Annotated in this window: 59 protein-coding genes and 7 pseudogenes (1 of these 66 cut by a window edge); 22 read left to right on the top strand and 44 right to left on the bottom strand. The window is 60.3% G+C overall.

The features are described from left to right. Positions 1-386: 386 nt before the first annotated feature. Together ACF2JD_RS10400 and ACF2JD_RS10395 are read right to left on the bottom strand one after the other, a co-directional pair. Entirely contained in the window at positions 387-809 is a 423-nt protein-coding gene (locus ACF2JD_RS10400; RefSeq protein ID WP_440987369.1) for a hypothetical protein, read from the bottom strand. A gap of 782 nt (positions 810-1,591) precedes the next feature. Further along, a pseudogene (locus tag ACF2JD_RS10395) lies at positions 1,592-1,864 on the bottom strand (type VI secretion system PAAR protein); the annotation flags it as partial. Between the two features lie 229 nt (positions 1,865-2,093). Here ACF2JD_RS10395 and ACF2JD_RS10390 point away from each other — a divergent pair. Further along, entirely contained in the window at positions 2,094-2,630 is a 537-nt protein-coding gene (locus ACF2JD_RS10390; RefSeq protein WP_440987368.1) for a hypothetical protein, read from the top strand. A 25-nt stretch (positions 2,631-2,655) separates the two neighbouring features. Here the strand turns inward: ACF2JD_RS10390 and ACF2JD_RS10385 are convergent, their stop codons facing one another. From ACF2JD_RS10385 to ACF2JD_RS10325, 13 genes are read right to left on the bottom strand one after another with little or no spacing between them, the layout of a single operon-like run. Continuing rightward, entirely contained in the window at positions 2,656-4,269 is a 1,614-nt protein-coding gene (locus ACF2JD_RS10385) for a hypothetical protein (protein ID WP_440987367.1), read from the bottom strand. Next, positions 4,266-4,814 (bottom strand): baseplate complex protein, encoded by a 549-nt coding sequence (locus ACF2JD_RS10380; protein WP_440987366.1) that lies wholly within the window; start codon positions 4,812-4,814, stop codon positions 4,266-4,268. Before ACF2JD_RS10380 ends, ACF2JD_RS10385 begins: the two co-directional genes overlap by 4 nt. Continuing rightward, positions 4,811-5,692: a hypothetical protein gene (locus ACF2JD_RS10375; protein ID WP_440987365.1), complete on the bottom strand. Its 882-nt coding sequence runs from the start codon at positions 5,690-5,692 to the stop codon at positions 4,811-4,813. Before ACF2JD_RS10375 ends, ACF2JD_RS10380 begins: the two co-directional genes overlap by 4 nt. Next, on the bottom strand, positions 5,689-6,114 hold the full coding sequence (locus tag ACF2JD_RS10370) for a tail fiber assembly protein (RefSeq protein WP_440987364.1): 426 nt from the start codon (positions 6,112-6,114) through the stop codon (positions 5,689-5,691). The genes ACF2JD_RS10375 and ACF2JD_RS10370 overlap by 4 nt, the downstream gene beginning before the upstream one ends. A 14-nt stretch (positions 6,115-6,128) precedes the next feature. Next, entirely contained in the window at positions 6,129-7,946 is a 1,818-nt protein-coding gene (locus ACF2JD_RS10365; RefSeq protein WP_440987363.1) for a phage tail-collar fiber domain-containing protein, read from the bottom strand. Next, entirely contained in the window at positions 7,943-8,545 is a 603-nt protein-coding gene (locus tag ACF2JD_RS10360; RefSeq protein WP_440987362.1) for a phage tail protein, read from the bottom strand. The genes ACF2JD_RS10365 and ACF2JD_RS10360 overlap by 4 nt, the downstream gene beginning before the upstream one ends. Further along, on the bottom strand, positions 8,538-9,725 hold the full coding sequence (locus ACF2JD_RS10355) for a baseplate J/gp47 family protein (RefSeq protein ID WP_440987361.1): 1,188 nt from the start codon (positions 9,723-9,725) through the stop codon (positions 8,538-8,540). The genes ACF2JD_RS10360 and ACF2JD_RS10355 overlap by 8 nt, the downstream gene beginning before the upstream one ends. Continuing rightward, positions 9,722-10,045, bottom strand: coding sequence for a DUF2590 family protein (locus ACF2JD_RS10350; protein WP_440987360.1), 324 nt, complete (start codon positions 10,043-10,045; stop codon positions 9,722-9,724). The genes ACF2JD_RS10355 and ACF2JD_RS10350 overlap by 4 nt, the downstream gene beginning before the upstream one ends. Next, entirely contained in the window at positions 10,045-11,967 is a 1,923-nt protein-coding gene (locus tag ACF2JD_RS10345) for a phage tail tape measure protein (RefSeq protein ID WP_440987359.1), read from the bottom strand. Before ACF2JD_RS10345 ends, ACF2JD_RS10350 begins: the two co-directional genes overlap by 1 nt. A 6-nt stretch (positions 11,968-11,973) precedes the next feature. Beyond that, positions 11,974-12,117 (bottom strand): DUF6890 family protein, encoded by a 144-nt coding sequence (locus tag ACF2JD_RS10340; protein ID WP_440987358.1) that lies wholly within the window; start codon positions 12,115-12,117, stop codon positions 11,974-11,976. A 41-nt stretch (positions 12,118-12,158) separates the two neighbouring features. After that, positions 12,159-12,419 carry a putative phage tail assembly chaperone gene (locus ACF2JD_RS10335; protein WP_218291356.1) on the bottom strand — a complete coding sequence of 87 codons (261 nt, stop codon included), beginning with the start codon at positions 12,417-12,419 and terminating at the stop codon, positions 12,159-12,161. After that, positions 12,416-12,646, bottom strand: a complete 231-nt coding sequence (gene lysC / locus ACF2JD_RS10330; RefSeq protein ID WP_440987519.1) for an Rz1-like lysis system protein LysC — start codon at positions 12,644-12,646, stop codon at positions 12,416-12,418. Before lysC ends, ACF2JD_RS10335 begins: the two co-directional genes overlap by 4 nt. Continuing rightward, complete coding sequence (locus ACF2JD_RS10325; RefSeq protein WP_440987518.1) at positions 12,543-12,956, bottom strand: hypothetical protein; 414 nt, start codon at positions 12,954-12,956, stop codon at positions 12,543-12,545. The genes lysC and ACF2JD_RS10325 overlap by 104 nt, the downstream gene beginning before the upstream one ends. Before the next feature lie 16 nt (positions 12,957-12,972). Here ACF2JD_RS10325 and ACF2JD_RS22595 point away from each other — a divergent pair, with 16 nt between their 5' ends. Then, positions 12,973-13,236, top strand: a complete 264-nt coding sequence (locus ACF2JD_RS22595; RefSeq protein ID WP_456305324.1) for a hypothetical protein — start codon at positions 12,973-12,975, stop codon at positions 13,234-13,236. Positions 13,237-13,432: 196 nt separating this feature from the next. On the opposite strand, the pseudogene ACF2JD_RS10315 reads toward ACF2JD_RS22595, so the two are convergent. From ACF2JD_RS10315 to ACF2JD_RS10270, 10 genes and pseudogenes are all read right to left on the bottom strand, one after another. Continuing rightward, positions 13,433-13,755 (bottom strand): annotated as a pseudogene (locus ACF2JD_RS10315) (phage holin, lambda family). Further along, positions 13,637-13,984: a TraR/DksA family transcriptional regulator gene (locus tag ACF2JD_RS10310; protein WP_440987357.1), complete on the bottom strand. Its 348-nt coding sequence runs from the start codon at positions 13,982-13,984 to the stop codon at positions 13,637-13,639. The pseudogene ACF2JD_RS10315 and the gene ACF2JD_RS10310 overlap by 119 nt, the downstream one beginning before the upstream one ends. Before the next feature lie 9 nt (positions 13,985-13,993). Continuing rightward, the gene (locus tag ACF2JD_RS10305; protein WP_440987356.1) at positions 13,994-14,449 is read right to left on the bottom strand and encodes a phage protein; all 456 of its coding nucleotides are present in this window, start codon (positions 14,447-14,449) and stop codon (positions 13,994-13,996) included. Between the two features lie 3 nt (positions 14,450-14,452). Then, positions 14,453-15,567: pseudogene (locus ACF2JD_RS10300) on the bottom strand (DUF2586 domain-containing protein). A gap of 4 nt (positions 15,568-15,571) precedes the next feature. Continuing rightward, positions 15,572-16,258: a phage virion morphogenesis protein gene (locus ACF2JD_RS10295; protein ID WP_218291360.1), complete on the bottom strand. Its 687-nt coding sequence runs from the start codon at positions 16,256-16,258 to the stop codon at positions 15,572-15,574. After that, on the bottom strand, positions 16,255-16,779 hold the full coding sequence (locus ACF2JD_RS10290; protein ID WP_440987355.1) for a phage tail protein: 525 nt from the start codon (positions 16,777-16,779) through the stop codon (positions 16,255-16,257). Before ACF2JD_RS10290 ends, ACF2JD_RS10295 begins: the two co-directional genes overlap by 4 nt. Further along, positions 16,776-17,249 carry a head completion/stabilization protein gene (locus ACF2JD_RS10285; RefSeq protein WP_440987354.1) on the bottom strand — a complete coding sequence of 158 codons (474 nt, stop codon included), beginning with the start codon at positions 17,247-17,249 and terminating at the stop codon, positions 16,776-16,778. The genes ACF2JD_RS10290 and ACF2JD_RS10285 overlap by 4 nt, the downstream gene beginning before the upstream one ends. Positions 17,250-17,365: 116 nt before the next feature. After that, positions 17,366-18,091, bottom strand: coding sequence for a phage terminase small subunit (locus tag ACF2JD_RS10280; RefSeq protein ID WP_440987353.1), 726 nt, complete (start codon positions 18,089-18,091; stop codon positions 17,366-17,368). Positions 18,092-18,094: 3 nt separating this feature from the next. Further along, positions 18,095-19,144 carry a phage major capsid protein, P2 family gene (locus ACF2JD_RS10275; RefSeq protein WP_440987352.1) on the bottom strand — a complete coding sequence of 350 codons (1,050 nt, stop codon included), beginning with the start codon at positions 19,142-19,144 and terminating at the stop codon, positions 18,095-18,097. 9 nt (positions 19,145-19,153) lie between these two features. After that, entirely contained in the window at positions 19,154-20,026 is an 873-nt protein-coding gene (locus ACF2JD_RS10270) for a GPO family capsid scaffolding protein (protein WP_440987351.1), read from the bottom strand. Between the two features lie 175 nt (positions 20,027-20,201). On the opposite strand from ACF2JD_RS10270, the gene ACF2JD_RS10265 reads away from it, so the two are divergent. Genes ACF2JD_RS10265 through ACF2JD_RS10255 form a run of 3 tightly spaced genes read left to right on the top strand, consistent with a single transcriptional unit; the run spans position 20,202 to position 23,339 of the window. Then, positions 20,202-22,016 carry a terminase ATPase subunit family protein gene (locus ACF2JD_RS10265; protein ID WP_440987350.1) on the top strand — a complete coding sequence of 605 codons (1,815 nt, stop codon included), beginning with the start codon at positions 20,202-20,204 and terminating at the stop codon, positions 22,014-22,016. After that, a complete protein-coding gene (locus tag ACF2JD_RS10260; RefSeq protein WP_440987349.1) occupies positions 22,013-23,029 on the top strand; it encodes a phage portal protein in 1,017 nt (338 codons plus the stop codon). Before ACF2JD_RS10265 ends, ACF2JD_RS10260 begins: the two co-directional genes overlap by 4 nt. 58 nt (positions 23,030-23,087) lie before the next feature. Then, entirely contained in the window at positions 23,088-23,339 is a 252-nt protein-coding gene (locus tag ACF2JD_RS10255; RefSeq protein WP_042067783.1) for an ogr/Delta-like zinc finger family protein, read from the top strand. A gap of 52 nt (positions 23,340-23,391) precedes the next feature. On the opposite strand, the gene ACF2JD_RS10250 is transcribed toward ACF2JD_RS10255, so the two are convergent. The 14 genes from ACF2JD_RS10250 to ACF2JD_RS10185 all read right to left on the bottom strand — a co-directional run bounded on the left by ACF2JD_RS10250 (position 23,392) and on the right by ACF2JD_RS10185 (position 32,006). Beyond that, a complete protein-coding gene (locus tag ACF2JD_RS10250; RefSeq protein ID WP_440987348.1) occupies positions 23,392-23,802 on the bottom strand; it encodes a GNAT family N-acetyltransferase in 411 nt (136 codons plus the stop codon). Between the two features lie 86 nt (positions 23,803-23,888). After that, positions 23,889-24,170 (bottom strand): hypothetical protein, encoded by a 282-nt coding sequence (locus tag ACF2JD_RS10245; protein ID WP_440987347.1) that lies wholly within the window; start codon positions 24,168-24,170, stop codon positions 23,889-23,891. A gap of 77 nt (positions 24,171-24,247) precedes the next feature. After that, positions 24,248-24,946: a DUF4365 domain-containing protein gene (locus ACF2JD_RS10240; RefSeq protein WP_440987346.1), complete on the bottom strand. Its 699-nt coding sequence runs from the start codon at positions 24,944-24,946 to the stop codon at positions 24,248-24,250. Positions 24,947-25,034: 88 nt separating this feature from the next. Then, positions 25,035-25,607 carry a hypothetical protein gene (locus ACF2JD_RS10235; RefSeq protein ID WP_440987345.1) on the bottom strand — a complete coding sequence of 191 codons (573 nt, stop codon included), beginning with the start codon at positions 25,605-25,607 and terminating at the stop codon, positions 25,035-25,037. 163 nt (positions 25,608-25,770) lie between these two features. Next, the gene (locus ACF2JD_RS10230; protein ID WP_440987344.1) at positions 25,771-26,703 is read right to left on the bottom strand and encodes a lipase family protein; all 933 of its coding nucleotides are present in this window, start codon (positions 26,701-26,703) and stop codon (positions 25,771-25,773) included. 201 nt (positions 26,704-26,904) lie between these two features. Then, positions 26,905-29,172, bottom strand: a complete 2,268-nt coding sequence (locus tag ACF2JD_RS10225) for a replication endonuclease (protein ID WP_440987343.1) — start codon at positions 29,170-29,172, stop codon at positions 26,905-26,907. Continuing rightward, positions 29,169-29,426 (bottom strand): hypothetical protein, encoded by a 258-nt coding sequence (locus tag ACF2JD_RS10220; protein ID WP_368229848.1) that lies wholly within the window; start codon positions 29,424-29,426, stop codon positions 29,169-29,171. The genes ACF2JD_RS10225 and ACF2JD_RS10220 overlap by 4 nt, the downstream gene beginning before the upstream one ends. Further along, positions 29,423-29,878, bottom strand: a complete 456-nt coding sequence (locus ACF2JD_RS10215) for a hypothetical protein (protein ID WP_440987342.1) — start codon at positions 29,876-29,878, stop codon at positions 29,423-29,425. Before ACF2JD_RS10215 ends, ACF2JD_RS10220 begins: the two co-directional genes overlap by 4 nt. A gap of 184 nt (positions 29,879-30,062) precedes the next feature. Beyond that, a complete protein-coding gene (locus ACF2JD_RS10210; protein WP_440987341.1) occupies positions 30,063-30,323 on the bottom strand; it encodes a helix-turn-helix domain-containing protein in 261 nt (86 codons plus the stop codon). An 11-nt stretch (positions 30,324-30,334) separates the two neighbouring features. Further along, positions 30,335-30,514, bottom strand: a complete 180-nt coding sequence (locus tag ACF2JD_RS10205) for a hypothetical protein (protein ID WP_234570379.1) — start codon at positions 30,512-30,514, stop codon at positions 30,335-30,337. A gap of 65 nt (positions 30,515-30,579) precedes the next feature. Further along, entirely contained in the window at positions 30,580-31,032 is a 453-nt protein-coding gene (locus ACF2JD_RS10200; RefSeq protein ID WP_440987340.1) for a hypothetical protein, read from the bottom strand. A gap of 13 nt (positions 31,033-31,045) precedes the next feature. Beyond that, positions 31,046-31,480, bottom strand: a complete 435-nt coding sequence (locus ACF2JD_RS10195; RefSeq protein WP_440987339.1) for a phage regulatory CII family protein — start codon at positions 31,478-31,480, stop codon at positions 31,046-31,048. A gap of 37 nt (positions 31,481-31,517) precedes the next feature. After that, entirely contained in the window at positions 31,518-31,787 is a 270-nt protein-coding gene (locus ACF2JD_RS10190; protein ID WP_045526470.1) for a hypothetical protein, read from the bottom strand. A 21-nt stretch (positions 31,788-31,808) separates the two neighbouring features. Then, positions 31,809-32,006: a Cro/CI family transcriptional regulator gene (locus tag ACF2JD_RS10185; RefSeq protein ID WP_218291376.1), complete on the bottom strand. Its 198-nt coding sequence runs from the start codon at positions 32,004-32,006 to the stop codon at positions 31,809-31,811. 120 nt (positions 32,007-32,126) lie between these two features. On the opposite strand from ACF2JD_RS10185, the gene ACF2JD_RS10180 reads away from it, so the two are divergent. The 17 genes and pseudogenes from ACF2JD_RS10180 to ACF2JD_RS10100 all read left to right on the top strand — a co-directional run bounded on the left by ACF2JD_RS10180 (position 32,127) and on the right by ACF2JD_RS10100 (position 49,180). Continuing rightward, positions 32,127-32,825, top strand: a complete 699-nt coding sequence (locus ACF2JD_RS10180) for a S24 family peptidase (RefSeq protein WP_440987338.1) — start codon at positions 32,127-32,129, stop codon at positions 32,823-32,825. Between the two features lie 101 nt (positions 32,826-32,926). Beyond that, complete coding sequence (locus tag ACF2JD_RS10175; RefSeq protein ID WP_440987337.1) at positions 32,927-33,811, top strand: BRCT domain-containing protein; 885 nt, start codon at positions 32,927-32,929, stop codon at positions 33,809-33,811. Between the two features lie 91 nt (positions 33,812-33,902). Continuing rightward, positions 33,903-34,862 carry a hypothetical protein gene (locus ACF2JD_RS10170; RefSeq protein ID WP_440987336.1) on the top strand — a complete coding sequence of 320 codons (960 nt, stop codon included), beginning with the start codon at positions 33,903-33,905 and terminating at the stop codon, positions 34,860-34,862. 364 nt (positions 34,863-35,226) lie between these two features. Beyond that, positions 35,227-36,213, top strand: coding sequence for a phage integrase (locus tag ACF2JD_RS10165; protein WP_429090521.1), 987 nt, complete (start codon positions 35,227-35,229; stop codon positions 36,211-36,213). Positions 36,214-36,626: 413 nt separating this feature from the next. Beyond that, on the top strand, positions 36,627-37,610 hold the full coding sequence (pheS, locus tag ACF2JD_RS10160; RefSeq protein ID WP_106886730.1) for a phenylalanine--tRNA ligase subunit alpha: 984 nt from the start codon (positions 36,627-36,629) through the stop codon (positions 37,608-37,610). Positions 37,611-37,622: 12 nt separating this feature from the next. Further along, positions 37,623-40,010, top strand: a complete 2,388-nt coding sequence (pheT, locus tag ACF2JD_RS10155; RefSeq protein WP_440987335.1) for a phenylalanine--tRNA ligase subunit beta — start codon at positions 37,623-37,625, stop codon at positions 40,008-40,010. Between the two features lie 3 nt (positions 40,011-40,013). Beyond that, complete coding sequence (gene ihfA, locus ACF2JD_RS10150) at positions 40,014-40,310, top strand: integration host factor subunit alpha (protein ID WP_005300715.1); 297 nt, start codon at positions 40,014-40,016, stop codon at positions 40,308-40,310. A 409-nt stretch (positions 40,311-40,719) separates the two neighbouring features. Further along, the gene (locus ACF2JD_RS10145; RefSeq protein WP_440987334.1) at positions 40,720-40,974 is read left to right on the top strand and encodes a hypothetical protein; all 255 of its coding nucleotides are present in this window, start codon (positions 40,720-40,722) and stop codon (positions 40,972-40,974) included. Positions 40,975-42,221: 1,247 nt separating this feature from the next. Beyond that, a complete protein-coding gene (locus tag ACF2JD_RS10140) occupies positions 42,222-42,599 on the top strand; it encodes a hypothetical protein (protein WP_440987333.1) in 378 nt (125 codons plus the stop codon). Between the two features lie 89 nt (positions 42,600-42,688). Continuing rightward, positions 42,689-42,799, top strand: a pseudogene (locus ACF2JD_RS10135) (histidine kinase dimerization/phospho-acceptor domain-containing protein); the annotation flags it as partial. A gap of 281 nt (positions 42,800-43,080) precedes the next feature. Continuing rightward, the gene (locus ACF2JD_RS10130) at positions 43,081-43,329 is read left to right on the top strand and encodes an ATP-binding protein (protein ID WP_440987332.1); all 249 of its coding nucleotides are present in this window, start codon (positions 43,081-43,083) and stop codon (positions 43,327-43,329) included. A gap of 173 nt (positions 43,330-43,502) precedes the next feature. Then, positions 43,503-44,111, top strand: coding sequence for a response regulator (locus tag ACF2JD_RS10125; RefSeq protein ID WP_440987331.1), 609 nt, complete (start codon positions 43,503-43,505; stop codon positions 44,109-44,111). Positions 44,112-44,265: 154 nt separating this feature from the next. Continuing rightward, positions 44,266-45,517, top strand: a pseudogene (locus ACF2JD_RS10120) (response regulator). A 3-nt stretch (positions 45,518-45,520) separates the two neighbouring features. Continuing rightward, positions 45,521-46,135 carry a GNAT family N-acetyltransferase gene (locus ACF2JD_RS10115; protein ID WP_440987330.1) on the top strand — a complete coding sequence of 205 codons (615 nt, stop codon included), beginning with the start codon at positions 45,521-45,523 and terminating at the stop codon, positions 46,133-46,135. Positions 46,136-46,207: 72 nt separating this feature from the next. Then, the gene (gene cobB, locus ACF2JD_RS10110; RefSeq protein WP_440987329.1) at positions 46,208-46,981 is read left to right on the top strand and encodes a Sir2 family NAD+-dependent deacetylase; all 774 of its coding nucleotides are present in this window, start codon (positions 46,208-46,210) and stop codon (positions 46,979-46,981) included. 89 nt (positions 46,982-47,070) lie between these two features. After that, positions 47,071-47,544: pseudogene (locus ACF2JD_RS10105) on the top strand (hypothetical protein); the annotation flags it as partial. After that, a pseudogene (locus ACF2JD_RS10100) lies at positions 47,543-49,180 on the top strand (diguanylate cyclase domain-containing protein). The pseudogenes ACF2JD_RS10105 and ACF2JD_RS10100, both read left to right, overlap by 2 nt. A gap of 89 nt (positions 49,181-49,269) precedes the next feature. Here the strand turns inward: ACF2JD_RS10100 and ACF2JD_RS10095 are convergent. From ACF2JD_RS10095 to rbsA, 5 genes are all read right to left on the bottom strand, one after another. After that, positions 49,270-50,274 carry a substrate-binding domain-containing protein gene (locus ACF2JD_RS10095; RefSeq protein ID WP_440987328.1) on the bottom strand — a complete coding sequence of 335 codons (1,005 nt, stop codon included), beginning with the start codon at positions 50,272-50,274 and terminating at the stop codon, positions 49,270-49,272. Further along, the gene (gene rbsK / locus ACF2JD_RS10090; RefSeq protein ID WP_440987327.1) at positions 50,274-51,206 is read right to left on the bottom strand and encodes a ribokinase; all 933 of its coding nucleotides are present in this window, start codon (positions 51,204-51,206) and stop codon (positions 50,274-50,276) included. Before rbsK ends, ACF2JD_RS10095 begins: the two co-directional genes overlap by 1 nt. A gap of 105 nt (positions 51,207-51,311) precedes the next feature. After that, positions 51,312-52,187: a ribose ABC transporter substrate-binding protein RbsB gene (gene rbsB / locus ACF2JD_RS10085; RefSeq protein WP_106886740.1), complete on the bottom strand. Its 876-nt coding sequence runs from the start codon at positions 52,185-52,187 to the stop codon at positions 51,312-51,314. A 34-nt stretch (positions 52,188-52,221) separates the two neighbouring features. After that, positions 52,222-53,190: a ribose ABC transporter permease gene (gene rbsC, locus ACF2JD_RS10080; protein WP_043131801.1), complete on the bottom strand. Its 969-nt coding sequence runs from the start codon at positions 53,188-53,190 to the stop codon at positions 52,222-52,224. Next, positions 53,187-54,689, bottom strand: partial view of a ribose ABC transporter ATP-binding protein RbsA gene (gene rbsA / locus ACF2JD_RS10075; RefSeq protein WP_440987326.1) — the 3' portion only. 27 nt of this gene lie beyond the right edge of the window; 1,503 of the gene's 1,530 nt are visible here — the last part of the coding sequence; its start codon lies off the right edge, out of view; it ends in the stop codon at positions 53,187-53,189. Before rbsA ends, rbsC begins: the two co-directional genes overlap by 4 nt.

Raw genomic sequence — 54,689 nt, 5'->3', positions numbered from 1 at the left:
TAATCCACTTTTGCAAAAATTTTTCTTGATGAACCCCGCAGGCGGGAGCGGATGAGCGCGGATTCCGTGACGCAGACGCGGCGGTGGGCGTCGCTGCCGTGTGCTGGGAGGCTGTGAGCGTGCGTAGGCTTCACGTATGATGCAGCGCTGCCCGATGGCTGCCTCTTCATGCGGCACTATTCCCTGGCCATGCTCAGGCGCTGTCAGGCAGATAGAAGAAGGCCCCACGGTGTGGGGCCTTCTTCGTATTAGTTATGTTCTACGACTTGTTAACAGTTAACTGCATACACATATCTGGTGTTACTGCGTGGTGAAGACCAGCACACTAGGAACTGCGGCAACGATAGCTGTAGTTGTTCAAAAAATCAGCATGACGCTGGCTTTCTTCATTCTGTATTCTTTCTATCTTTTAGTAATTTGCACTCATCAACTGATATTGCATAAACTTGATAAGAGTTCCAACGGGAAACTCGTCTTAGATCCTGACACTCTACGTAAAGTTCAGATTTAACACTTAATTTAATCTTGGTAGCAAAGGTTAAGATAGGCGCGATGGCGAAAATGACAATTAGCACACCCCGTTGAAAAAGCTTGTCTGGATTTCCAATCTTTGCTACTGACATTAACACATGAACAATCAGTACAATGCCAACTAGCGGAGCACAGTAAGACGCCCAAATATTAGCTATGCCACTAACCCTAAACGATGCAGACCCATTAGATAAAGTGGCATACAAATCATCTGATACCTGTTCAAACCCGAACCAGATAAAAGCTGCGGCAATGATTAGTCTTATGATATGAATCACTCGGCCAACCTCTTAAGCGAGTTGCCAATCTCATCTGAGAATCCATAACGCTCATCAAATGCATCTAGCTCCCGACCCATAAAGAAAGAACCAAATGCAAAGAGAGCACCTGTTACCAAGATTCCTGATACCGGTAGTGTCGCAACGACTAGAGACATGGTTACTAGCGTTGTCATCCCCTTGATGATGTCACCAGAACTATTACCAACGAACTCAGCTAAAGTCGCTTCATCACGTAAGATGAAATCAGCAGCATTCACTCCAACAGCAAAGGCAATTTCTATCCCAGCATTTACTTTGACCCACCGAGCAGCACCTTTAACATCAGTTAAACCGATACCGATTTGAACAACTCGTGGATTACTCGATTTCCATTTGTTCCCTTTCATCAAGGTTTGAGCATGGCGGCGATAGTTCTTGATGATCACATAATCAATGCCATTGATATTCTTGGCATATGAAATAACGCCTAACCCACCTAAACCTTTGGCAGTTTGGGCAGCCGTTTTAACTCCATCTACCAAGTCGTGATAGCTCTTTGTCGTACTTACTGCATCCTTACCACCAATCTCAGAGTAGAGCGTTTGTAGTAGCTCTTTAGCCTCAGCCAATGAGAGTACCGCAATATCCGTTGGGGCCGTAGTGTATACAACTTCTAGCGTCTTACCTTGGGCAAAGTCATAGGGAGGCCAATAGGCATTCTTTGCCGGGATCTCTACAGGCGGGGCAGGTTGCGGAGCTAGCGCAGCTCGTCCTGCTGGTGCTTGGTCACCAATCACTACTGTTCCAGAGCCAATGATCACACCACCACAGTCAACTGCGCCACCAGTTAAGGCCGCAGGTTTGCCATTGATAAGGACGGTAGAGGAACCGGATGCAATCGATCTGGGGTGTGGTGGATTGTTTGGTTTGTCATGTGGGGCCAAGGGATCACCAACACGGGCTGCGGGTATTCCGTCTATGAATACATCCGGTGAACCAGCAATGATGGCAGTGGGATGAAACCCATCATGATCTGTTCCAATATCCCCTACTTTCGCAGCTTTTTTTGTCATCTGGATTCCTCATCGACACGAACAAAATATGCTTACGATATCATGGGTGCAAATGCGACCCTAGATGCATGCTTCTGATTTTGTGCAGCCTGCGACAAAAAAACGTCACAGATAAGATCAATGAGGATTTGGGATCCCTTAGTAACGATTACAGCTGGTAGGCTATCGACTCTGTTGGCGAAGGAGAGCTCTTTGAGATTATGAAAGAAGCGGTTAAGGCGAAGTTTGAATGACTACTGTGCATGTTTCATGGCAGATGCGGGCCAGTGGATTGGTTGTCGCGTTATTCGGGATCGGTGGCGTTTGGATGGCCATTATATTTGGTGCTGAATTCTTGGATTTGCTTGCACTGACACCTGCAGATCCATTGCGAATGAATGACTGGCGGGGCTGGTTTGCCATCTTCATCGGTTTACTTGCGACTCCCTTTATGCTGTATGCCGGTGGGAGATTGATGTTTTCCATAGCCATGCCGGAGCCAGACCTTTCTTCAACGACCGTTAAGCGACGGGGGATCATTGTCATTTCTCTGATGATTGTTGCTGCTGTTCTGGGACTGCTGACGCAAAAAATCAGTATGTCGAGTATTGAACGTTTGGGATGGGAGCAGTGCTACGTCAAACAGACGAGCTGGCGATTTGGCAAGGAGATCTATTCTCAAAATTGTAAAGCACATGGTCTTATGAAACTGGACCATGCGTTAGACAGACTCTCTTTGGAAGCACTGAAAGAGAAGTTAAACAAAGAGATGTTTGAGCAAAAATGAGAAAGGGCCTTAAAGGCCCTTTGTTTTATTCGATGATGGGAGAGAGCTGGCTGGCCAGTTGCTTGGCTTGTTGGCCATGTCCCGTTATGGCCGCGCTGTTCCCTGGTGCGGGTCCGCTGCCGTGGGTATGGCCAGCCGTGGCGGCGGCCAGTTGCTCCACCACGTTCATCAGTTGCAGCAGTAGCCGGAAGATGTTCACGCTATCCGTTCCCACCCAGGAGCGGGGCGCTTCCAGGTGCTGAAGTTCGCCGGCGACCGCCCGGCGCAGTTGTCCTACCACCTCGACCAGATCCCCGGCCGTGGTCTGGCTTAGATTGCCGAGGCACCCCAGGGTGAGATCGTCGCCGGCCAGCAGCTCCATGGCCCCCAGCGTCTCGATGAGCTTGAACCCGCCCACCTCCTCGATGCTGTGCTGCGCCACCTGCAGCCGATGCTGGCCATGGTCCCCCAGGTAGTCATCGCTTTGGTGGTGCATCTGGAGAGCCTGGTCGTGCAGGCGGCGGTCGGTGTGGCGGATGAGGTTCCCCACGGTATCGGTGCGGTTGAACACCTCAGCCCGTTGCTGCTGCAGTTGCTCGCCCGGGGTGATGTCGGGCAAGGCCCAGCCGCTGCCGAGCACGGTGCGGATAAAGGGCCGGTCGGCCCGGCCGAAGGCGAACCCCAGCTCAACCAGGGTCCCCTCGATGGGGAACTGCAGCAGGCCCTGCTCCTGCCCGCCGAGCAGCACCGGCAGCGGTACCGCCCGATACGGCGGGGCTGCCTTGTCCGGCTGGCCATCCTCACCCAGCAGTTGCACATCCACCGCGTAGCGCGGGCGAAAGGGATCATTGAGCTGGCCGGCAGTGGCCTGATCGCTTACCGCCTCGACCCGCCCTAACTTGGGTAGGTGCATCTTGTCCGCCAGCTCCGGGAACTCGCCCTCTATCTTGCGCCGCTCCGGCGACTTCACCGGTTTGCCGGGTGTCGCCGTGGTCAGGGTCATCTCGTCTCCCCTGAGGCGCACTCGCATTACCCGCTTGCCGTTGATGATGGCCCCGGGTCGGATGGCCGGCACCGGTGACAGGGTGAGGGTGTCGCCCGCCTGGCGCCCTGACCAGGCGGGATCGAGCGTCACCACCTTGTCATGCCAGCGGCTATGGGCGTGGCTCCCCACGTAGATGGCGCCATCCGGTTGCTGGTACCAGACAAAATCCGGCACCTCGAAGGCGCGCCCGGCGTTATCGAGCAACTGATAGCCGGTGCCGGCGCTGGTGAAGTTGGGGATAGGCCGGTCGGTGTAGTCTGCCCCCTGGGGCAGCAGGAAGGTGAGCCCGCAGCGGTCGGTCAGCCAGGCCAGCAGGCCGCGCAGGGTGGCATGCTGCTGGCTGATGGGCAGGCGTGATCCCAGGGCACCGGCGAGCTCCCGGCACAACAGCTTGCTGGCACCGTTGGCGGCGGGCTGTACGTCGTACACGTAGCCCGTGAACCAGCGCCGCAAGTCGCCGTTATAGCCGGTGTCCAGGGTGAAGGTCTGCCCCTTGAGAGCGGAGCCCTCGATGGTGAGGGCGGCGCGGCCGCCGGCGTTGAGGTCCAGCACCAGATCATGGTCGATGAGGTGCACCGGCTGGCCGGCGAGGGTCAGTGAGGTGGTCAGTTTCATGCCAGCATGTCATCCATCGGTTGGAGCACGTAACGCTCGAAGCTGCTGAGGTCTGGTGCCTCGTCCCCCGTTCCTTTGCTGCCGGGCTTGGCGGCGCTGGTGTTTGCAGTGCCCTGGCCCACGGTCGGGGCGTGCTTGGGCAAACGCTGCTCGCGCTTCTCCGGTACCGAATTGAACTCCTTCAAGGTGAATTGCACCTGCCAGGCCAGCAGCCCCTCTTGTTCGCTTGCGGTGATACGTCCGGCGAACCTCGCCTGGCGAACCTTCACCGACTTGGCCAACAGCGACCCGACCCGGTAGATGTGGCGCTGACCACCGTTTTCCTTGGCGTCAGCCAGCTCAAACAGCCGACTGAGCATGCGTTCCTCCTTGAACGGGATAAGGCCGGATACGTCGAGCTCCTTGGCCTTGGCTCCCTGCTCGGCGCTGCTGGTCGAGCTGGTCTGGCCGCTCTGGTCCTTGTCCTGAAACTGCATCGATGCGGAGACTCGCATCGACTTCATGGTGATGGGCTCGCCATCCAGAGTCAGCATGGCTTGGCTCATGGGGTCAACTCCTGCCAGAAGGTGAGCGGGGAAGGGGAGAGCAGCAGAGCGCCGACCGCCATGCTCATGCTGTGGTCGGGGGGCGTGCTCTGCCCGAGTTGGGTAGCGAGGCTCGCCGTATCTCCTTGGCCTTGCCAGTGCCAGAGCGTGCCGGACAGCTTGCCCAGCTCGGCCAGGGCGGTGGCCAGCGCATCGAGGCGGGCGGTGCGGCGCCCGGCGAGCCCCTGCAGCTTGTCGATGGGGCTCTGGCTATCCCGGGCAAGGCTCTCCAGTTGGGCCAGCTCCGCGCCAAGTGCCGCCCTGGTAGGGCGCAGCGGGGCCCAGCAAAGGGGCTCCCCGGCGCGCCAGCGTGGCACCCTGGCGGCGGTGGGCTGATGCATGGTGTCACTGCTGGCCGTGAGGCGGCGCAGGGTGGCGCACCACTCCGGCAGCGGCAGCAGGGCGCAGAGGGGCGCCAACTGTCTGGCCAGGTCTTCGGCGCTGTTGCCGGTCACTAGCCAGGCGAGAGCATGCTGCTGCCCGGTGGGCAGGCGTGGGTCGGCGCCATCCTGCAGCTTGGCGGCCAGGACCGCCACCGCGTTGGGGGCGGACAGATGGTACTGGTTGCCCTGCGGTTGGCCCACCCCGTGCTGGTATGGGGTGACGGCGAGGCAGTAGCCATTTACCAGCAACCGGTCGAGTTCGGCCCGCAGAGTGGTCAAGCCCCCGGCCACTTCGCTAAGCGGGTGGCGCCGATACTGGGCCCGCGCGGCCACTCCCTGCAGTCGGCCCATGGCGCTCGCCTGGCTCGCCGGAAGCTGCCCCAGCACCTCCCGGGCGCGGGTGTGTATGCTGCCGGCACTGGCGGGCCAGCGCAGCGCCCCTTGGACCCAACTCATTGGGGCATCTCCGGCCAGATGATCGAGGTTGGCCAACCCTCGCTTTGCGGCAGACGGTAGAGCGCGACCCGGTACTGCTGCCAGGCGGTGAGCTGTTCGCGCTCGGTGTCGCTGATGATGCCCAGCTTGTCGGCATCCTCCAGCGGGGCCATGGCTAAGGTGGCCTGTTTCAGCTTGCCATCAAGACGAGCTCGCTGTTCGGCCTCGCTCGGGGGGGGCTGGGTGACCACCTCAACGGGGCCAAACTCGCCGAATACTGCCCGGCTGTAGAGCTCACGCCCGTGGGCCTCGGGGTCATCTTTGCGGGCGGTAAACTGCACGGGCTCAGGGAGGTGAGCAAATAGCACGTCTAGCGTGATGGTCTCGGTGTCGGCCTCGGGGTGGCGCGGGTTATGGGCGCCAATAACTTCAATGCTGCTCATCAAGTTCTCCACGTTCACGCAATCCGGATCCACAGGGTGCACGGATAACCATAGTTTTGATCTGCTACGCAGTAGCCTAGGCATTTCCACGTCCCGGCAGGAGCGCTGTTGTGGTATTTCACATTGTCTCCACTAGACCAACGCAAATTGCTGCCAGCCGTAGTACTGCCCGGTCCAAATGTACTGCCTGTTCTGTTGTTGAAAAAACCATACGTCCCCACCTGCCCATAGCTGCCCGCGACGATATCGGCGTTACCTTGCGCGGCGATGTGGGTATGGGCCGCCGGTGGCATGGTGGTGGGCTTGCCGCTGACTTCGCCCCAGGCAGGCCAGCGGGTGGCTTGAGCCGGTGCACCTGTGATCTGGGCCCACGGGTGGCTGTGGGCACTGGGCGGCATGGTGGCGGGCTTGCCGGTTACCTCTGCCCAACTGGGCCAGCGTGTCGTTTGCACCGGTGCCCCGGTGATCTGGCTCCATGGGTGGGCGTGGCTTGCGGCGGCGGCCCCCAGCTCGGCCAGGCTCGGCTTGTTGCCGGTGTTGTAATCCCGGGTCCAGGGTGTCCAGGCGCCGGTGCTGTACTGCGCCCTGCGCCAGACCCGGCTGGAGTTGTAGACCAGGTAGGTCTGCTGGGGGCCAGCACCGTAGCTGACGATGAGTACACCAGCGCTGTTCTCCGGGTAATGACGTGCGGGGGAGGTGTTGGCGTTGGCATGCTGGGCATACACCTTGGGTTCTTTCAGGGTGTCGAGGTCTTCGGTTCCCAGATTGATGGGGTTGAGCCAGGAGCCCGGGTGGTTGTGGTTAGCCGCGGCCAGATCCGGTTTCGCGGTGACCTCCGCCCAGCTAGGCCAGCGGCTGGCGGTGGCTGGCACGCCGTCCAGTTCGGACCAGTGATGGCGATGGCTGCCGGCCTTGATCTCCACCGCGATATTGACGTCCTGGGCACCCTCCAGGATCCCCTTGCCAGCAACATCCCCGGAGAGCTCGATGGTGCGCTTGCGGCGCAGGTCGGTGACGCTGCCGTCGCTGTTGATGTTGGCGACCTGGGCCACGTGGTGCTGATAGCCGTTGCCGTCCACATAGTCGGTGAGGGGCGGTACGCTCAGGGTGAGGGTGAAGTGATTCACCCAGGCATTGAGCAAAGAGCCCGCCCGGTAGATGTCGAGCCAGAGCCCCACCGGCTTGGCGCCGGGGGTGACCTTCCTGATTTCGTCGAGCTGGGCGCGCAGGCCACCCACATAGGCCACCCCGGGCTGCACCTTGTAGACGCCGGCCTCATTCACCAGCTTGAAGCCGTCGCCGTAGAAGGTGGCCGGCCCGAAGAACTGCAGCGCCTGCAGGCGCAGGTCGTCGTCCATCCCGCACAGGCGGGCGGCATAGTCAATCTGCCAGGTGCTGGCATCCACGTGGGTGGCGGTGGCCTCAGAGGCCCGGTCGTACTCCATCAGCATGGACTTGACCAGACTGTTGCCGGTCTGGCCGGTGGCCTCATTGGTCTTGAGCTTGGTCTCCAGCCCCTTGTGCACAATCATCCCCACCATGCCGCTGGCCTTGTTGATGAGGTACAGGGCATTGAAGCTGAAATCGCCGATGGTGGTGTCCATCACGATGGTGTAGGCCACCGCGTCGTTGTTGATGCGGCCGCGTTGATCTACGGCGCGGCGATGCACGATCTGGCCCGCCGGTGGCAAGCCGAGATCCGGGCTTATCGGCTGGTTCGGGTCCAGGCCTGGGATGTTGGCCAGCACGAACTCATCGAGCACCACCGGCGTCTGGTTGGCGAGGCTCGCCTGCAGGTAGCTGGCGAAAGCGTTGGTAATGATCTGGCTCATGGGTTCCTCTTGAGTGTCGCGCCGAACACCTGCTGACCCATGTCGATGCGACCGGGGCGCAGGGTGGCGGTGACCGGGTAAATCACCTGGAAGCGGTAGCGGCGGCAGGTGCGGCCATAGTGTTGGATGAGGGTTTCCATCAGTTGCTGGTTGCTCGCGATGGCGCTATCGGTCACCTCGATGGTGATGACGTCCCAGGGCGTGCCGGTCTGGCGTTCGTGGATGTCGCACCAGCCAATGCCCAGGCGCTCGAAGATGCGTTTGAAGCCCGCCACTTCGCCGGCGTCCCGGGCGTTCACAAAGGCGAACTTGACCCGCTTGCGAAAGAGCGGCAGCGGCTCGCCGTTGAAGCGAGCGATGTCCCGCTCCCAGGCCAGCAGGGCCAGCAGGGACTCCGAGCAGGTCAGCGGATCTTGCTGAGCTAGCGGCAGCAGCAGCCAGCCCTTGAGCCGTTGCCAGAAGGCGTTGATGCCCTTGGCCAGGAACCCCGGCTCGGCATGGGCCGGGCTGATGGTGTAGCCATCTTCCCACCAGGGGGCGCTAGCATCCGGTAGCACTGGCGCCTGCCGCTCGTGCTCAAGGGGCGTCGGGTCAGTCATGCAGGGTCACCTCCAGCGAGCTCAGGCGAGGGATGGCGAGCCCCGCGACGATGTCACTCTCGCCAAAGCACAGGCTCAGGAGCTGCGGGAGCTGGCTGTGCAGCTCGCGGCCGAGCTGGGAGAGCGAGAAGCGCGAGCGTGGCCAGGTGCGGGTGACGGCCGGGAAGTCTGCCGACTGGCGAAACGCCGCCCTGACCAGGTTCTCGGCGCCGGCTTTGAGCGCGGCCCGCTGTTCGTCAGTGAGGTTGGCCTGTGGCCAGAGCGCCAGGGTGAGACTGTGCTGGGTCTCGGGGATGCTCATCACGAACAGATCATCCCCGTGGCCATGGTTGCCCTGGCGGCCCACGTAGTCGTTGAGCTGATTGATGAGGCTGGCCGGGGTGGCCCCCACCTCCAACAGGATGTAAGCGTTGGCGGTACCGGGCCCCCGCGGGGCGTCGTGCTCGAAGAAGATGTGATCGGCGCGGATCCCCGCCACGCTCGCCAGCATGGAGCGGTAAATCGCGTCGATGTGGTAGCGCCCCACTGCCGAGAACTGGTTCTGGATGCGCAGGCCGAGCGCGTCGTTGCTCTCGACGTCGCTGCCCTGGGTGGTGATCCACTCCTTGTCATCGTTACGGGCTGAGAGGATGCCGGTCACCGGTTCGCTCAGCAGGTTGTAATACCCCGGTGCAAGGTTCCAGGCTGCACCGGCGAGCTCTGCCTCGCACACCACCCGGGCCACCGCTTCCCCGGCGGGGCTCACCACCGCCTGCAGGGGGCGCAGGCGATAGATGGTGCCGTTGATGCGCTCGGTGGTGACCCAGATGTCGGCCGGGATGGTGACGGCGTCGCTCGGGTTGGCCTTGACGAAGTTGACCAGGCCCCGGGTCTTCTGGGCCGCCTTGCGGGTGAGATCCACATCCCAGGCCTTGAGGTCGAGATAGGCATCGGTGGCGGTCGCCGCGAAGGTGTTGGGCAGCACGTGGCCCGCCAGCAGGGTGCGGATAAGCCAGAGGGCCGGGGTGATGACCACGCCGCGTACCAGCCGCCAGAAGGGGCTCACATCGCTGTCGTTGGTGATGAGGGAGCCAGCGGCCACCACCTCCTTCTTGAGCTCGGCCTCCATGGCCGCCTCGGTGGTCGGCACGCCAGCCTCGGCCAGCAGTGCCATAAAGTCCACGGTCGGGCGCAGGTTCACAGGGTTACCTCCAATTCGCCGAATTCATAGGTGCGGGCGGTGACCAGCACCCGGTCGGGGGCCTCTTCGCTGATGAAGATGGTGCCGGGCACCAGCCGCTCGTCCTCTTCAACCAGCAGCTCAATCTCGGTCATCACGTCGCTGCGCAGGGTCGGGCTGCGCTCGCCGATAAGCTTGCGGGCGAGCCCGGATTCCATGATGCGGTGCTTGATGTCCTGACCGATGCTGTGCCGGTCCTGGGTGGTGCGGGGCTGGCCGCCGGCATCGAGTTGCCAGGCGCCGCTCACCACCAGGATGTCGATGTACTTGGGTTCGCTCATCACTTGGTCTCCAGCCAGGCGTTTTCGGCCAGCTGCTCCGGGGTCATGGGATTCTGGTTGGTGATGTGCACCTCGCCGATGTGCAGGGACTTGGCGGGTTTCTGGTTGGCAGCGCTCGCCGCCGCGTTGGCCTGGATCAACTGCTGGCCCAGCCCGCCGGCCGGCACCTTGCTCTGCTCCGGCTGGCGATAGCGGGCGAGGGGAGCGGTGATCGAGGCCTGTTGCTGCTCTGCCGCCATGGGGGCGCTGACCGTCCCCGGCATGACCGGGAGGGGGAGCGGGGTGAGCGCGGGCATCTGTAGGTCCGGCATGCTGCCGAGCTCGATATTGACCCCCGGGATCAGGTTGAGCTTCTCGATCAGCCAGTCCACCGCCCGCCCCAGCAACTGGAAGGGGCTCAGGTTGCCGAGCAGTTGCATGAAGCTGGCCCAGCCAGCGGCGGCTCCGTCGATCATGCTCTGGATGGCGTCGAACACGCCCCAATCCGCCAGGGTCCTCTTGAGGTCGTCCCAGTAGTAGATCGCCAGCCCAATAGCCCCGACGAGCAGCCCGCCGACCGCATAGGCCAGCAGCACGGCCGGGTTCGCGGCCATCATGATGTTGATGGCCAGCAGGATGGCGCGAAAGGCAACCAGCCCGGCCTTGAGCAGGTTGAGCGGGGCGATCAGAAGCGACCAGGCGATGCCGAGCCCCAGGGTGGCCAGCTTGGCCACGCCAGCGACCAGAAGCCAGGCACCAGTCACCATGCCGAGGCCCACGATGGCCAGCAGGGCATAGCTCACCGCCCGGGTGAGGTTCGGGAAGAGGTGGGTCCAGCGCAGCATGGTGTCGGCGCCGTCGGCAAAGACCCCCACCACCTTGTTGATGGCTGGCAGCACCACCCCAAAGGCGGCGGCCCTGATGGCGAACCATCCTTGCGTCACCCGTTCCCACTGGTCGGTCATTGATGCGGCCATTTGCTCGGCCTTGCCCATGCCGTGGGTGTTGCCCAGGGCGTTGATGTTGGTGGAAAGGGCTTTGGTATTGGTCATCAGGAGTTTGACCATGGCCACCGCCTCATCCGAGCCAAACGCTTTCTTGAGCTCGTCCCCCTCGGCCACGCTCAGGGTCTCGCCATAGCGGGCCTTGAGTTTGTCGAGGATGGTGAGCACCGGCAGCATGTTGCCCGCCGCGTCGGTGAACTTCATGCTGAGCGCCTTCTGAGCGCCACCGACACCAGCAAGGAAGGACTTGAATTTGGTCCCGGCCTCGCCGCCGCTCATGGTGGCCTGTAGTTGGCCCAGCACGGCGAACTGTTCATCCATCGACACACCGGCCGCCGTGGCGTTGGCACCGATGGCCCCGAAGGCATCGGCCATGCCCTGGCCGGTGGTCTTGAACAGTTGAACCGCCAGCGCCGTCTTGCCGGCCACATCCTCCACCCAGTTTGCCTTGCCCATCTGCTTGGCCTGCTGCTCGAAGATGCCGTACATGGTGCCCATGTAGTTGGTGATGGTGGCGGTGTCGGCCTTGGTGGCCTTGGCCAAGGTAGTGGATGCGCGAGTGAAGGCGGGCAGCTCGTTGCCCTCCAGCCCGGCGATGGCGGATTGGATGTCGTAGGAGGAGCGGACAATCTCGGTGGCCGAGTTGCCATACTGCACGGACAACTTGAGGGCTTCCCGGCCGAGCGCGCCGAGCACGTCCTTTTGCACATCGAGGGACGCCACCTCGGAGAGGGCCCGGTCCATTTCGATGGCAGGGCCGAGGGCCGCCTGCACCGCCAGCCCGCCGGCGGCCAGGGTGGTGGCCCCCATGGCCATGTTGCTCCAGCCCTGGCGGCCCGCCTTGCTGACCTTGTCCATCTGGGCATTGATGCCGGCAAGGGGCTTGGTGACCTGGTCAACCAGGGCCACCTGCATCATCAATTTTTCCATCCAGGCCATCAGTCGTTACCCGTTCAGTGCTTTGGTAATGCCCTCGGCCACGGCGGCGGCGTTGGACTCCCGGTGTTGTTTGTCTAACCAGATGGCGCGAGCCAGGCTGTCGAGGTCGTCCTCTTCATGGGGCAGGTAGTAGCGCCGCAGCGCCAGCACCTGCTCCAGTTGATTGCGCTCGATGGCCTCGGCGCGCGCGGTCAGTTTTTTACGGTGATCTCCAGGGTGGGGGCGAACTGCTCGTTAATGGCGCCCGCCAACTGCAGGGCGGCGCCCGGGCGCTTGAGCAGCTCATCCAGTGCGGCCCTGCTCTCCTGGCAGACGATCTTCTTGAGGTAGTTGTGGGCCGGCGCCACCTTGTCGCTCGGCATCATGTCGTTGATGAAGCCGTTGTAGGCGGTCATGGTCGGTTCAAAGCTGATGTCGGTACCGGCCACAGTCAGGGTCAGGGTCTTGCTCATGGGGTTGTGTCCTCTTGGGTTATCCAGTTGTTCAGGGTGGTAATCTGGGTTTGGCAGCGGCGCAGCGCCGTCTGCAGGATGGGGATAAACCGCACGGCATCGCCGTAGGTGCTCCCCGTGAATTCAGGCTCCGGGCAGTGGGGCACCAGTCCCGGCGGTGGTAGCCGCTTGACCACCCGGGTTTGCACCACGGTCGTGGGTTGGCTGGAGCAGGCGCAGAGCGCCAGCAGGCAAAGGCTCGCGAGCGCAATCCGGGCGGCCCGCCGGCGGCGTGGCCAGGGCTTGTTGCAGGTCATCGGTGGTCTTCCTGTTCTGGCTGTCGAGTTCGGCCAATGAAGCGTTCTGGTGGTCGAGCAGTTGGCGCAGGGCGCTGTCTTCTTGTCGCAGCGTCTTGAGCACAGTGCCCATCTGGTCGTTGGCCTCTCGCAGGGTGGTAATGGTCTCGTTGGCGGTGGCGAGCTCCCTGGTGCGCTGGGTGAGCAGCTCCCCCTGGGCAAACAGCAAGCAGCCAATCACCAGCACCAGGACCAGCAGCACATTGGAGAGCAGTGCCTTGAAGGTGCTCGCGCCAGACCCCGCCGAACTCGGTGAATTTGGCCAGCAGGTCGGCCAGCTGGTGCTCGCGCTGGCCGAAACCGGCCCCCGGCAGGCTGGCCCAGATGTTGGCGCACTTGGCCACCGCTTGGGGGATTCGTCCTTTAAGCACATCGTCCAGCGCCTTGCGTTCGCGAATAAGCTGGATAGCCCAGGCATCTTGCGACGCGGGGCCAAAGTCCGGCAGCCCGAGCTGGTCGCGGTAGTGGGTCCAGTGCTTTGACAGGAACTGATAACGGCCGGCGGCGGTACTGACTAGTCCGGGGCGGACGATGACAGACACATTGGGGTGGGTGCTGTAGTCACCGAAGAACCCCGCCGGATTGACCAGCTTGTTGTAGCCGTCATCACCCCGGCCCTTGGTGCCTTCGGCATAGGCCAGCATGTCGAGAAACGCGGCCACCTGCGGGTGGCAGTGACTACGCGGCATCGTTGTTCCCCCTTTTGTTCAGCACGGTCTTGGCCTTTTCGTGCATGATGTCCACTCAAGCAGCCCCACCACGCCACCGATAAACGGGGCCGCCTCATAGGGGACGCCGAGCAGGGTGGTGCCCGACGCCGCGGCCAGGGTGATCAGGCCGCACAGGGTGGATTCGATCAGGCGGCGGCGCCCGCTGCCGCCGTCATAGGTGATGCGCATGAAGGAGATGCTCAGCGCCAGCAATGCCCCGGACACGGCGGGCCAGTTGTCCATCAGCCAGGCCATCAGGGCGGCCCAGAGGGTGGGGTCTTTGTTCGGCATAGGGTTCATATCCCGTTCTCGTTATTGCCCGCGTCGCAAGGCGGGTCTGGCAGGGGACGCACAGGCGCACCCCGGGTACGTGGCGGCGGCGCCCCTCGGGGATGTCGTCGTCGCACTCTTCGCACTGGTGCAGGCTCTCCCCCTGGTAGTGCCCCTTGCCCACCTGGTTGGCCAGTTGGACCGCCAGCATGCGGGCGGCGTGGCGGGTGGCGCGGTCGATGTCGTCCAAGCGTCCCCCTTAACCCAGCAGGTGGCGGGTGTCTTCCTTGGAGAGGTAAGGCACGCCATTGAGGTGAACGAAGTCGGGGGAGGTCACAAAGCCTTTCACCTTGTGCACGCTCTTGCTGCCCCCCTTGGGATCGATGTCGAGCAGGTCGGAGACCAGCAGCTTCACCCCGAAGGCCTCCACCTTCATGGTCTCGGTGCCGGTGTCGGCGTAGAACAGCACGTCGTCCGGCTCCATTCCGCGCCAGCTACCGGCCCGTTTGGCGGCGTCGGCCAACTGCGAGAAGTTCTTGGTGTCGAGCTCGAACTCCAGCTCGGCGGCGACATCGCCATCGACGAAACCGTCCGGGATCCCCCGGGTTTGCGCCACGGCGCTGTTGTCGGTGATGGAGAGGCTGGCCTTTTCGATGTGGACCATGGCCCCCAGGAGGGTGGTGTCAAAGCTGGCACCGGAGATACGACGGGTCATGGGTTAGCCCTCCCCATTGTTGAGGCTCAAATCGAGCATGATGTTGACGGTGATCCCCTTGGGGCAGTCCACGGTGCGCACCACCACAAACACCGAGACCAGGTTCTTGGCGACCCACTGAATGCGGATGTCGCCATCCTGGGGGGAGGCGATGTCGCCCGGGAACGGCTGGCCGTTGATGGTGGTGGCCTTGGCCATCTCCCGCAGATCCTTGCCGAAGTAGGTGATGGCGGCGGCGGTGCTGCCCGGGGTGGAGTTGAACGAGCGATCCCCAATGCGGGCGATAGCGCGCAGGCGCATCCGGCGCGCCACCTTGTAGGCAATGCGCAGGTTTTCGATCACCTGGTAGTCGCCGCCCTCGGCGTCCAGGGTGCGGCCATCGGCCCAGTAGATCCCGTCATAGTCCGGGTACCACATCGGCACCGAATAGCGGTTGGCCTCCAGGGTCTGCAGGGTGGCCAGCGGCAGCGGGATCCCGTCCTTGTCCACCGGCTTGTTGCCAAGACCCAGCAGGGCACCGGTCTTCACCCTGCAGGGGCTGTCGGCGATGCTCACCGCACGGTTGCACAGGCGGCCCGCGTAGGCGCCAGCCAGGGTCGGCCAAAGCTGCGGGATCAGGGAGACCGAGCTCGCCGCGATGCCGTCCTGCAGGGTGGCCAGCTCGGCCTCGTAGGTGGACCAGTCCTGTTCGTCGGCGATGGCCGGCACGGCCAGCAGCATGAACTGCCAGCGCCCCCATTTGGCGATCAGCTCCTGGTTGAGGGCGTGGGCGGCGTTGATGGCCCCCTGGTCCCACTCCTGCCCCAGCACCACGACCCCTTCAAACGACTGGGTCTGCTGGGCGTCGCGGGCCGCGTCCAGCCAGGGCTTGTCGGTGGGCAGGACATAGGCCGCCGCCGACCAGTTCTGGCCAGCGTTATCACGGGCGGCCAGCAGGTTGGCCTTGAGCTCGCTGTCCGCGCGGTACCGAGCAACTGATCAAAGTCGGATTGGGCGTTGAGGGAGAGCAGCTTGCCGGTGTTGCTGGCGGCGCTGCCGATGAACAGCAGGTGGCGCTCGACCTCGGTCACCGGCCCCTGCATCTGGTTCAAGTTGTTGATCTGTACGTAAGGCCACATGCCGTTATTTCCCCTTCATGTCTTGCTTGTTGACGTCCCAGCCGTAATCGATGCTCTGCAGGGCGCGGGCGAAGGCCTGTTGCCGCTGTCTGGCATTGGCGCCCAGGAACGGGCGCGCCGGCAGATGGATTTCCCAGCTCTCGGCCGCCGGTTCGTCCTTGAGCTTCTTGATGAGCAACCCCGCCTGGGCGTAGTTGAGGTGGCCGGTGATCCAGCCCAGCGAGGCCGAGCGGTATGAGCGCTTGCGCTGACCGGGGCGCTTGAACCCGAGCTCCCGCAACTTGCGGGCCTGGGCCTTGGTGGCCTGCTTCTGCTTGCCGCCTTCACTGGGGGCGATGCGCCGGCGACTGGCGGCCGTCACCTTGTAGGTGTGCCCCTTCTGATGGGTGTTGGCGATGACCCCGGCGTGGGCGCTCATGGTGCCTTTCTTGAACCCAACCTCGGCCACGTCCTGGCGCGGCTCGTGGATCACCAGCAGCTTGGGCAGGCCGCGCAACATCTTGCGTTTGCCCCGCTTGCGAGGGGCCCAGGCATTGCCGTTGGGGTCTTGCTGCTGGCGCACGTGACGGGCGGCCAGCTTCTTCATCTCGTTGGCGGCGCGCCATACCAGGCGCTTGCGCTGCTTGGGCGGCAGGGCCAGCAGGTTGAGCTGGTCTTTGCTGCGACGGGTGTCCAGGGTGATGGTGATCATGAGAGGCCACCCACCTGGTGAGCGCCGGAATCACCCACGTTCAGGTCAATCTGCTCGGCCACCCAGATGTCATAGGGAGCCACGTTCCAGCGCTTGCCGAGCCAGTTGATGGGCCCTTGCGGGTGCTCGATAAGACGCAGCGGCTCGGCGAAGGGGAGCTGGATCTCGAGGTCGGCCGTCTGCTCGTCGTTCGGGGTCACGGCGTACTCGGGATCGGGCAGGTCGAGCTGCCCGCGCACCTCGTCGTGCTCCTGCACCCAGGCCGCGACGGCCGCCAGCAGAATGGCCGGATCCAGCTCCCGAAACGGCAGTTGCTCTATGGTGAACACCGCCTGATAGGTGAGCCAGGCCACGTCCACCCCGGTGGGCCCCATGTTTCTGGGTTCGAGCTTGATGGTGCCGTTCTCCATCCAGCTATCCAGGCGCTTGTGGCACTTGGCCGGCAGCACCCGCAACAACTCGGCGTGGAGTGCCTGCAGGAAGTAGCCCTGGGCCTGCTGCTCGTTCATGGCGGCGCTCATATCAGCGACACTCCCGCCCGGTGCTTGCCCTTGATGCTGCGCACCAGTTGCTGGCTCTCGGCCAGTAACTGGGCGCGCTGGTCCGGGGAGCGCTCCACCTGGTTGTTGGCGGTGGCCCGCTCGGTGACGCTGGCGAACTCCGGCAGCAAGGCCGCCTTGGCCCGTGCGAAGACGGCGGCCAGGTACTGTTCGGTCAGGGCGTTTCTGCCAGAGTCAGCGCCATCGTTAAGGCTCGGACCCGGCACGGCGGCGGCGCTGGTATAGCCTTTGGCCTGCAGCGCGGCCTGGTGGCTGGCGAGCTGCAGGTTGATCTCGGAGACGGCGGCCAGCAAGGCGGCGCCTGTGGTCTGCTGGTCCAGATCGGCAGGCAGGGCGCGGCGGCGCTCGAAGTCGGCGACGGCCACATCCGGCCAGAACCCGTCATTGCGGATGGTGGCGGCGCTGTAGTCGATGTCCTTGCCTGCAAACATGGCTTGCCTCGCTGGTTGAAAAGGTGCACCCCTGTTGCCACGCAATTGCCGCTGAGTTAGCCAGAGGCTGCTCATGGCATTCGCGCCGGGGTGCGACGGCGCGGAGAGTCGGTTCGTTATTCGGGATTGAGCGCCCGCAGGCGCATGGCAATCTTCTGGCGCAAGGTGCCGACGCCAACCTTGCCGTGCAGTTTGTCGGCCTGGGCCAGCCAGTGGTCGGCCTGTTCCAGGGTGGCGCTGTCCCCCACGGCGCTCGGGCGGGGCTGGCCGTCGTGGTCGCGCAGCAGCAGGCAACCGGCGGCCTTGAACCACTTGGCGGTCAGCCGCTCGTTGAGGCGCCAGTCATTGCGCACCTTGTCGAACACCCGGGAGAACCAGGGCTCGACGGCATGTCCCTCGGCCGCCTGCTTTTCGGCCCACTCCAGCACGGTGTCGGCCACGAAGTGGGCCCAGTCGCGCTTGATGTTGGTCGGGGTGCGCTGGCCCTGAGCGATGGCGAGATCCGCCCAGGCAATGCCGGCGTCGAAGTCGCCCACATCGAAGGCCCAGATGATGAGGCTCTGGAACAGCTCGTTCTGATAGGGCTGGCCGGACTCGCTGACGGCAGCCAGATAGCGCTCCACATAGGGGCGGTACTTGGGCATCAGCTCATCGCGTTTCATGTTCACCCGATCCCCGATGCGGGCCAGCTTGCGCAACCGGACCATGTCCTGCTCCAGGGCAATCAGCTGCAGGTGCAGGCTGTCGGCCACCGCGCCGGTGGCGACGCCTGAGCTGGCGGCCTGCTGGGCCCCCTGCACGGCGTGCACGCGCTGCTTGTGACGTTGACCGGGTGAGCTCATGGCTTAGGCCTCGGGAGCCGCCGGCGCGGCGCCGATCTCGATGTCGGCCTCTTCAAAGCCGCCATAGGCCAGGTGCTCGCCGAGGGCATAGCCTTCCATGCGCCAGTACTGGTTATCGAAGCACTTCTTGTCCTGGTTATCGTCTGCTTTGCGCTTGCGGGTGCCGCGCTGGGTGTAGATGTGCAGGTTGTCCAGGGTGGTCACCACCATCCGCTTGCCCGGGAAGAAGGGCGGGATGTAGGCGCGGCGCCCGGCGATGGATTCTGCCAGCTTCTGGGCGGCGATCTGCTCGCTCGGCTTGGTGGCTTCGCTGTAGAGCTTGGCCTGGGCGGCAGCGATGAGGTCGGTACCGACCAGCACCACCAGGCGCGGGTCCTGGCGGAACAGGGGATCGATGGTGGTGTTGATAAGATCCGAGGCCATCTCGTCCAGGGTCTTGTAATCCCCCTTGCCGTCCGGGTCGAAGTAGATCTTCTTGCCGGCCTCGGCCTTGATGATCTGGCTGCCGCCGTTCCACTCGCGGGCGATCTGGTGCCAGCCCTTGTTGACGTCTTCCCCCAGCGGGTGCGCAGCAGGGTCGGTATCGGCGGCCGCTTCCACGCCGTTCCAGCCGACCCGCAGCATGTCCAGGGCAAACGCCTTGTTGATGAAATCGCCCACCAGGCGCAGGAACTCGCCCTCGCTGCCGGCGTTGGCCCAGACGCACAGGGTCGCCCAGTCCAGCGAGGCGCAGGAATCGGTCTCGGTCAGCTCGTAGGTGTTGCCATCGACGCCGATCTTGCCGTTGAAGCGGCCGTTCTTCTTGCGGCCGGTGAACAGCTTGCCGATGCCGACCTGCACCACCTGACCCTTGATCTGGTCCACATCCAGACAGGTGATGAGGCCAAGGAATTCGACGGAGGCGAGCAGGGCGGCGCGCAGGCCGGTTTCCACCGGGCCGGTGACGCTGAACTGTTTGGCCAGGGCGTTGACGGGGATGCCGTAGGCCTTGGCCAGGGCATTGCTGTATTGCTCCAGGCGCTGCATGGCCTGGACGGTAAGGGTCTGGCTCACGGTCGCTCCTTAATAGACTGCAGGGGTATCATCACCGCCGAGGGCGCCCGGGCGCTGGCCCGGTCTCTCGACGGAGAACTGGTCGATCTTGCCGTTCAGCTCGCCGAACTTGTCGGTCAGGCTGGCCAGGGTCTGCTCCAGCTTGCTGAACTGCGTGGCGCTGATGCCGGGCTTCTCTTCCACCTTGTCGGGTTCGGTGGTTGTGGTGGCGGGTTGATCGGGCGCGGGGTTGGTGTCCAGCTTGGCGCTGAAGCCATCGATCTTGGTGCCAAGGCCATTGAGGGCCCCCAGCATCTGATCGAACTGTTCTTTGGTCATTTCCTCATCCTCGGGTTGGCTGGGGGGTGATTGGGGGGCTTGCTCGCCGTGGCTGGCCAGGAAGCTGAAAAACTTGGCGATCAGGCCATCGGCCTTTTCGTGCTTGGGCAGCTTGAACATGGAGAGGTCCAGCGGCTCGCTGGTGCCTACGGCCTGCCCCTTGTTGCTCTTGCTGAACTTGAGATGGGTGGTCCCGATGCTGGCCGGTTCATCGGTGACGCCGAGGCCCAGCAGGTAGGTGCGGCCCAGATCGGCGAAGTTCTCGAAGGGCTCGATGGAGCAGAACTGATACTGGCCGCTCTGGTTGTAGTAGATGAGATCCCGATTCGGGCAGAGGATGGCGAACAGCTTGAGCTTGCCATCCACCTCTTCGGTCTTGAGGGCCTGCACGGTGCCGTAGCTGGACCAGCGATCGTGATCGGGCCAGATGACGGCGGTGTAATAGGTCGGGTCGTAGGTCTCGGCCATGTCGGTGAGCCAGTCGCGGGTAATGTCCCGCCCGTCCACCGCTTTGCCTTCGGTGGCGATACAGACCCAGCCAGTTCTCAAGGTTGATTCGTTCATGCCTGCTCCCAAGTGATGCGGGCTCAGGCTATCGGGTCGGCAAGGGGGTTTCACGCTATGGTGTTCGGCGGGATTCGGATCCAGCAGGAAATCCGAATTGCTCAGAACATCAGTGGGATAAGTGGGGGGAGGGGGCTGGCTATGATGGCGCCATCATTCACCGGATGGAGGCGCCGTGGCGTACCCCGAAGAGATCCGCAATGCGGCGAAGGGACTCTACCTTAAACGATGGACACCCCAGGAGATCAAGGACGAACTGGGGCTCAACTCCTGTCGCATCATCTACTACTGGGCCGAAAAGCTCGGCTGGCGTGACCTGCTGACCGAAGAGGCAGTGGAGGATGCCATCGCTCGCCGTGTGCAGGTGTTGCTGCATCGGGAGAAGAAAACCCCGGGCGAGCAGGAGGAGCTGGACCGACTTATCGGCCACCATGTCAGCCTCAAAGAGAAGGCGCTCAAGTGGGCCGAGCGCGAGCAGGCCCTCAAGATCCAGCGTGAGCAAGGGCATGAACCCGGGCCCAGCCGTGGAAAGCGTGAGCAAAGCCGCCAGGCAGGCGGCAGTCGCAAGGGCGGCAAGAAGGCCAAGAACGAGATCGGCCACCTGACCGAGGCCGACTTCACCGAGTGGCTGGGCACCCTGTTTGGCTATCAGTTGCGGGTGCGGGAGGCCAAGAACGACCCGGCGCTGCCGCGCACCCGTAACATCCTCAAGTCCCGTCAGATCGGCATGACCTACTACTTCGCCGGCGAGGCACTGGAAGATGCGGTGCTGACCGGCGGCAACCAGATTTTCCTGTCCGCCACCCGGGCCCAGGCGGAGGTGTTCCGCTCCTACATCTGCAAGATTGCCCAGACTTTCCTCGGCGTTACCCTGACCGGCAACCCCATCGTGCTGTCGAACGGCGCCGAGCTGCATTTCTGCTCAACCAACTCCAACAGCGCTCAGTCCCGCTCCGGTAACGTCTACATCGACGAATACTTCTGGATCCCCAACTTCGAGAAGCTCTCGGACGTGGCCAGTGCCATGGCGACCCAGAGCCATTGGCGCAAGACCTACTTCTCGACCCCGTCGAGCAAGGTACACGAGGCGTACCGCTTCTGGACCGGGGAGCGTTGGAAGGGGCAGCGCCCGAGCCGGGTTGCCATCGACTTCCCGGGCGAAGATGACCTACGCGACGGCGGCCGCGTCTGTCCTGACAGGCAGTGGCGCTATGTCATCACTATCGAAGATGCCATTCGCCTCGGTTGCCACCTCATCGACATCGAGGAGCTCAAAGACGAGTACCCGGAGGAGGTGTTCGACCGCCTCTACATGTGCCGCTTTATCGACGATGCCCTGTCGGTGTTCAAGTTCCAGGACATGGAGCGGGCAGGGGTGGACCCCACCCGATGGGAGGACTACAAGCCCGGGCGGCCCGATCCGTTCGGGCGGCGGGAGGTGTGGCTGGGATACGACCCGAGCCGCACCCGCGACAACGCCACCCTGGTGGTGGTCGCCCCGCCCACAGTCGCCGGCGAGCGGTTCCGGGTGCTGGAGAAGCACTACTGGCGCGGGCTCAACTTCCAGTTCCAGGCGCAGGAGATCACTCGCATCGCCAAGAAATTCAGGGTCACATATCTGGGGGTCGATGTCTCCGGCATCGGCGCCGGGGTGTTTGACCTCTTGAAGCCGGTCTTCAAAGGGGTGTGCCACCCCATCAACTACAGCATCGAGAGCAAGTCGCGGCTGGTGCTCAAGATGATCGACGTGGTGGAGGCGAACCGCATCGAGTGGGACAGCTCTGATCGGGACATCCCGCTCGCCTTCCTCGCCATCAAGCGCAGCACCACCGGCGGCGGCCAGATGACGTTCCGGGCCGCCCGCGACAATGTGACTGGTCACGCCGACGTGTTTTTTGCCATCGCCCACGCCGTGGCCAACGAGCCCCTCGATACCCACCGCAGACGAAAATCCACCTGGGCAACCAGCCAGGAGAAGAAGGCAGCATGACCAAGCGACACAAATCCCAACCGGCCCAGGTGGCCACCTCATCCCACCGCGGTGCCGTGGCGTTCAGCATGCCGGAGGCGGTGGATCCCACCGCCTGGATGACCGATTACACCGGGGTGTTCTACAACCCCTATGGGGAATACTACCAGCCCCCCATCGAGCGCAAGGGACTGGCCAAGGTGGCGCGGGCCAACGCCCACCACGGCGCCATCCTGATGGCCCGGCGCAACATGGTCGCCGGCCGCTTCACCAACCAGCGCGCCACCATCACGGCGTTTGTGCACAACTACCTGCAGTTTGGGGATGCGGGACTGCTTAAAATTCGCAACGGCTTTGGCCAGGTGGTGGGGCTGCACCCGCTCTCCAGCGTCTACCTGCGCCGGCGCGAGGATGGCTGTTTTGTCTATCTGCAGCAGGGCAAGCCAAACCTGATTTACCGACCGGAGGATGTGATCTGGCTGGCCCAGTACGATCCCGAGCAGCAGGTCTATGGCATTCCTGATTACCTGGGCGGCCTGCAGTCGGCCCTGCTCAACCAGGACGCCACCCTGTTTCGGCGCAAATACTTCCTCAACGGCGCCCACATGGGGTTCATCTTCTACGCCACCGATCCCAACATGGACGACGACACCGAGGAGGACATGAAGGAGATGATCGCGAGCAGCAAGGGCGTGGGGAACTTTCGCTCCATGTTCGTCAACATCCCGGACGGCAAGCCCGATGGCATCAAGCTGATCCCGGTGGGGGACATTGCGACCAAGGATGAGTTCGCGGCTATCAAGGGGATCACCGCCCAGGATGTGCTGACATCCCATCGCTTCCCGGCGGCGCTGGCTGGCATTATCCCGACCAATGGCGGGGGAGGGCTCGGGGACCCCGAGAAGTACGATGCCACCTATGCCCGCAACGAGGTGCTGCCGCTGTGCGAGCTTATCCAGGATGCCATCAACAGCGCGGGACTCCCTCGCTCCCTCTGGGTCGATTTTCGGGAGAATATCGGTTCAACTGTATAAACAAACAGTATTTGCTGTGGCAAGATAGGCTGTTGATTTGGATAGAAAAGGGGGCGTAATGCGGGTTTATTGCAAAGTGTGTGGCCAGCGGGGTCGCATTACCAAGACCAACCGACTGAGCGATGATGTCTCGGATCTCTACTGCCAGTGCACCGATGCTGAGTGCGGCCACAGCTGGGTAGCCACCTTGTCGTTCGCCCACACCCTAAGCCCCTCAGCCAAGACCACCAACCAGCTGGTGTTGAGCTTGATGGGCTCGCTGACGCCAGAGGGCCGGCAGTTGGTACTGAAAGGATTGGGGGCGCAATAGCGCCCCCAATTGTTTAGTTTTACGTGAGGGGCCGTCCCTCTCGACGGAATTGTTAGGGGCGTATTCCGACAAGGCTTTTCTCCATCTTTGCTAAGTCATCAGTCTTTTGCATATAGCCGTGCCTTGCATACCATGAGACAAGCCACTCTGAATCCAGAGTGCGATCAAAAGCATATGGCTCTAATCGAATGCTGGTGCAATGAAGCCCTTTTGCTAATTCTTCCGCGTATGAGAGCAATCCACGACCTAAGCCTTGGCCACGATATTCAGGAAGAACAAATATTTCGTAGATGAAGCCTAGCGATTGATCGCTCCAGTCTTCATAAGAGAGGAGGCCGGCCTCACACCCATCAATTTTGGCAACAAACTCTCTCGATCTGCCGCTCCTTGCTCTTTCAGCCCGCTCTCGGAGATAGAGGTTCTCCACTGACTCTAGGGTGTCGATCTTAGTGATACTCATCATTCACGATCCATATGCATTGTGCCCTCACTCCCCTATCCACCGCACCGTATTTTTGCGCCGGATGGATGGGATTGTTAGGTGTGACCTCAATAAAGGTAAACATAACCTTCCCGTTGTAATTGTTCTACTAATTGAGGTGCCCATCTTCCCGGGGTTGTATCCTGACTAGCTATTTTTTTTAGTTCCTCTATTACACTTTCCTGGCCGTAGTATGCAAACAAAATTGAGGCACTATCTCTAACGTTAGAAGCAAGTGTGAGATCACTTGCTATGCTAGACAGAATGTTCATCTTATCATTTATTGTAGAGATAATGGCTTCAATGCTTTGACCTAGACTACCACGCTCAAAACAGTCATCTTCATCCATCAGCGAAAATAGTCGTATCACATCACCTTTGTTTAGTTCGCTTAATTTGTTTTTAAGCTCTTTTTTAATGTTTTCATCTAAAACATTTCCTTTATGCCAAAAATATCGTGATGACCGGGAATGTGAGCAATAAAATAAATTAAATTTCTGTCTGTTTCTTCAGCTGGCCTATTTCTTAAAAGATTAAAAAATATGTCCCAAGTGTCATGTATATCTCTGTATCCCTGCATTAATGCATGAATTCCGATCGAGTGAATGTGAAAATCAGGATTTTCAGCAAAGCGTACAGCTCTTTCGAACTCCAGCTGTATTGGTTTATTTAGAAAAATAGGGAGAAAGAAATCAACAAAGTCATTTTTAGTGATTTTGTTGATTTCTTTTTTAAGAAAATGAATTGTATATGGGCCTTCCCTTACTCGGTCTGGATTGGATTTTAAAAAATGCTTAATATTGTACCAATATGCCGTCTTCTCATCAGGATCATAGACAATGCCAATTACTGGTAATGAATGATCACGCCAATACTCAAAATGTTTTTTACTTGCTGGGATTTTGCATTCAGAAGAAGAGCAGTAGGATTTTCCTGATTTTATCTGAATGGCAAGTGTTATACCTCTTACATTATTATTTTCTACAAGCTCCAAAAATGCATCATTACCATAATCATTTTCTTGGTGTATCTCATGGAAAATACAATTAGCAGATTCAATTACTGTACGTACGTAATTGATACCTTCTCGCTCTGTTACGGTGCTCTCTTTCTTGATAAGTCCCATTAATCTCTTCTCAAAATATCTAATGCCTGAGTTAAGCAGCGCCGAAGGCGTCGGCGACAATGAATTGCTAAGCAATGGCCGATGCGGGCTAAGGCGTGGACCTTACCTTGACGACCTTGCTCCATGTAGGGCGTTGATCAGTGCCCTCGTAGGCCTCAATAGTCAGCTCCCCTTGCCGGTAAAGGTACAACTTGAGTTCAGCGGTACCAGACTCAGCGTCAAAGTGTTGCTCTGCCTTTTGCGTGTCTTGGTGGTAATCGCCAGCGACCCAATTAGTAACTCCTGCCAGAGAGTATCCCCATCCACCGTGTGCATCCTCAATACATACGGGTGCAAGACCTCGTAGTACGAGATGCAGCCTTGATTGAGCGGGAATTTCTGCTCTTAGAGAAATCGGCTCATTTGTCCGAACCTCATGAGTTGCACTAGAAAGCAGATTACGGCCATGACGACCGGTGACGGGATAATCAAACGAACCGCCTCCGGTGAGAATTGCAGTCTTTGGTTTTTGGCCTTCAGCTTTGGCTTTTAGTATTTCAAGGCGTTCGCCATAAAGCAGGCGTGCAGCGCCCCACCCCAAGCTAAAGAACAAGACGGCAACTGATGCGAACACCCAAAAGTTGCTGTTGATTAGTGTCCAATTTTGCTGGAATAATTCCATTTTCTCCTCCAATGTAGTGGCGATATTCCGTGCCAGAGTCTGGCGCTATGTTAAGGGAGGAACAACGCAATACAAAAGCCGCCGCATGCCACCTTACACACTAAAACCAACGCATAGTAAAAATGCTACGCATTGCGAATCACTCTTGAACAGTTTGTTAGTTTTACTTTCGAAGATAGATGCGCTCAACATAGCTTTCTATCATATGGTCAATCTTTTTCTTGTTAGTTATGAAAGCTTTAGCACTTTCTTTAACCCTTTGTAGCTTACTTAAGGAGAAGTCTACATAAATAAAGGCTTGTTCATCTAAAGAGTATTGATGTAAACAATTTTCATATCCCATGACTTTCGGAGGAATAGATGGGACAGGATCATTACTAACAAATAGGTGATAGGGATTTCGAAAGTACTCTACGGCAATGTCATTGCCCCATCTAGGCATGCCGAATGTATAGCATGATGTTATTTTTGGGCGTTTATCTTGACGAAGTGGATGTCTAATTTTAAAAAAATGACAATGACAATCATGTAGAGCAAAGGTAATTGCAGCTAAAGCTCCACCTAATGAGTGGCCTGTTATATAGATTGTATTATTAATCCAATTTCGTTTTTTCAGCTCATTAAATAGTTGGTCAATGCAGGAAAGAACTTCGAAATAGAATCCCTTATGCAGCTCAACATTGAGGTGCAATGGGGCATATCTAGTTGATTTTATTTTTTTACAATTGAGATTTTTTTTCCAGTCATTAGCATTTTCTGTACCTCGCATAGAAATGAAAATCACGTCACCATATTTAATGGCTACTGTTACAGAAGCTGCTTTTTCAATAATAATCGGTGCTTCAATATCTAGATTACGCATTATTGAATTGAGTGTGACAGTTTGATCACCAGCAATTATTTGCGCAAATGTACTCGAGGGTATCAAGTTTACATGATCCGTATTCTCTAATTCATAGTCTGAAACGTGGCAATACGCTAGTTGAGACATAACACTACATACAAAAGCTTTGTTATAGCAAAAAATATCTTCATCCCAATTATTTATGCTCGCAAATATTTTTTTTAAATGATGCAAGCTTTCTGAGATTTTCATGCTGCCTCTATATGTAAAACTAACAGTGACTAGATGGAAGACGGTATTAATCAGTTTATATAGGAATCGATATAACACCGTATAAATTCTGTAGATGCCACAGAAAATTCACTTCAAAATCATAATATTACTAACATATGTCAATTGTCTAGACGTATTCGCTTGACCTCCCTTTTCCCCAGCTGACGATCTGCTTGCTGTTCATGTCCACTCCTCGCTGTAGTCGTTCTGTTCTTGCAGCCATTCCGGCACGTCCAGCCCCTCCAGCACTCGCCACATCTCTGACTGATAGGGTTGCGGCAGCATCTCGATCCAGCGGTGCGCCCCGGCGTGGCCTTGTGCCTGGTAGACCTCGCCGCATAGCTCAACCAGCATTGGCCAGTCCGTATCTCCTTCCGGTACCGCGTATTCACCCCGCTGGCCCTGTTCGGCTGGCTGTAGTCCCTCCGGCAGCCAATCTGGTTCGCTTGGTAACGATCGGCACGACTGCAGCTGTCCGTTCTCTAGCCAAAGGGTGAAACCGTCCGAGCTGATACTTGCGCCAGCCTGCAAACGCTCGATAGAGAAGGGCGATAACCCCCATTGTTCCCTCATGATCTGGTCTGTGAAGGTATCAGGATCCGGTAGCGTACAGTTATTGTCAGAGCTCCAAGGAGCCGGGCTGTCGCCCGACTTAACCCCAACACCCCAAGTCGAACCCTCGGCGGCCTTAGTGGCCTCAAATGTGCCGGCAGGCACCACTTCCCACCCGGTCAAACGGGTGCGTACACCCAGGCGGGCGGTGTGCAGGCCCATCAGGCGCTTGATGTCTTCGCCGTAAACGTTGGCCTGCTCCTCGATGAGGTGGGCCAACTTGATGGGGTGTTCGGCCCGGGTCGCCAGGGCGCCGCCCATGGCCTGCAGGTAGCAGCGGAAGATGCCGTTATCAGCGGCAAAGCGGGCGGCCTCAAAGCGTGGGTCTTGCAACACCGGCTTGGGGGGGCCCACCAGATCGCCATGCTTTTTGGCGTTGCTGATGCGGCGCAGCTCGCGCCACACCCCGACAGGGGCGCCGCCAATTTGCTGGAAGGTGCGGATCCCCCACCAACTGGCCCAGGCGCATGCATGTTGAGCCCCTTGATCAGCAGGGGTGTCGGACTCCTGATCACCATCCACATGCTCGCCGTCGATGTTCTTGGCGATATAGGCGGCGATGTAGCCGGTGGCGTCCCCTTTGGCCGGGTCTATCTCCTTCCAGTCAAAGCGGGGTTTTATGTCGGTGAAGGGCGGGCGCCCCTGGATCTCGCGCACCAGCTCCTGATGATCATCGGTGAGGGCATAGCGTTGCAGGGTGCTGATCACCCGCCATTTGTCGGCAGGACGCATAAACAGCAACATGTGCCAATGTGGGGTGGCGTCGTGGTGCGGCTCGCACACCCGAAAACCGTAGACGGGGGTATCAGCCCGCTTAAGCGCGGCCCGGGTCAGGCTCCACAGCTTGGCCAAATATGCGCAGGTTTCCCGCGGCGTTGCCCCTTCATATCGCTTGTTCTCTACGGTCTTACCGTCGTGCTTCTGTGTCCAGGCATGAAAGCGGGAAGGGGCCGTCCAGGTGAAGAAGACCCCCACATGCCCTTGCTCTTCGGCGTAGTCCTCAAAGCCGCGCATCCGCACCATCATCTCATTGCGGCGGTTGACCGGGTTGGCATTGCTGGCCTCCCAGCAATCCTTCATCGAGATCACCAGGTCATGCTGCTCGTTCATCACCTCCGACTCTGCCAGCCAACGCATCATGGCCCGCTTGCGCTCGCGCACCACCTTCATGGTGGCGTTCGACACATAAGCCGACACCCCCTTGCGCACCTTGCCGAGCACGATGTTGATGTGCTCCTGCAGTCGGTCCCAGGTGCGGTTGATCCGCTTCTCCCACCACTTGGCAGAGAGCAGGCGCACCATCACGCTCAGGATCCAGTTATCACGCACCTCCTCGGTTTTGAATTCGGGCAACTCCCCTACAAAGCCCCACTGGTCGGCAGGCTGGCGAATGACCTCCCATGCCAGCAGCAGATCCGGCTCATCGCCGGCTTTGATGCCCTGCTCGATGTTGTGCCAGATAGCGGCGGTCTGGTTGGCGAACTGGTGCGCCACCCGCTTGCGGCTCTCTTCATCGCGCAGGGCCTGTGGATCCACTGGCAGGGCCTGAATAAGGCCGCGCACCAGCTTGGTACGTTCGCGAAGCCAGATGTTGCCATTGCGTGCATGGCGGGTGCTGCCATCTTTTCGGCGACGCACGTATTGCTTGAACAGGGTCAGGCTGAGCTGGGGGGAGAGGCCATCGAGCAGTTGCACGGCCCACGCCAGATCAGATTGACCGGGTGTGCCAATGAAAGCGGCGTCAAGATTGACGCCGGGCATTGCATTGGAAAGAGTATCGATACGCTGCCGCAGTGTCCTTTTCGACAGCGGCAACCGGGTGGCTGTTCGACTCATTGGATGGCGGTACCGGACAACAAGGTGATGCGGGATTGGCAGCCCTGGATGGTCTGCTGCGCATGGGCTTTCATGCGGCGAGCTGCCGCGCATTGGCGCAGCAGCAGCGTGATACTGGCCCGGGGGCGAGCAGGCAGTCGGCGCGCATTGGCCAGCTCCTTCTGATAAAGACGCAGCCGCGCTGCGTCTTCCCGATAGGTCTCTTGCCAGCGGTGCATCAGGCTGGCCAGCTCCTGCTGCAGGTGATGAGTCATTGGATCACCTCACCTTGTCCGTGCAGCGGGGCGCACTCGCGCCACCAGTCGCCAATCTCCCGGGCCAGGGCGGTTTCACCCTGACCCAGCGCCAGCCAATAGACGGATCGCACGGCCCCGAGCGCCAGCAGCTCCCGGGAGATGTCTCTATCCCCCCAGGCCTCGCCTCCGGCGGCGATAAACTCGGCGCGGGCCGCCAGCCAGTGAGTGACCAGCGGGCCATGAGTCGGGGCCATGGCTGGCCCCTCTTCGTCATCGTCCTCACCGCTGTCGTCATCCAGCAGGGCGGCCGGATTGCAGGTGGCGACCAGCTGGATCTGAATGTACTGCTGACCGGAGTAAACCCCGCCCAGGGCGATGCGGTTATCTTCGGCGCTGGCGGCGAACATGTCGGCCAGCAGCCCCTCGATGAGCTTGGGCGCCTGACGGGCAATCTTGATGGCGTCGCTCATGGGCAGGTCCTCCGGTTCAGGCTGACAAAGAGCTGGTGCCAACCCTGACTGGTTTTGCCCTGGGCACGCAGGTTGCGCCCTTCCGGCCCGCGCAAACGCACACGGGTTAATCTGGCGAGGTTAAGGGGCAGCTCTGCCGCTCGGGCCAGCGCCTCCTGTTCCGATACGGGATGAAAGATCCGGCTCATGCCAGCCCCTCCGGCGTGGCGATACCGGTCAGCAGCCAGTCGCAGTGATGTTTCAGCTCCGGGTGATTGGCGATCAGCAGGAACAAGCCCCCGCCGATCTCGCGGTATCCCAGCTCGTAGTTCTTGAGCGTGGTAGGAGGAATGCCGAGCTGATCGGCAAACTTGGGACGGCTCAGCTTCAACTGCTCTCGCAACTGGCGCAGGCGCTTGGCCGCATGGTGGTTGAGCTGGTTGATCTGGGTTGGTTGTGCGTTCATGGTCAGGCTCCTTATGAAAGGGTGCAGGGGGTGATGCGGCTGAACAGAGAAGCCCAAGCCAGTGCGGTGGTGCGTTCCATAAGCGCAACCCCGTCAGGATGTTGGCTAAGACGGGTGCCATAGCGGCCCGTCAGCTTGCGTTGCTGGATGCGAAGGTTGCGCAGGGCGCAGGGGATCGCTAAAGTTGCCATGTCGACTTCCTCATACGTTGTTGATAAAGGCCCGCTTGGAGTTGCCGCTCCGTTATGCGGGCTTTTTACTGCCCGATAGGGCGTGGGCCTTGCCCGGTCATCTGGCTTGCTGCCAGCACGGCGCGCTTCAAGCGAAGCCTTGCCGCTCTCTCTTTCTTCTCCCTCTCGATATCCCTGATGGGTCTGGTACTCAGTGCCGGGTGCCAGACTTTGCTGTCACAGCCGCCGCGAAACTCCCCCTGATACTCCAGTGCGATCACCGCCAGCCTGATCGCCTCACGTTGTGCATGGGGCAGGGCTGACAGGGTGGCGGTCATCAGTTCGCCCCGCGACTGGCGGGCGATGGCACAGATGGCCGCTTTCTTGGCTTGGCCCAGTGCCAGCCAGTCGGTGTCCAGGCTGGAACGTGTCTTGCCGAACAGCTCGCGCAGCAGCAGGCAGCCGGCGGTGTTCATGGCGATCTGCTCGGTGGGCGTCAGGCCCGCCAGATTGCGTTGTTCGTGGTCAATGCGTTGCATGGTGGTTTCCCCTTCACATGGTCGTGGCCTGCATCAGGATGTCTGATGCACAGGCCAGGGCGGGCACCGCCTGAAAGCGGGCCTCGATGTCGTGGATCAAGATGGCGAGCGATCCCATTGCCGAGGTGGCCACGCTCACCAGGGTGTTGCGCTCCGAGCGGGTGATCCGACCGCGGTCAGTCAGCTCCAGGGCTCGCTGGCCAATGCTGGCGATCTTGGCGTTCAGATCGATGGCCTGATGAGGCAGGGAAGGGGCCCGTTCTGCCTGGGGGATGGCAATTAGCTCAGCCACCGTCAGTTCATGGGGCTGATCGGGGTTTAACTTGTTGCGCAGGAGCTGCGGGTTCATGCCGACCCGCTGGGCGATCTCGGCCATGTTGTGACTGGCCGCAAAGCGCTGGCAGGCGCTGATCCAGTGAGGATGTTTGCTGGCGTATTCGGTAAACATGCGAGGTTCTCCTTGACCCGTTATGGTGTTTGCAGGTTCACGCGAGCGTCATGGTGACGTAGCGCTCGGCCTGATAACGGGCCTGCAGGAACAGGGCGTAGAGGTTGACCTCGCGGGGAGCGCCCGGACCGTCTTGCAAAATGGGCAACTGGCCGCGGTCAGCGCGCTTTTTGATAGCCCCCAAGCTCATGCCTTGGCGCTTGGCGTACTCCTCCAGGCTTTCACTGACACGATTGCCAAAGGGGTAATCGAGTGGCAACTGGCTCACATCGCTGGGGATACGGATGGGTTTGATTCGAGTAACCATGGTGAATCCTTCTCAGGGGCTTCAAACACAAGAGGTTGGTTGTTGCGGGGTACTGCGCGTGCTGGCCTTCAATTTGCCGCCGGTCAGCACCTCGATTTGGTAGGCACGGCCTTGGGGGATGGTTTCACTCCACTTGCTGACAGCAACATGGGAAATACCAAGAGCTTTGGCAGTCGCTGTAACGGTGCCGAAGTGTTCAAGAACTGCACTTTTTTGCATTTTTAAAATCCTCCATATCGTCACCTAAGTGTCGGTGATGGCTAAAGGTAACTTATGGGTCGGGAAGGGGTCAAGTGGTTTCGTTGCTTTAGTTACCTTGCTGGGTGGTAACTTAGGTTTATGGAAACTATCAATGACCGCATATCAGCGCGCAGACGTGCGCAGAAAATGAGCCAAGACGAGCTGGCTAAGCGAATCGGGATAACCCGGGTGTCGATTAGCAAGTGGGAGTCGGGACTTAACCAGCCAAAAGGTCGCTATCTCAATGATTTAGCGGCAGCGCTGGGGGTTACTGTTGACTGGCTTTTGACTGGAGACGGGGAGGCGAGGGGACAGCCTGCACCAGAAGTGATGCCTGGATATCACAACGTCGAACCGGCCGTGATCCCACAAGGTACGCGCGTGCCTGTACTGAGCTATGTTCAGGCCGGCCACTGGCACGAGATGTGTGAGCAGGCCACTGCCTTCGATGGCAACGTCGAGTATGTGACGGCGGGGGTAGATGTTGGCCCTTGTGGTTTCGGCCTCTGGTTGCGTGGCCAGTCGATGGAACCCTTCTTTAAGGAAGGTGACCTCATCATCGTTGACCCTGACGAAGCGCCCCAACCAGGGGATTTCGTCGTGGCCAAGAACGGCAGCGAAGAGGCTACCTTCAAGAAGTACCGGCCTCGCGGTATCGACGAGAGCGGACAAGAGGTGTTTGAACTGGTCCCCCTCAACGACGATTACCCCACCATGCACTCCGACCGGCAGCACATCCAGATCATCGGCGTGATGGTAGAACACAGATCATATAGAAAAAGACAAACAGGGCGCTAATGCGCCCTGTTTTTATATCCGTTGCCAGCTTATAGCCACGCCCAGACCAACATAACAATGGACGACATGCTTGAGCGGAAGATACGTTTTAGGGAGAAAACATGCCAGAGTTCAATGATGTGCCAATGTCATTTGGTTACAAGCGCAATAAGCAAAAAGCACTGATCAGCCTTCACGGCATCTTGAGCGGTCTCACTGCCGATCAGCGTCTTAACGACACTGAAGTTCTCTTTATGGCGACTTGGTTGAAATCAGACTCCGAGTTCAAAAAAGATGGTGATTTCCTAGATATTCAAGATCTCATCCATGACGTTCTCGAAGATGGGATCATCACAGCAGATGAGAAAGAAGACCTGCTGAACCTGCTCAATGATGTACTGCAATACAACGAGATTGAGCACGACAATATGGATGCGCTGGTCAACATGTTGCTTGGTTTCCTGCAGGGCATCAGTGCCGACAGCAACATCGTGGAACAAGAGGTGCAGGCTCTTAGTTCACTGCTGCTCAAGCATCGTGATCTGCTGGCCTCATGGCCGGGTAGTCTGCTGTTCAATCGCCTCAACGATATTCTGGCAGATGGCGAAATCACCGAAGATGAGCGTGAAGACCTGTTGGAACTGGTGAAACAGATTTCCGGGCAGCGCTTTACAGAATCAGGTCTTGCTGCAGGGATGGCGACCGAGTTCTTTGCCGATGGCAATGTGATGAGTCTTCGAGGAAAGACAGTCTGCTTCACAGGAAAGTTTCTCTCCGATACCCGTCATAACCTGGAACAGCAGGCCAAGTTGCTTGGTGCTTTCCCTGTGAAAGGCGTCACCACTAACCTCGATGTGTTAATCGTTGGGAGCCTCGCCAGCCGTGACTGGATGTTTACCAGCCACGGGCGAAAGATTGAAGCCGCCATCAAAGCAAAAGAAAAAGGACAGAATATTCAGATTATCAACGAAGAAGACTGGATTCGGATTGCGTCTGAGCCGTTATGAACGTTTATGATAAATATCATGTGTAATATAAAAATACCATTCAATTTCAATCCAATGGTATTGGGTGTAAATAATAAAAGGAAATTGATAAGTGTCAGAAAAACCATGGTTGTCAAATCGAGAGTGGATATTTGTAATTATACTGGTCGTGTTGTCTCAGTTTTTACTCCATCAGTACGCATCAAATGTCAAGGATGAAACTCAAGTTATAAATTATATTTCATTTTCCGGTACAATAGTATCAATAATACTGGCGGTTCTGGCTATAATCTATTCATTCTTTCAGTCTATTACTCAACAAGGAAATTCGGATAAAATTGCATCTAACCTTGAATCACTCACAAACGTTGCGTCTACAGTAAATAAATCAGTTGACACAATGACGTCTCAAGTTGAATCACTGAACTCGGTCGTATCTGATGTGCAGAGATTACCATCAGAAATTGTTGCATTAGTTTCTATCGCATTGGAAAAGCTGAATAGAGAGCATGTAACTGATATTACTACGGTTATGTCTGAACATGTAGCGACTATTTTAAGTATTAAAGATAGCGATTCATTAAAAAATAAAGCTGATAAGCATGCGGATGATGGAGAGAAAGAGGGAAATGGCTCATATCATGATGTACACAGCTCTAGATGGTCAATAATAACAACCACAATAATGTCTTGCGTTATTGTAAATAAATTGAATGTGGTAGATGTTGTTTACGAATTAGTTGAATATCTAGAGAGCGACCCTCAGGCTCTTAGAGAAATCACTATAATGATTACTGGTGCAAGTAGTTCCATCGCCACATTAAGGGATTTAGGACTTGTCGATGAAGATAAAAAAGAGGGGTTTTATTTCATAAAGTCTAATGATGATAAAGGAAATATGACATCTAGACTATGTAGCATAATTGCAATATATTACAGTTCTGCAATTACAGATATCCATGAGAAATTTAAAGATGAGGGGGCTGCTGCGTTAATAAAGGCTCTTAAACTCACTCCGGATTCATGCAATGCTGAAAAGTTAGATATCGTTAAAAAGTTAATTGTTATCTAAATGATATCTCTCAGAGTGTATAGATCTAGTTGTCACCTAACACCGGCCTGAAGCCGGTGTCTCATTTACGCTACATTAGAAAACACTACCGAGCCAGATAGCTGGCCGCTTCGGTGACGTACTCATCTCCTCTAGAGTTTAGACTTTCTCTGTGGCTGGGTTATAGCCAACTCAAGTTTTCCATTTTCCATCGAACTTATGTATATGACAGACTCGGTTAAACACTGCTAGTCCTCATCAAATGCTGTATAAAATAACAGTCTTTTGATGGTGGAGGGATGACAGTGAGAATGCAGTGGTCGGAGGCTGTGTCGATGTATAGGCCGCGGGGATGGGTGAACGCCTTCCTATATAAGGAGGGGCGATGAGCATCAAGTCCACGCCCGAGGGTTACCTGGTCGATATCCGCCCGCAGGGGAGGGAAGGCAAGCGGATCCGCAAGCGTTTCAAGACCAAATCCGAGGCACAGCAGTTCGAGCGCTGGGTGATCGCCACCGAGCACAACAAAGAGTGGGTGGACCGCCCGGCAGACAACAGACCGCTCTCCGAACTTATCGAGCTCTGGTGGCGCTACCATGGCCAGACCCTGAAAGCGGGGGAGGCGGTACGCAAGAAACTCCACAATATCGATGCCGCGTTGCGCCACCCGTTGGCGAGGCAGGTGACCCGGGCGCTGTTCTCCGAGTATCGGGCGCAGCGGCTGCAAGCTGGTCGCCAGCCCAAGACGGTCAACCGCGAACAGGAGATGTTGGGCGGTGTATTCTCGGTACTCACTGAGCTCGGCCATTATCACCATGAGCACCCGCTCAAAGAGATGAAGAAGGTCAAGCTGGTCGAGCGGTCAATGGGCTACCTGACCCAGGATGAGATCGGCGAGGTGCTGGCCGCGCTATCGGGGGATAACCTGAAGGTGGTTAAACTCTGTCTGGCCACGGGGGCGCGCTGGAGTGAAGCTGCCAATCTTCGCCGCGAGGATGTGCTGGCCGGTCGGGTGACCTACATCAACACCAAGAATGGCAAGAACCGCACAGTGCCGATCTCGGCCGAACTGTGCCAAGAGATAACGAACGGGGTTAATCGCGGCCCGCTGTTCCGTGACCTCGACTATATGTTGGTGCGTGATGTGATCAAGTCAGTGGCGCCGGACCTGCCAGCAGGGCAGGCGGTGCATGTGTTCCGGCACACTTTTGCATCACATTTCATGATGTCCGGGGGCAACATCCTCGCGCTACAAAAAATTTTGGGCCATCACAACATCCAGCAGACGATGACCTATGCCCACTTCGCACCGGATTATCTGAGCGATGCTGTGCGCTTCAACCCGCTGGAAAATCCACTGCCTGCCGAATGATGAAGTGTCCACAAATTGCCCCAAACGGGGTCGTCTGGGGTGTCTGAGCGTCACCCTCAGTAGTATCCAACTCATTGATATTTATGTAAGTCATTGTTTTTATTGGATATGTTAAGGCGGCTCAGGCCTCCTTTTTTGTTGCCCGTTTTTTGCTTTCAGTGTGTTGCGCCGTATAGCGTCATCCGTCTTGGTGGCTGATGCGAAAATGTCTGATATGCCAACAAACCAAGGTCGAACATCAGAAATTGAAGCGGGCGGGGGAGAGCTTGAGACTCGCTTGATATAACAAAATGATTTATAGGGAGAAAAGCCCGCCATAACTATGGTCAGCCAAGGGGCTTTTTTTGTATTATTCCCCTCTTGACCTTATTTAGCCTAAATGCTCCTGTATCGGGAGTGGTGACGAGGAAGACATGCAACAGCTTGAAGAAGTAGTCGGCCAGGCCAAGGCCGAAATTGAGGGCGTAAGCGACATCGCCGCCCTCGACGAAATCCGGGTCAAATATCTGGGTAAAAAGGGCTTTTTTACCGAGCAGATGAAGGGCCTCGGCGCCCTTTCGCCTGAGGAGCGTCCCGCCGCAGGCGCCGTGATCAACCAGGCCAAGCAGCTGGTTCAGGATGCCTTGAACGCGCGTCGTGAAGCCCTCGAAGTTGCCGTGCTGAACCAGAAGCTGGCCGCCGAGACCATCGACATCAGCCTGCCGGGTCGTCGCATCGAGAACGGTGGCCTGCACCCGGTGACCCGCACCATTGAACGCATCGAGCGCCTGTTTGGCGAGATGGGCTTCAAGGTCGAGCGCGGTCCCGAGATTGAAGATGGCTTCCACAACTTCGATGCGCTGAACATTCCGGCCCATCACCCGGCGCGTACCGATCACGATACCTTCTACTTCAATCCCGATCTGATGCTGCGTACCCACACCTCAGGTGTGCAGATCCGCACCATGCAGCAGCAACAGCCGCCAATTCGCATTATTGCGCCGGGCCGCGTCTATCGTAACGACTACGACATGACCCACACCCCCATGTTCCATCAGGTTGAAGGTCTACTGGTGGACGAGCATGCCAGCTTTACCGAGCTGAAGGGGATACTGCACGACTTCCTGCGCAACTACTTCGAGGAAGACTTGACCATTCGCTTCCGTCCTTCCTACTTCCCGTTCACCGAGCCGAGCGCCGAAGTGGACGTGATGGGCAAGAACGGCAAGTGGCTGGAAGTGCTGGGCTGCGGCATGGTGCACCCGAACGTGCTGCGTTCGGTCGGCATAGATCCGGAAAAATACTCCGGCTTTGCCTTCGGCATGGGCGTCGAGCGCCTGACCATGCTGCGCTACGGGGTCAATGACCTGCGTGCCTTCTTCGAAAACGATCTGCGCTTCCTCAAGCAGTTCAAGTAAGGGCGAGAGAACATGAAATTCAGTAAATCCTGGGTGATGGAGTGGGTCCGCACCGAGTTGAGTGACAACGCACTGGCCGAGCAGATCACCATGGCCGGTCTGGAAGTGGACGCCGTGGAAGCGGTGGCCGGCCAGTTCAACAATGTGGTGGTGGGCGAAGTGGTCGAGTGTGCCCAGCATCCGGACGCCGACAAGCTGCGGGTGACCAAGGTCAACGTGGGCGAAAGCGATCTGCTGGACATCGTCTGCGGCGCGCCGAACTGCCGCACCGGCCTGAAAGTCTGCGTGGCCAAGGTCGGGGCGACCCTGCCGGGTGATTTCACCATCAAGAAGGCCAAGCTGCGTGGCCAGCCGTCTCACGGCATGCTCTGCTCCTTCAGCGAGCTGGGTATCGAGGTGGAAGCGGACGGCATCATAGAGCTGCCACTTGATGCCCCCATCGGCACCGACATTCGCGACTACCTCAATCTGAACGACGTCGCCATCGACGTGGATCTGACTCCGAACCGTGCCGATTGCCTGGGTATCGCAGGTCTGGCCCGCGAGATTGGCGTGCTCAACAGCGTGGACGTGGTCGAGCCGAGCTGGACCCCTGCTGTCGCTACCATAGACGCGACCTTCCCGATCCGGGTTGAAGCGCCAGCCGATTGCCCCCGTTATCTGGGCCGCGTCATCAAGGGGCTGAACTTGCAAGCGCAGAGCCCGCTCTGGATGCAAGAGAAGCTACGCCGTGGCGGCATTCGCTCCATCGACGCCATCGTCGACATCACCAACTTCCTACTGCTGGAATTCGGTCAGCCGATGCACGCCTTCGATCTGGCCAAGCTGGAAGGGGAGCTGGTGGTGCGCCGCGCCAAGGCTGATGAGCCCATGACTCTGCTCGACGGTACCGAGGTGAAGCTCAAAGACAACACCCTGGTGATTGCCGATACACAAGGCCCTGCCTGCATGGCCGGCATCTTCGGCGGCGATCGCACCGGTGTGTCCGAGACCACCACCGACATCCTGCTGGAGTGCGCCTTCTTCGCGCCGCTCTCCATCACAGGTCGTGCCCGTGCCTACGGCCTGCACACAGACTCCTCCCACCGCTTCGAGCGCGGGGTCGATCCCGAGCTGCAAGCCAAGGTGATGGACAGAGCCACCCGCCTGCTGCTGGATATCTGCGGCGGTGAAGCGGGTCCGGTCATCGAAGTCAAATCCGATGCCCATCTGCCCAAGGCTGCCCCCATCAAGCTGCGCCGCACCAAGCTCGACAAGGTGATCGGCATCAGCGTGGCCGACGCCCAGGTGCTCGAGATCCTGACTCGCCTCGGCATGCAGGTGACGGTGGACGCCGACGGCTGGACCGCACTGGCCCCCTCCTGGCGTTTCGACATCGCCATCGAGGAAGACCTCATCGAGGAAGTGGCCCGCATCTACGGCTACAACAAAATCCCGAACCTCAAACCGGCCGCTTCTCTGGCGATGGTTGAGCAGGCAGAAGGCCAGGTGACCCTGAAGCGGGTACGTGACCTGCTGGTTGACCGCGGTTTCCAGGAAGCGATCACCTACAGCTTCGTGGATCCCAAGGCCCAGCAGACCCTGTTCCCTCAGAGCGATGCCATAGTGCTGCCTAACCCCATCTCGGTCGAGATGTCCGCCATGCGGGTGTCGCTCTTCCCGGGTCTGGTGCAGGCTGTGGTCTACAACCAGAACCGCCAGCAGGGCCGTGTGCGTCTGTTCGAGCAGGGCCTGCGTTTCATCAAGGACGCGAGCGCCGAGAACGGCATCCGTCAGGAACCCATGCTGGCCGGCATCATCACCGGCAACCAGAGCGACGAGCACTGGGACGTCAAGAGCCGTGGCAGCGACTTCTTTGATTTGAAAGGGGATCTGGAAGCCGTGCTGGATCTCACCGCCGAAGGGGCTACTTTCAGCTTCGAGCGCACCGAGCACAGCGCCCTGCATCCTGGTCAGAGCGCGGCCATACTGCGCAATGGCGCCGTCATCGGCCACATCGGCGTGATCCACCCGAGCCTCGAGAAGAAGCTGGGTCTCAAGAGCCGTGCCGTGATGTTCGAGCTGGAACTGGACAAGCTGACCCCTGCCAAGGTGCCGGTTGCAGCCGAAGTTTCCCGCTTCCCGGCCAATCGCCGTGACATCGCCGTAGTGGTCGACGTTGCGGTTCTGGCCGGTGACGTCCTGGCAGTAATTAAAAAAGTTGGCGGAAATCAGTTAGTTGGAATAAACTTGTTCGACGTATACCAGGGTGCTGGTATGGCAGAGGACAAGAAGAGCCTGGCCATCAGTCTAGTGTTGCAAGACACCCAGCGCACCCTGGAGGAGAAAGAGATTGCCGAGACCGTAGACAATGTCGTGCGGGCCCTTGGTGAAGAGTTGAATGCATCCTTGAGGGATTGATCTATGGCGCTTACCAAAGCCGACATTGCAGAGCACCTGTTCACCCAGCTCGGGATGAGCAAGCGTGAAGCCAAAGACATGGTGGAAGCCTTCTTTGAGGAAATCAGACAGGCGCTCGAGCGCGGTGAACAAGTCAAGATTTCAGGCTTCGGTAACTTTGATCTTCGTGAGAAGAACCAGCGTCCCGGACGTAACCCCAAGACGGGCGAGGATATTCCCATCAGCGCCCGTCGCGTGGTGACCTTCCGGCCTGGCCAGAAGCTCAAGGCCAGGGTAGAAAATGTTGAACCCAATGAGTAAAGAAAAGCCAGGCAACCGCCTGGCTTTTGCGTTTCGATGACCAAAACTCCCCCTTTTTTTCTGGGCGTCGTGCTGGCCATGCCGCTGCATGCCATGGTATTGCTGCCTCCCGCGCCGCCACCCAAGCCTATGTGGACTCCATCACCAAGTTGGAAGTCTGTTATCCGGCGACCCTTCCACCGCCTTACCTGTTAGCGGAGGGGGGCTTGTTCAAGGATTGCTTGGCCAGGTTGGCCGACGTATTGCCGGTGCCGCTGACCATTCATGAAGTTACCTGACTGGCAAGCGGTGCGAGATGCACTGCTACAGGGGCGTTGCGATATCGTGCCTCATGTCGGCCCCATCTCTGCTGTACTGCCCATGCGGGTGAGTCGCGCCATGCTGGAGACCGACTCCGCCATTCTCTATCGTGGCGATCTGCATAACGGGCGACCTTTCTGGTCTCACCCGCCTGGCAGGCGAAGACCCTGCTCAAGGCGCTATCCCCATCGCCCAGCTGCTCCTGACCGATGCGGAAAACTGGTACTCGGCGCTGGAAAGTGGCAAGGGCAACGCCTATCTGGGTGACTATCTGCAACTGCGCTACCTGATGCGCGAGTTCCCGGCGGATGGCTTGCGCTGCGCCGTTTGCGCAGCGATGAGCGGGTGGTCAGCTATCGGCTGATGATGCGTGACAAGCCGAGTTGGTTCAATTGATCGATACAGCCATCCGCTATATGCCTGCCGGTAGCCTCTACAAGCTGATCTGGGTCGCTATCTCGACCAGGGGTCCCAGGATATCAACCCCTTGCACTTTACCGACAAGGAGCAGGCCTGGCTGTCGGCAGACAACGCACGGTCGCTGGTGGTGAACCCGAGTTAATGCCCTATAGCGGCATCAATGAGCAGGGGAGCTCAAAGGGTGGAGCGCGGATGTGCTGCGCTGGGTCACCCAGGAGACCGGCCTGAAATTCAAGTGGTGCCCGCCGCCAGCAAGGCGGAGGCGATAGAAAAGCTGCGCCGTGGTGAGGCGGATATGATGGCCGGCTTGCCCGAATCACCAGCCCTTGACGGATGAGTTTATTTCAGCCGGATCATCTCCATCAACCGCTTTGCCTTGATCAGCAAGCAAGGCGGTGCCAACTGACCATATCAGCCAGCTTAAACGGCAGCGTATTCTGGTGCCTGAGTCCTCTATGATCCCTCCTGTTGGCTCGCCCTGCTGGTGAGCAGGAGTGGCGCACCGACGGCCTGGCGCAGGGGCTTGCCGCGATGCAAAGGGCAAGGCAGATGCCATGCTGGAGCGAGCTGTATCAGCTGCAATATCCCGCAGCGTACCAACTGCTGGAAGGGCTGGATATCGAGGAGCTGGAAGACAAGCTTCGGCCTTGGGTTTGCCATCAAACAGGAGACCGAGCTGGCCGGGGTGATGGACCGCAAGCCTGATGGCCTGACCAGCACCCAGAATGATGAACTCAATCAGCGCTGGCGCCGCCTGCTGTTGACAACAGCCCGGGGTGAGCTATGCCGCCTGGTTTGGCTCCATGTTGCTGGCGCTGTTGATCAGCATCATGTCATTTCGATGATCTGGCGTTCCCGCCAGCAACTGGCCCGGGAAGATAGCCCAGCGTCAGGAGATGGAGAAGGCGCTGGCCATCGAGAGCGAGTTGCGTGAAACCATGTTCCAGGCGTTGCCGGTGCCGGTTTTCTGCGCAACAGCCAGGGCAAGGTGATCAAGTCCAACAAACAGGGTCGGCGGCTGGCCATCCGCTATGCGGAGCAGCTGATGCTGCCTCCGGTACAGTTGCAGAAGAGTGAAGGGAGCTGGTGTTGGGCGATCAGGTTTTTGCCTATGCCCAGCATCCCGCTGCGTTTTGGATAAGCAGGCGCCAGCGACCGACCTTATCGCGTTATCGGACATCAGCGTGTTGCGTGAGCAACCCGTTTCTGCGTCAGGCCGAGCGCCGCCTGCGCGCCCTGACCAATACAGTGCCCGGTGTGGTGCTGCAGTTTATGTTTGAGCGGGGGCGGGTAGGGGCCATCGAGTTTATCAGCCGGGGCAGCTACGAGCTGCTGGGGCTGGCCAGCCAGCAGATCCGCCGTGAACCCGAAACGGGTGCTCACAATGCTGGACAGCGCGAAGATGCCGGGTCCGCCGCGAGATGTTGCCATGCTGCAGGCCGGTACGCCTTTTCGTTCACCCTGCGCTACCACCACCCGGGCAAGGGCGAACGCTGGCTGCAGCTCTATGGTCGTGGCCGCAGCCAGTCCGACAGGGCTGGCGGGTCTATGCGGTGGTGCAGGATGTGACGACCCGGGTCGAGCAGGATCAGGCATTGCAGCACTCCCATGAGCAGGCGCAGCAGGCGGTGCTGGCCAAGGGGCGCTTCCTCGCTGCCATGAGCCATGAAATTCGCACTCCCATGAACGCCATTCGGGGGCTGCTGGAGTGGCTGGCCAGCACCCCATTGTCGCAGGAGCAGCACTCTGCGCTGGCGCGGGTCAGTCAGGCGGGCAACGAGTTGCTCGGCCTGCTCAACGATGTGCTCGATTTCAGCCGCAACGAGAACAGCAAGCTCGCGCTCTCGCCCCAGCCCACCGATTTTGGAGTTGTGCGAGCACGTGGCGGCGGTGCACTGGTCCAAGGCGCGCTCCAAGGGTTGCAGATGCGCCTGCAGTTGGACCCGGCCCTGCCTGCCCTGCAGACCCTCGATCCTCATCGGGTGCAGCAGGTGCTGCACAACCTGCTCTCCAATGCCATCAAGTTCAGCCAGCGTGGCGAGGTGGTGCTGTGGGCCCGCCGGCGCGTCGACTTGCGCTGGTCGGAGTGGATGATCAGGGGCCCGGGGATCAGTGCCAAGCTGCTGCCGCGCTGTTCCTGCCCTTCGAGCAGTTTGCCGTTGAAGGGCAGCTGCGGGCGCCGGGCACCGGTCTTGGCTTGGCCATCTGCAAGCAGCTGATCGAGCAGATGGGGGGGCATATCGATGTCGAGGGGCGCGGCCGGCCGGCGGCAGCCGCTTCATCTGCGCGTTGCCCCTGAAGCGGGTGCAGCAGGAGCCGGACTGGCAGCCAAGGTGGCCAGCTGGCGCTCTCAACTTACCCCATGATGAGCGCAGACTATCTGCGCCCTGGCTCACCGAACTGGATCGTTACCGCAGCAACGCCCAGCATACGCTGCAGCGGAGGTGGATGAACAGGGGCTCTACTATGGGCATGGCAGGGGGAGTCCTGGGTCCCGGGCACCATGGTGAGTCTGCTGCAGCCACGGCTGGTGCCCTGGTCAACCAGGGCATGGCACCCAGCCGGGGGGGCATGCGGGTGCTGCTGGTTGAAGATCACGATGTCAATCGCGAGCTGATCAGCATGCAGCTGGGGCAGCTGGGTGCCAAGGTGATCAGCGCCGCCAACGGGCAGCTGGCGCTGGACATGCTGGCAGCAGAGACGGGTGGATTGGTGCTGACCGACCTGCAGATGCCGGTGATGAACGGGGCCGAGCTTGTGCAGCAGCTGCGCGAATCGCCGCGCTGGCAGCATCTGCCCGTCTATGTGATCACCGCCGATCTCAGCGAGCAGGCGGCGGCGCAGCTGCAATCCTGTGGTTGCGATGGCCATCTGGACAAGCCGGTCGCCCTCAAAGAGCTGGCCACCTCTGCTGCGCAGCCTGGGCGATTGCCAGACCAGAGGGGAGGCAATGCCGTCGCCCCGACACCGGTTGCCTCGCTGCTGACCGATGAACTGGCTTATCCCTTTATCTGGGCTACCCGTCAGGATCTGGCCGACATTGAGCGCTGCGTCAGCAAAGATGATGTTGCGCGTGAATAGCTGCTTTACACAAGATGAAGGGGGCCGCCAAAATGGTGGGAGCGACCGCCGTTTGGTACGGTGATTGAGCGTGGCAACGCGCCCCATCCCGCTGCAAGCCAGATTGCACCAGGCCTGGAAGACAGTTGCCAGCAGTTTGGCAAAGAGGCTCAAGATGATCATCACAGATGAAGAGTTACTGGCGTTGCTGGAGTCGGAAGAGCATGAGGCGGCAGGATTTTGCCCCGTGCTCTATGCCCTCGACGCACCTCCCATCAGGCGGCAAAGGAGCCGCGGGCCATGCCCTCCTATGCCACGCCTGCACCGTACCCGGCCGGATGCCTGCTGGCAGTGGGAAGGGCTGTTTGCGGCCGGTGCCATCGCCCTTTACGATCCCGCCTCCTCATCAGCAGGCGGACTATCTTCCGCAGCTGCAGCGCAGCATGAGGGCGTTATCGCCTCACGAGGATTGGCTGGGAGGGGTTGCAATGGCCGTTACCGGCGTGGCTGGTGCTGCTGGCTGGCCCAGACCCAGGTGCTGCTGCTGGAGGATCACCCGTTTCAGGGGAGCCTGCATCCAGCAGGAGATCGCCGATGCTGGGGCTTCCCTGCCACTGGGTGCAGGATGGCGACGGCTGCCTGCAGGCGCTGGAAGGCGAGGTCAAGCCTGCTGGTGTGCGATCTCAGTCTGGTGGAGCAGGATGCCATCAGTCTGCTGATGAGCCAGCCCCAGTACCGCACAGCGGCCTGCCCATCGTGCTGCTGTCCGCCCACGATCAGACCCTGATCGATGGCGCCAGACGCCTGCTGCACGACGCCGGCTTCAACGTGCTGGCTGCCCTGGCCAAGCCGCTGCAGAGCGACGATCTGTTGCGCCTGCTCAAGGCGCTCTACCTGGGGCCGCAGCGCCAGCGCAGGCTGAGTGGCCTGCGCCGCACCATCCGCAGCTGGCAGGGGGAGGCTGCTCGGGCAGCTTGGCCTGCAGGCCAGCCCGGCATCCAGCCCCCTGCCCATCTGGCTGGCGGTGACCGGCTTGCCCCGCGCTGGGAGCGCTCAAGGCATGGCTGGAGCAGCATGGCAGGCAGGCGAGCGAGCTGACCCTGGTCATCCATCGGCGGGACAACTTGCTGAACCAGGCGGATCGCTTCGCCCTGGTGCTGCAGGCGAGTCTTGCCGGGGCCAGGCTCGCCCTGCTGCTCGACAATGCCCAGCACCTGCCTTTCGATCAGCTGGAGCGGCTGCCGATCCAGAGCCTGCTGCTGGGGCAGCATCTGCTGCCGGAGCTGGAGGCCATGGCCGCCGACTCTTTGCTCGCCCGCTTCATCCAGCGTGCTCGCGAGCTCGGCATGGCCCTCTATCTCGACGATCCCTTCAACCTGCAGGATCCCGCCCAGTGGCAGGAGCTCGGCATGGCGGGGCGCTGGTAGCCCGTGCCGCGCTACCTTTGCTGGCCTCCCGACGAGGCGCGTCTGCAATGGGCACTGGCGGGCTGGGTACACCCCGACTCGCGGGCCTCTCTGCCCCTGATGATGGAGGTGGGTGGCATTCCCTGCCGACTGCAGGAGCTGGCAGGATCCGATCCCGAGCGGCTGAAGGCGGCCTACGAGGCGCTGAGCGAGCAGAGTGTCTACCTGCGATTCATGCGCGCCAAGCAGCCTGCCACCGCCGATCAGCTCGCCTTCTTTCTCGACTACCCCAGAGCGCCCCAGATAGGGCTGCTGCTCACCGACGAGCAAGGGGCCCCGCTGGCCATGGCTCAGTCCATCCGGCGGCGTCTGCACCCGGACAGGGCGGAGTTCTCCTGCATAGTCGCGGATCATTTTCAGCATAGGGGGGCCGGGCGCCGCATCCTGCTGGCGCTGGCATTGCTGGCGCACGGGGAGGGGATCCGCGAGTGGACCGCCGAGGTGCTCGGCCAGAACAGACCCATGCTGGCCCTGCTGAAGGGGCTGGGGCTGCCGCTGACCCTGGTGACGGGGCGGGAGATGGTCTTTGTCAGGCTGGACTTGAGCATATTGGGCACCCTGGTGCCCCGGCCTTCCTAAGACCAAGGGCGAATGTGCCGGGCCAGCCGGCTGTGCTAAGGTCAGCCTGTGATCCGTTGGAGGAAGTCAACCATGGTGCAGTCAGCCAAACATATCGTGATCCTGACCGGAGCGGGCATCTCTGCCGAATCCGGCATCAAGACCTTTCGTGCCTGTGACGGTCTGTGGGAAGAGCACAAGGTCGAGGATGTGGCGACCCCGGAGGGCTACGCCCGGGATCCCGAACTGGTTCAGCGCTTTTACAACGCGCGGCGCCATCAGTTGCAACGCGCCGAGATCCACCCCAATCCTGCCCACTATGCCCTGGCGCGCCTCGAGCGCCTGCTGCCGGGGCGAGTGACCCTGGTCACCCAGAACATAGACAACCTGCACGAGAGTGCGGGCAGCAAGCACCTCATCCACATGCACGGCGAGCTGCTCAAGGCGCGCTGCCCGGGCTCGGGACAGGTGATCGAGTGGCGCGGGGATCTCCACCAGCACGAGCTCTGCTCCTGCTGCCAGTTGCCGCAGCCGTTGCGGCCTCATGTGGTCTGGTTTGGCGAGATGCCCCTCGGACTGGATCGCATCTACTCGGCCCTGGCGCAATGCGATCTCTTCATCTCCATAGGTACCTCGGGGGCCGTCTATCCCGCGGCGGGGTTCGTCCATGAGGCGGGCCTCAATGGTGCGCACACAGTCGAACTCAACCTGGAGCCAAGCGAAGTGGGTAGCCAGTTTGACGAGAAGCGCTATGGCCCGGCCTCCTTGCTGGTGCCCGCCTTCGTGGACGAATTGCTGCAAAGCTGCGGGGTGCATCAGCCCAAACAGGTGGAGGGGCACAACTGGATGGAGATGCGCGGTCCCTGAGCTACTGTGCGACGGGACAGTTGCAATGGTCAGGTGAAATCGCCACACTGGCAACCACAAAAAATGGGACGCAGTTGGCGCAAATTACCATGACCGCAGTAAAGCAATGGATCGCTTTTTTCCTCCTGATGCTGGCCAGTGCCAGCGCATCGGCCTCGATCCCCCTGATGACCCTGGTGCTGCCAGATGGCCAGCAGTGACCCTCGATGAGGCGGCCCTGTCCGCCCTGCCACAGACTGAATTCACCACCACCACCCCATGGACCCAGGGCGCCCACCACTATCGCGGGCCGACCCTGGCAGCCGTGCTGGCGGCGCAAGGGATCCTCGATGCCCCGCAAGATCGCCGTCTCGGCCCTCAACGGCTATCAGCAGGTGGTGGATCTGGCCCTGTTCGACGGCGTGCCGCTGACCCTGGTGCGCCAGGAGGACGGCAAGCCGCTGACCCGGCGCAACAAGGGGCCGCTCTGGCTGCTCATTCCGTTCACCACCTATCCCAAGCTGGACGTGCCCGCCATTCACAACTGCATGGTGTGGCAGGTGGTGCGCATCGAGGTCATTGATGGGGCTATCCCGCCACAACCTGCTGCTGGTTGCGGTGTCGCTGCTGTTTCTGCTCTCCTCGGGGCAGTTCTGCTGCAGCATCGGCACGAGCAACTGGTCGATACCTTCTACCGCAATATCCACTGGAACATCAGCCAGGTGATGCTGGAGTCCCAGCGTTTCCTCTATGACCTGCAGCTCTATCGGGCCGGCAGGCTGGCGATGGAGACCCTGAGCCTCGATTACGATCTGCTGTGGAACCGGCTCGATATCTTCCTCATCAGCAGTGAAACCGCCGAGGCGCGCCAGCGGCACGGGCGGCAAGGTGCTGGCCGGACTGTTTGACGCAGATCAAGCAGCTCGAACCCCAGATGGAGGCCGGTGCGCTGCAGGAGGGGGCCGAGCTTGCCCGCTCCAGGCCCGGATTGCCAGCCAGACCCGCCATCGAGCAGATAGGGGATCAGATCCTCTCCGGCCAGGAGCGGGAGCGGTCGGTCAATCAGCTGCGCAGCAGCCTGTTCTGGCTGCAGATCTGGCAACTGATCCTGCTGCTGACCGGGGCGCTCTGGCCGCCCTCATTCGCACCAATCTGGCGAATCGCCGGCTCGCCCTGCTCGATCCCCTGACCCGGCTTGGCAACCGCCGCGCCCTGCAGGAGCAGCTCTCTCGCGCCCTGCATGCTGGCGAGGTGAGCGCCCTGGTGGTGCTCGATCTCAAGCGCTTCAAGCAGGTCAATGATCTGCTGGGTTATCAGGTCGGTGATCGGCTGTTGCAGATGGTGGCCAACAAGCTGCAGCAGGCCCATGGCAGCCACGCCTACCGGCTCGGCGGAGATGAATTTGCCGTGGTGCTGACCAAGGCGGATGATGCGCTGGAAACCGCCATTCATGAGCTGGTGAGCCTGCTCCATTTCGAGTTCGTGACCCGGGAGTGCAGCTTCGATCTGGCCTGTCGGCTCGGGGTTGCCAAGGCGCAGCAACAGGATGCCGGTCGGCTGCTGGATCAGGCCATCCTGGCCCTCAACCAGGCCAAGCGTAGCCAGGAGGGGGCGATCTGCTGGTTTGAGCCTGCCATGCTGCAGCAGCTGCAGTTGAGTCAGCAGCAGCTTCATCAGCTGCGAGAGTGGCTGGCGGGGCGCGAGCCAGCACCGCTGCGAGTGGCATTGCAGGGGCTGACGGACGGGCAGGGCAACGACCTGTGGCAATTGGCGCTTGAGTGGCGTGAGCAGGGGGCGCCCTGCCATATGCGCTGGCTGCAGGAGTGCGGCGTGCTGGGGCCCGTGTTGGCCCGTGTGCTGCAAGCGCACGAGGCGCAGTATGCCGATGGTCGGGAACTGCTGGTCCCGCTCGACAACCAGGCCCAGCTGACCCATCTACTGGCCTATCTGCCGGGGGCTTCCCGCACGCCGCTGGTGTTGCTGGTACCGACGCTGCAGCCGGATGGTGCCTTGCTGGCGGGATTGCGGCAGCAGGGTTGCACCCTGGCGCTCAGAGAGATTGGCAGCACCACCCCGGCGCAGCTGGCGGCCGGCTGGCCTGTCCGCTACTGGCTGCCAGCAGGGTGATGAACATGGCGAGCTGTTGCAGCCTCTGGCCAGACGATTGGGGCTGGTGCCACTGCAGTGCTGGCAGCAAGGGAGACCAGGTCGCTGGCCTGAGGGCACAAAGCGGTATTGCACCGGCCAGAGACAAAATGCAGCAAGGCGACCTCGGGGTCGCCTTGCGCTTCTTTTATTGCCCCTGAACGTCAGGGGCGAGGGGCGCAGGAATGCCTGATCACCAGGTCCGGGTCGACGGTGATCAGGTGATTCTCCACCGCTTCGCCGTTGATGCGAGCCAACAGGCGGGTGACGGCGAGGCGTCCCAGCTCCTCTTTGGGCTGGTTGACGGTGGTGAGCGGCGGCGACATAAATTCGGCCAGCGCCACATTGTCATAGCCGACGATGGAGATATCCCGCGGGATCACCAGCCCCGCCTGATGGGCGGCACTGATGGCCCCCATCGCCATCATGTCGTTGCAGACAAAGAGGGCGGTGGGGCGCTCGGGCAATGCCAGCAGACGGGTCATCGCCTGATGGCCGCTGGCGCAGTCAAAGTCCCCCTCCTGGATCCACTCTTGATTGACGGTGAGACCCGCCTCCTGCAACGCCTGCTCAAAGCCAGCCTGGCGCTGGTTGGCGGGGGCGCGGCTGTGGGGCCCTGTGATGCAGCCGATATCGGTGTGGCCCAGCGCCAGCAGATGACGGGTCGCCAGATAGCCGCCGCGATGGGAGTTGTCGGCGATGAGATCCACCTCCTTGCTCTCCATGCCCCAGTCCATCACCACCACAGGCAGGCTCTTGAGCCAGTCGAGCTGGTTGAATACCTCCTGCTGCCCCTCGCTGCACATGATAAGCAGGCCGTCGACCCGCTTGCGCAACATCATCTTGAGGTAGGAGAGGGCGGTTTCGGCCTGCCCCTCTGTGTTGCCCAGCATCAGGTTGTAGCCCTGCTCGAAGCAGTAGCGCTCCACCCCGCGCACCACCTCGGCGAAGAAGGGGTTGCTGGAGGTGGTGACCAGCATGCCGATGCTGTTGGTCTCCTTCACCTTGAGGCTGCGGGCCACCAGGCTGGGGGCGTAGTTGAGGTCGCGCATGGCGCTGAAGACCCGCTCCCGGGTCTCTTCTGCCACGAAACGGGTTTCGTTGATGACGTGGGAGACGGTAGTGGTGGAGACCCCCGCCCGCGCCGCCACCTCCTTGATGTTGGCCATCAGTGCCCCTGCGCCGCTTGGGACTGGAGGAAGGTGTCGACCTCCTGCTTGCCCGGGATCGAGCTCTGAGCCCCGAAGCGGGTCACCGAGAGGGCCGCCGCCCCGTGGGCGAAGCGCACAGCACTGTGGAAATCGGCGCCAGCCAGCTCGGCGGCCAGCAGGGCGCCGTTGAAGGTGTCGCCTGCGGCCGTGGTGTCTACTGCCTCAACCCGAAACCCCGGGATGAGCTGTTGCTGTCGGGCGTTGCTGCAATAGACCCCCTGGGACCCTAGGGTGATCATCACATCCGCTATCCCCATCTGGTGGAAACGGGCAGCCGCCTCTGCCGCGCTCGCCTCGTCGCTCACCTTGACCCCGGTCAGCAGCTCGGCCTCGGTCTGGTTGGGGGTGATGAGATCCACCAGCGCCAGCAGCTCGCTCGAGAGCGGCTGGGCGGGCGCCGGATTGAGCACTACCCGGGTGCCGTGGGCACGGGCGAGGCGGGCCGCCTCCAGCACGCTGTCGAGCGGCACTTCCAGTTGCAGCAGCAGGGTGTGGGCGCCCGCGATCATGGCCTCATGGCGTTTGACCATGGCGATGTCGAGGGCGCCGTTGGCCTCGGTGGAGAGGCCTATGCTGTTCTCCCCCTCGTCGCTCACATAGATGATGGCGATGCCGGTGGGGAGCTTGTCGTCGAGTTCGACGGCGCTGACGTCGATGCCGTCGTTGGCAAAACCTGTTTTCATCTGACGGCCGATGGCGTCATCGCCGATGCGGGCGATAAAGGAGACGGCAGCGCCGAGGCGGGCGGCGGCCACCGCCTGGTTGGCCCCCTTGCCACCGGGGACCACCTGGTAACTGTGACCGGTCAGGGTTTCACCGGGACGGGGAAAGTGGGGGACGCGCAGCACATGATCCGCATTGACGCTGCCGAGAACTACGAGACGATTCATATCGATCACCCTTGATTGAGAACATCTTGGCTTGAGTGAGCCCAAGCCGGGAGGCTCTGCCTGTGTACAGGAGACAAAGGGGGAGGCGAGCCTCCCCCGTCATGCTTACTTGCTGACGATTTGCAGCGGTACCGGGATGGATTTCTCCACCGGCTGGCCCTTGAGCACCTTGTCGGCGGTTTCCACGCCGATGGCACCGATCAGCGCCGGCTGCTGGGCCACGGTGGCGGCCAGTTTACCCTTGGCTACCGCCGCCTTGCCATCGTCGGTGCCGTCGAAGCCGACTATCATCACCTCTTTGCCGGCCGCCTGCACGGCGCGGATGGCACCCAGCGCCATCTCGTCGTTCTGGGCGAACACCGCCTGCACGGTCGGGTGGGCCGCCAGCAGGTTCTCCATGACGTTCAGACCCTTGGTGCGGTCAAAGTCGGCCGGCTGGGAAGCCAGCACCTGCAGCTTGTTGGCGGCAACGGCCAGAGCAAACCCTTCGCCACGGTCACGGGCGGCCGAGGTACCGGCTATCCCTTCGAGCTGGATCACCTTGGTGCCTGCCCCCAGCTTCTCGGTGATGAAGTCACCGGCCAGCTTGCCACCGGCCACGTTGTCGGAGGCGATGTGGGCCTTGACCTCACCCTGGGCCGCGCCGCGGTCCAGGGTCAGCACCGGGATATTGGCCTTGTTGGCCAGCCGGATGGCGTTGCCCACGGCTTCGGAGTCGGTGGGGTTGATCAGGATGGCATTGACCTTGCGCACGGTGAGATCTTCCACGTTGGAGAGCTCCTTGGCCGGGTCATTCTGGGAGTCCAGCACCACCAACTCGTAACCAAGCTCCTTGGCCTTGGCTTCGGCCCCCTCCTTCATGGTGACGAAGAAGGGGTTGTTGAGGGTGGAGACCACCATGGCCAGCGTCTGATCGGCGGCCTGGGCGGTACCCAGCACGGACATGATGGCGGCAGCGAGCAGGGTATTGAGCTTTTTCATCATTTCATTCCTTGTGTGTGCATGGCTTACGTTATTAACGATTGCTTTTGTTATCGATCATCACGGCAAGCAAAATGACGCTGGCCTTGGCGATCATCTGGTAATAGGACGAGACGTCGAGCAGGTTGAGGGCGTTGTTGAGGAAACCTATGATGAGGGCCCCGATCAGGGTCCCCATGATGCGGCCCTTGCCCCCCATCAGGCTGGTGCCACCCAGCACCACGGCGGCGATGGCATCCAGCTCGTAACCCATGCCCGCAGTCGGCTGGGCCGAAGAGAGGCGGGAGGTGACGATGAGGCCGGCCAGGGCCGACAGCATGCCGCACAGGCCGTAGACCGCGAGCTTGACCCTGGCCACGTTGATGCCGGAGAGGCGGGTGGCCGACTCGTTGCCGCCGAGGGCGTAGATGTAACGGCCGAGGCGGGTGTGGTTGAGCAGGTACCAGGCCAGCAGGAAGACGATGGCCATCAGCCAGATGGGCACAGGCAGGCCGAACAGATAGCCGGTCCCCAGCCAGGCGAAGTGATCGGCGCCGTCGCTGAAGCCGGTGGAGATGGGACGTCCCTCGGTGTAGACCATGGTCACGCCGCGCAGGGCCGTCATGGTCACCAGGGTGGCGATGAAGGCCTGCACCTTGCCCTTGGCGATGATGAGGCCGCTGACGCCGCCGAGCAGGGCGCCGGCCCCCAGGGTGAGGGGCACCACCAGCCAGATCGGCAGCTCCATGGCCACCATGGTCGCCGCCAGGGCGCCGCACAGGGCCAACACGGAGCCGACCGACAGATCGATGCCGGCGGTGAGGATGACCAGCGTCATGCCGACCGCCATGATGGCGTTGACCGAGGTCTGGCGCAGTATGTTGAGCAGGTTGTCGGCGGTGAAGAAGTTCGGGCTCAGGAAGGAGACCACACCGATCAGCACCAGCAGCGCCACCAGGGATTTGTTCTCGATCCACCAGGCCTTGCTCATGACGCCACGGCGGGGAAGGGTTTGGGTTGTCATTGTGCTGCCTCTTGCTCTGCTTGCCACTGTTTGCCGACTGCCGCCGCCATCAGTTTCTCCTGATTGGCCTCGCGGGTGTTGAACTCTGCGCTGATGCGCCCTTCGTGCATCACCAGGATGCGATCACTCATGCCGAGCACTTCCGGCATCTCGGAGGAGACCAGGATGATGCTCATCCCCTCCTTCTTGAACTGGTTGATGAGCTGGTAGATCTCCTTCTTGGCCCCCACATCGACGCCCCGGGTCGGCTCGTCCAGGATCAGCACCTTGGGCCTTGTCAGCAGCCCCTTGGCGATGGCCACCTTCTGCTGGTTGCCGCCTGAGAGCAGCTTTATCAGCTGATCCTGACTCGGGGTCTTGATGTTGAACAGGCGCACATAGTCGCTCACCGCCTGGCGCTCGGCCTTGCCGTCAATCTTGCCGTGACTGATGAACTCGCCGAGGGCGCAGAGGCTCATGTTTTCACGCACCGACAGCTCCAGCACCAGGCCATCCCCCTTGCGATCCTCAGAGATATAGGCGATGCCGGCGGCCAGACCATCGGCCGGGGTGCGCGGTACCAGCACCTTGCCATCGACCTCGACAGCGCCGCTGCTGATGGGGCTGGCGCCATAGATGAGCTTCATCAGCTCGGTGCGCCCGGACCCCATCAGGCCGCTGAAGCCGAGGATCTCCCCCTGACGCAGGGAGAAGCTCACCCCGCGCACGCCGGGACCGGCCAGATCTTTCACCTGCAGGCTGACGGGGCCGAGCTCGCGCGCCAGGCGCGGGTACTGCTCCTCCAGCCGGCGGCCCACCATCATCTCGATGATCCTGTCTTCGTCCAGCTCGCTTACCGCCTGCTCGCCGATCCACTTGCCGTCCCGCAGCACGGTGACGCTGTCGCAGATCTGGAAGATCTCCTTGAGGCGGTGGGAGATGTAGACGATGCCGCAGCCCTGCTCGCGCAGCTCGCGGATGACCACGAACAGCTGCTCCGTCTCGGTGTCGGTCAGCGCATCGGTGGGCTCGTCCATGATGATGACGCTGGCATCGAACGACAGCGCCTTGGCGATCTCCACCATCTGCTGCTCGCCAATCGACAGATCCCCGAGCCGGGTGTCCGCTCCGTGCTTGACGCCGAGACGGGCCAGCAGGGTGCTTGCCCGCTCACGCAACTGTTTGTGATCTATGTTGCCAAAGCGGGTGCGCGGCTCGCGGCCGAGGAAGATGTTGGCGGCAATCGACAACTCCGGCAGCAGGTTCAGCTCCTGGTGAATGATGCTGATTCCCTGATCCTGGGAGTCGCGGGGGCCCTTGAAGTGCACCGGTTGGCCGCGATAGCTGACGCTGCCCGCATCGGCCTGATAGATGCCGGTCAGCACCTTCATCAGGGTGGATTTGCCGGCGCCATTTTCACCGAGCAGGGCCATCACCTGGCCCGGATAGACTCGCAGGCCCGCTTCGTCGAGGGCGCGCACACCGGGGAAAGTCTTGACGATCCCGGTGAGCTCGAGAAT

The sequence above is a fragment of the Aeromonas ichthyocola genome, assembly GCF_046087985.1.
Classification (GTDB): domain Bacteria; phylum Pseudomonadota; class Gammaproteobacteria; order Enterobacterales; family Aeromonadaceae; genus Aeromonas; species Aeromonas rivipollensis.
The sequence above is the reverse complement of the archived record's forward strand: the minus strand, read 5'-3'. Positions and strand labels throughout refer to the sequence as shown.

Bases quoted from the DNA above. Each gene is read 5' to 3' on its own strand.
- ACF2JD_RS10390 (WP_440987368.1), top strand. From the start codon at position 2,094: ATGACTACTGTGCATGTTTCATGGCAGATGCGGGCCAGTGGATTGGTT.
- ACF2JD_RS10385 (WP_440987367.1), bottom strand. From the start codon at position 4,269: ATGAAACTGACCACCTCACTGACCCTCGCCGGCCAGCCGGTGCACCTC.
- ACF2JD_RS10380 (WP_440987366.1), bottom strand. From the start codon at position 4,814: ATGAGCCAAGCCATGCTGACTCTGGATGGCGAGCCCATCACCATGAAG.
- ACF2JD_RS10375 (WP_440987365.1), bottom strand. From the start codon at position 5,692: ATGAGTTGGGTCCAAGGGGCGCTGCGCTGGCCCGCCAGTGCCGGCAGC.
- ACF2JD_RS10370 (WP_440987364.1), bottom strand. From the start codon at position 6,114: ATGAGCAGCATTGAAGTTATTGGCGCCCATAACCCGCGCCACCCCGAG.
- ACF2JD_RS10365 (WP_440987363.1), bottom strand. From the start codon at position 7,946: ATGAGCCAGATCATTACCAACGCTTTCGCCAGCTACCTGCAGGCGAGC.
- ACF2JD_RS10360 (WP_440987362.1), bottom strand. From the start codon at position 8,545: ATGACTGACCCGACGCCCCTTGAGCACGAGCGGCAGGCGCCAGTGCTA.
- ACF2JD_RS10350 (WP_440987360.1), bottom strand. From the start codon at position 10,045: ATGAGCGAACCCAAGTACATCGACATCCTGGTGGTGAGCGGCGCCTGG.
- ACF2JD_RS10345 (WP_440987359.1), bottom strand. From the start codon at position 11,967: ATGGCCTGGATGGAAAAATTGATGATGCAGGTGGCCCTGGTTGACCAG.
- ACF2JD_RS10335 (WP_218291356.1), bottom strand. From the start codon at position 12,419: ATGAGCAAGACCCTGACCCTGACTGTGGCCGGTACCGACATCAGCTTT.
- ACF2JD_RS10305 (WP_440987356.1), bottom strand. From the start codon at position 14,449: ATGACCCGTCGTATCTCCGGTGCCAGCTTTGACACCACCCTCCTGGGG.
- ACF2JD_RS10295 (WP_218291360.1), bottom strand. From the start codon at position 16,258: ATGATCACCATCACCCTGGACACCCGTCGCAGCAAAGACCAGCTCAAC.
- ACF2JD_RS10290 (WP_440987355.1), bottom strand. From the start codon at position 16,779: ATGAGCGCCGCCATGAACGAGCAGCAGGCCCAGGGCTACTTCCTGCAG.
- ACF2JD_RS10285 (WP_440987354.1), bottom strand. From the start codon at position 17,249: ATGTTTGCAGGCAAGGACATCGACTACAGCGCCGCCACCATCCGCAAT.
- ACF2JD_RS10280 (WP_440987353.1), bottom strand. From the start codon at position 18,091: ATGAGCTCACCCGGTCAACGTCACAAGCAGCGCGTGCACGCCGTGCAG.
- ACF2JD_RS10270 (WP_440987351.1), bottom strand. From the start codon at position 20,026: ATGAACGAATCAACCTTGAGAACTGGCTGGGTCTGTATCGCCACCGAA.
- ACF2JD_RS10260 (WP_440987349.1), top strand. From the start codon at position 22,013: ATGACCAAGCGACACAAATCCCAACCGGCCCAGGTGGCCACCTCATCC.
- ACF2JD_RS10255 (WP_042067783.1), top strand. From the start codon at position 23,088: ATGCGGGTTTATTGCAAAGTGTGTGGCCAGCGGGGTCGCATTACCAAG.
- ACF2JD_RS10250 (WP_440987348.1), bottom strand. From the start codon at position 23,802: ATGATGAGTATCACTAAGATCGACACCCTAGAGTCAGTGGAGAACCTC.
- ACF2JD_RS10245 (WP_440987347.1), bottom strand. From the start codon at position 24,170: ATGGATGAAGATGACTGTTTTGAGCGTGGTAGTCTAGGTCAAAGCATT.
- ACF2JD_RS10240 (WP_440987346.1), bottom strand. From the start codon at position 24,946: ATGGGACTTATCAAGAAAGAGAGCACCGTAACAGAGCGAGAAGGTATC.
- ACF2JD_RS10235 (WP_440987345.1), bottom strand. From the start codon at position 25,607: ATGGAATTATTCCAGCAAAATTGGACACTAATCAACAGCAACTTTTGG.
- ACF2JD_RS10230 (WP_440987344.1), bottom strand. From the start codon at position 26,703: ATGAAAATCTCAGAAAGCTTGCATCATTTAAAAAAAATATTTGCGAGC.
- ACF2JD_RS10225 (WP_440987343.1), bottom strand. From the start codon at position 29,172: ATGAGTCGAACAGCCACCCGGTTGCCGCTGTCGAAAAGGACACTGCGG.
- ACF2JD_RS10220 (WP_368229848.1), bottom strand. From the start codon at position 29,426: ATGACTCATCACCTGCAGCAGGAGCTGGCCAGCCTGATGCACCGCTGG.
- ACF2JD_RS10215 (WP_440987342.1), bottom strand. From the start codon at position 29,878: ATGAGCGACGCCATCAAGATTGCCCGTCAGGCGCCCAAGCTCATCGAG.
- ACF2JD_RS10210 (WP_440987341.1), bottom strand. From the start codon at position 30,323: ATGAACGCACAACCAACCCAGATCAACCAGCTCAACCACCATGCGGCC.
- ACF2JD_RS10205 (WP_234570379.1), bottom strand. From the start codon at position 30,514: ATGGCAACTTTAGCGATCCCCTGCGCCCTGCGCAACCTTCGCATCCAG.
- ACF2JD_RS10200 (WP_440987340.1), bottom strand. From the start codon at position 31,032: ATGCAACGCATTGACCACGAACAACGCAATCTGGCGGGCCTGACGCCC.
- ACF2JD_RS10195 (WP_440987339.1), bottom strand. From the start codon at position 31,480: ATGTTTACCGAATACGCCAGCAAACATCCTCACTGGATCAGCGCCTGC.
- ACF2JD_RS10190 (WP_045526470.1), bottom strand. From the start codon at position 31,787: ATGGTTACTCGAATCAAACCCATCCGTATCCCCAGCGATGTGAGCCAG.
- ACF2JD_RS10185 (WP_218291376.1), bottom strand. From the start codon at position 32,006: ATGCAAAAAAGTGCAGTTCTTGAACACTTCGGCACCGTTACAGCGACT.
- ACF2JD_RS10180 (WP_440987338.1), top strand. From the start codon at position 32,127: ATGGAAACTATCAATGACCGCATATCAGCGCGCAGACGTGCGCAGAAA.
- ACF2JD_RS10175 (WP_440987337.1), top strand. From the start codon at position 32,927: ATGCCAGAGTTCAATGATGTGCCAATGTCATTTGGTTACAAGCGCAAT.
- ACF2JD_RS10165 (WP_429090521.1), top strand. From the start codon at position 35,227: ATGAGCATCAAGTCCACGCCCGAGGGTTACCTGGTCGATATCCGCCCG.
- pheS (WP_106886730.1), top strand. From the start codon at position 36,627: ATGCAACAGCTTGAAGAAGTAGTCGGCCAGGCCAAGGCCGAAATTGAG.
- pheT (WP_440987335.1), top strand. From the start codon at position 37,623: ATGAAATTCAGTAAATCCTGGGTGATGGAGTGGGTCCGCACCGAGTTG.
- ihfA (WP_005300715.1), top strand. From the start codon at position 40,014: ATGGCGCTTACCAAAGCCGACATTGCAGAGCACCTGTTCACCCAGCTC.
- ACF2JD_RS10125 (WP_440987331.1), top strand. From the start codon at position 43,503: ATGGCAGGGGGAGTCCTGGGTCCCGGGCACCATGGTGAGTCTGCTGCA.
- cobB (WP_440987329.1), top strand. From the start codon at position 46,208: ATGGTGCAGTCAGCCAAACATATCGTGATCCTGACCGGAGCGGGCATC.
- ACF2JD_RS10095 (WP_440987328.1), bottom strand. From the start codon at position 50,274: ATGGCCAACATCAAGGAGGTGGCGGCGCGGGCGGGGGTCTCCACCACT.
- rbsK (WP_440987327.1), bottom strand. From the start codon at position 51,206: ATGAATCGTCTCGTAGTTCTCGGCAGCGTCAATGCGGATCATGTGCTG.
- rbsB (WP_106886740.1), bottom strand. From the start codon at position 52,187: ATGAAAAAGCTCAATACCCTGCTCGCTGCCGCCATCATGTCCGTGCTG.
- rbsC (WP_043131801.1), bottom strand. From the start codon at position 53,190: ATGACAACCCAAACCCTTCCCCGCCGTGGCGTCATGAGCAAGGCCTGG.